Source organism: Runella defluvii (assembly GCF_014195535.1).
GTDB lineage: Bacteria > Bacteroidota > Bacteroidia > Cytophagales > Spirosomataceae > Runella > Runella defluvii.
Map to the genome: position 1 here is coordinate 57,317 of NZ_JACIBY010000017.1, position 57,325 is coordinate 114,641.

58 protein-coding genes (1 of these 58 only partly in view) are annotated in these 57,325 nt (G+C 46.5%); 47 read left to right on the top strand and 11 right to left on the bottom strand.

Annotated features, from left to right (window positions below; all coding sequences use genetic code 11):
- The 13 genes from FHS57_RS26860 to FHS57_RS26920 all read left to right on the top strand — a co-directional run.
- On the top strand, positions 1 to 596 hold the 3' portion of the coding sequence (locus FHS57_RS26860; protein WP_183979135.1) for a Crp/Fnr family transcriptional regulator. It extends 4 nt beyond the left edge of the window; only the last 596 of its 600 coding nucleotides appear in the window; the start codon falls outside the window, past its left edge; its stop codon occupies positions 594 to 596.
- Between the two features lie 163 nt (positions 597 to 759).
- Positions 760 to 1,224, top strand: coding sequence for a c-type cytochrome (locus FHS57_RS26865; protein WP_183979137.1), 465 nt, complete (start codon positions 760 to 762; stop codon positions 1,222 to 1,224).
- A gap of 108 nt (positions 1,225 to 1,332) precedes the next feature.
- Positions 1,333 to 3,372, top strand: coding sequence for a Sec-dependent nitrous-oxide reductase (gene nosZ / locus FHS57_RS26870; protein WP_183979139.1), 2,040 nt, complete (start codon positions 1,333 to 1,335; stop codon positions 3,370 to 3,372).
- Between the two features lie 70 nt (positions 3,373 to 3,442).
- Positions 3,443 to 4,483 carry a nitrous oxide reductase accessory protein NosL gene (locus FHS57_RS26875; protein ID WP_183979141.1) on the top strand — a complete coding sequence of 347 codons (1,041 nt, stop codon included), beginning with the start codon at positions 3,443 to 3,445 and terminating at the stop codon, positions 4,481 to 4,483.
- Positions 4,484 to 4,523: 40 nt separating this feature from the next.
- The gene (locus tag FHS57_RS26880; RefSeq protein ID WP_183979142.1) at positions 4,524 to 5,789 is read left to right on the top strand and encodes a nitrous oxide reductase family maturation protein NosD; all 1,266 of its coding nucleotides are present in this window, start codon (positions 4,524 to 4,526) and stop codon (positions 5,787 to 5,789) included.
- 4 nt (positions 5,790 to 5,793) lie between these two features.
- Positions 5,794 to 6,513, top strand: coding sequence for an ABC transporter ATP-binding protein (locus tag FHS57_RS26885; protein WP_183979143.1), 720 nt, complete (start codon positions 5,794 to 5,796; stop codon positions 6,511 to 6,513).
- Positions 6,510 to 7,277 (top strand): ABC transporter permease, encoded by a 768-nt coding sequence (locus FHS57_RS26890; protein WP_183979144.1) that lies wholly within the window; start codon positions 6,510 to 6,512, stop codon positions 7,275 to 7,277. Before FHS57_RS26885 ends, FHS57_RS26890 begins: the two co-directional genes overlap by 4 nt.
- A gap of 95 nt (positions 7,278 to 7,372) precedes the next feature.
- Positions 7,373 to 7,924 carry a fasciclin domain-containing protein gene (locus FHS57_RS26895; protein ID WP_183979145.1) on the top strand — a complete coding sequence of 184 codons (552 nt, stop codon included), beginning with the start codon at positions 7,373 to 7,375 and terminating at the stop codon, positions 7,922 to 7,924.
- 8 nt (positions 7,925 to 7,932) lie between these two features.
- A complete protein-coding gene (locus FHS57_RS26900; RefSeq protein WP_183979146.1) occupies positions 7,933 to 8,223 on the top strand; it encodes a cupin domain-containing protein in 291 nt (96 codons plus the stop codon).
- 34 nt (positions 8,224 to 8,257) lie between these two features.
- The gene (locus FHS57_RS26905) at positions 8,258 to 8,647 is read left to right on the top strand and encodes a hypothetical protein (RefSeq protein WP_183979147.1); all 390 of its coding nucleotides are present in this window, start codon (positions 8,258 to 8,260) and stop codon (positions 8,645 to 8,647) included.
- 88 nt (positions 8,648 to 8,735) lie between these two features.
- On the top strand, positions 8,736 to 9,176 hold the full coding sequence (locus FHS57_RS26910; RefSeq protein ID WP_183979148.1) for a viral A-type inclusion protein: 441 nt from the start codon (positions 8,736 to 8,738) through the stop codon (positions 9,174 to 9,176).
- Complete coding sequence (locus FHS57_RS26915; RefSeq protein WP_183979150.1) at positions 9,173 to 11,539, top strand: TonB-dependent receptor; 2,367 nt, start codon at positions 9,173 to 9,175, stop codon at positions 11,537 to 11,539. The genes FHS57_RS26910 and FHS57_RS26915 overlap by 4 nt, the downstream gene beginning before the upstream one ends.
- 29 nt (positions 11,540 to 11,568) lie before the next feature.
- The gene (locus FHS57_RS26920; RefSeq protein WP_183979152.1) at positions 11,569 to 12,756 is read left to right on the top strand and encodes a sialidase family protein; all 1,188 of its coding nucleotides are present in this window, start codon (positions 11,569 to 11,571) and stop codon (positions 12,754 to 12,756) included.
- 34 nt (positions 12,757 to 12,790) lie between these two features.
- On the opposite strand, the gene FHS57_RS26925 is transcribed toward FHS57_RS26920, so the two are convergent.
- The gene (locus FHS57_RS26925) at positions 12,791 to 13,132 is read right to left on the bottom strand and encodes an L-rhamnose mutarotase (protein ID WP_183979154.1); all 342 of its coding nucleotides are present in this window, start codon (positions 13,130 to 13,132) and stop codon (positions 12,791 to 12,793) included.
- A gap of 15 nt (positions 13,133 to 13,147) precedes the next feature.
- Complete coding sequence (locus FHS57_RS26930; RefSeq protein ID WP_183979155.1) at positions 13,148 to 13,744, bottom strand: hypothetical protein; 597 nt, start codon at positions 13,742 to 13,744, stop codon at positions 13,148 to 13,150.
- A 49-nt stretch (positions 13,745 to 13,793) separates the two neighbouring features.
- On the opposite strand from FHS57_RS26930, the gene FHS57_RS26935 reads away from it, so the two are divergent.
- From FHS57_RS26935 to FHS57_RS26955, 5 genes are all read left to right on the top strand, one after another.
- Positions 13,794 to 14,249: a nuclease A inhibitor family protein gene (locus tag FHS57_RS26935; protein ID WP_183979156.1), complete on the top strand. Its 456-nt coding sequence runs from the start codon at positions 13,794 to 13,796 to the stop codon at positions 14,247 to 14,249.
- A 37-nt stretch (positions 14,250 to 14,286) separates the two neighbouring features.
- The gene (locus FHS57_RS26940; protein ID WP_183979157.1) at positions 14,287 to 15,762 is read left to right on the top strand and encodes an aldehyde dehydrogenase (NADP(+)); all 1,476 of its coding nucleotides are present in this window, start codon (positions 14,287 to 14,289) and stop codon (positions 15,760 to 15,762) included.
- 177 nt (positions 15,763 to 15,939) lie between these two features.
- Positions 15,940 to 16,851, top strand: a complete 912-nt coding sequence (locus tag FHS57_RS26945) for an SPFH domain-containing protein (RefSeq protein ID WP_183979158.1) — start codon at positions 15,940 to 15,942, stop codon at positions 16,849 to 16,851.
- Between the two features lie 23 nt (positions 16,852 to 16,874).
- Positions 16,875 to 17,312 (top strand): NfeD family protein, encoded by a 438-nt coding sequence (locus tag FHS57_RS26950; protein WP_221225741.1) that lies wholly within the window; start codon positions 16,875 to 16,877, stop codon positions 17,310 to 17,312.
- A 114-nt stretch (positions 17,313 to 17,426) separates the two neighbouring features.
- Complete coding sequence (locus tag FHS57_RS26955) at positions 17,427 to 17,639, top strand: Kazal-type serine protease inhibitor domain-containing protein (protein ID WP_183979159.1); 213 nt, start codon at positions 17,427 to 17,429, stop codon at positions 17,637 to 17,639.
- Here FHS57_RS26955 and FHS57_RS26960 read toward each other — a convergent pair whose 3' ends face one another.
- The 3 genes from FHS57_RS26960 to FHS57_RS26970 form a co-directional block, all read right to left on the bottom strand.
- Complete coding sequence (locus FHS57_RS26960) at positions 17,640 to 18,971, bottom strand: Gfo/Idh/MocA family protein (protein WP_183979160.1); 1,332 nt, start codon at positions 18,969 to 18,971, stop codon at positions 17,640 to 17,642.
- Between the two features lie 359 nt (positions 18,972 to 19,330).
- Positions 19,331 to 20,947 carry a phosphoenolpyruvate carboxykinase (ATP) gene (gene pckA / locus FHS57_RS26965; protein WP_183979162.1) on the bottom strand — a complete coding sequence of 539 codons (1,617 nt, stop codon included), beginning with the start codon at positions 20,945 to 20,947 and terminating at the stop codon, positions 19,331 to 19,333.
- Between the two features lie 145 nt (positions 20,948 to 21,092).
- The gene (locus tag FHS57_RS26970; RefSeq protein WP_183979164.1) at positions 21,093 to 22,592 is read right to left on the bottom strand and encodes an FG-GAP repeat domain-containing protein; all 1,500 of its coding nucleotides are present in this window, start codon (positions 22,590 to 22,592) and stop codon (positions 21,093 to 21,095) included.
- Between the two features lie 52 nt (positions 22,593 to 22,644).
- Between FHS57_RS26970 and FHS57_RS26975 the strand changes: the two genes are divergently transcribed.
- Positions 22,645 to 23,736 carry an endonuclease/exonuclease/phosphatase family protein gene (locus tag FHS57_RS26975; RefSeq protein WP_183979166.1) on the top strand — a complete coding sequence of 364 codons (1,092 nt, stop codon included), beginning with the start codon at positions 22,645 to 22,647 and terminating at the stop codon, positions 23,734 to 23,736.
- On the opposite strand, the gene FHS57_RS26980 is transcribed toward FHS57_RS26975, so the two are convergent.
- Positions 23,721 to 24,458 carry a hypothetical protein gene (locus FHS57_RS26980; protein ID WP_183979168.1) on the bottom strand — a complete coding sequence of 246 codons (738 nt, stop codon included), beginning with the start codon at positions 24,456 to 24,458 and terminating at the stop codon, positions 23,721 to 23,723. The genes FHS57_RS26975 and FHS57_RS26980 overlap by 16 nt on opposite strands.
- 196 nt (positions 24,459 to 24,654) lie before the next feature.
- On the opposite strand from FHS57_RS26980, the gene FHS57_RS26985 reads away from it, so the two are divergent.
- From FHS57_RS26985 to dprA, 4 genes are all read left to right on the top strand, one after another.
- Positions 24,655 to 25,101 (top strand): hypothetical protein, encoded by a 447-nt coding sequence (locus tag FHS57_RS26985; RefSeq protein ID WP_183979170.1) that lies wholly within the window; start codon positions 24,655 to 24,657, stop codon positions 25,099 to 25,101.
- A gap of 54 nt (positions 25,102 to 25,155) precedes the next feature.
- On the top strand, positions 25,156 to 25,989 hold the full coding sequence (locus tag FHS57_RS26990) for a serine hydrolase (RefSeq protein WP_183979172.1): 834 nt from the start codon (positions 25,156 to 25,158) through the stop codon (positions 25,987 to 25,989).
- Positions 25,990 to 26,022: 33 nt separating this feature from the next.
- A complete protein-coding gene (locus tag FHS57_RS26995; RefSeq protein WP_183979174.1) occupies positions 26,023 to 27,576 on the top strand; it encodes an FMN-binding glutamate synthase family protein in 1,554 nt (517 codons plus the stop codon).
- Between the two features lie 317 nt (positions 27,577 to 27,893).
- Positions 27,894 to 28,991 (top strand): DNA-processing protein DprA, encoded by a 1,098-nt coding sequence (gene dprA, locus FHS57_RS27000; RefSeq protein WP_183979176.1) that lies wholly within the window; start codon positions 27,894 to 27,896, stop codon positions 28,989 to 28,991.
- Here dprA and FHS57_RS27005 read toward each other — a convergent pair.
- From FHS57_RS27005 to FHS57_RS27020, 4 genes are read right to left on the bottom strand one after another with little or no spacing between them, the layout of a single operon-like run.
- Positions 28,988 to 29,533: a hypothetical protein gene (locus FHS57_RS27005; protein ID WP_183979178.1), complete on the bottom strand. Its 546-nt coding sequence runs from the start codon at positions 29,531 to 29,533 to the stop codon at positions 28,988 to 28,990. The two genes, dprA and FHS57_RS27005, sit on opposite strands and share 4 nt — an antisense overlap.
- Positions 29,533 to 30,675 (bottom strand): efflux RND transporter periplasmic adaptor subunit, encoded by a 1,143-nt coding sequence (locus FHS57_RS27010; RefSeq protein ID WP_183979180.1) that lies wholly within the window; start codon positions 30,673 to 30,675, stop codon positions 29,533 to 29,535. The genes FHS57_RS27005 and FHS57_RS27010 overlap by 1 nt, the downstream gene beginning before the upstream one ends.
- The gene (locus FHS57_RS27015; RefSeq protein ID WP_183979182.1) at positions 30,672 to 33,899 is read right to left on the bottom strand and encodes an efflux RND transporter permease subunit; all 3,228 of its coding nucleotides are present in this window, start codon (positions 33,897 to 33,899) and stop codon (positions 30,672 to 30,674) included. The genes FHS57_RS27010 and FHS57_RS27015 overlap by 4 nt, the downstream gene beginning before the upstream one ends.
- Positions 33,900 to 33,919: 20 nt before the next feature.
- Positions 33,920 to 35,332 (bottom strand): TolC family protein, encoded by a 1,413-nt coding sequence (locus FHS57_RS27020; protein WP_183979183.1) that lies wholly within the window; start codon positions 35,330 to 35,332, stop codon positions 33,920 to 33,922.
- 235 nt (positions 35,333 to 35,567) lie between these two features.
- On the opposite strand from FHS57_RS27020, the gene FHS57_RS27025 reads away from it, so the two are divergent.
- The 22 genes from FHS57_RS27025 to FHS57_RS27130 all read left to right on the top strand — a co-directional run bounded on the left by FHS57_RS27025 (position 35,568) and on the right by FHS57_RS27130 (position 54,666).
- Positions 35,568 to 36,245, top strand: a complete 678-nt coding sequence (locus tag FHS57_RS27025) for a response regulator transcription factor (RefSeq protein ID WP_183979184.1) — start codon at positions 35,568 to 35,570, stop codon at positions 36,243 to 36,245.
- Complete coding sequence (locus FHS57_RS27030; RefSeq protein ID WP_183979185.1) at positions 36,242 to 37,498, top strand: sensor histidine kinase; 1,257 nt, start codon at positions 36,242 to 36,244, stop codon at positions 37,496 to 37,498. Before FHS57_RS27025 ends, FHS57_RS27030 begins: the two co-directional genes overlap by 4 nt.
- Before the next feature lie 35 nt (positions 37,499 to 37,533).
- Positions 37,534 to 37,893, top strand: coding sequence for a hypothetical protein (locus tag FHS57_RS27035; RefSeq protein ID WP_183979186.1), 360 nt, complete (start codon positions 37,534 to 37,536; stop codon positions 37,891 to 37,893).
- Positions 37,894 to 37,913: 20 nt separating this feature from the next.
- Complete coding sequence (locus tag FHS57_RS27040; protein ID WP_183979187.1) at positions 37,914 to 38,534, top strand: TetR/AcrR family transcriptional regulator; 621 nt, start codon at positions 37,914 to 37,916, stop codon at positions 38,532 to 38,534.
- 211 nt (positions 38,535 to 38,745) lie between these two features.
- Complete coding sequence (locus FHS57_RS27045; protein WP_183979189.1) at positions 38,746 to 39,729, top strand: NADH-quinone oxidoreductase subunit B family protein; 984 nt, start codon at positions 38,746 to 38,748, stop codon at positions 39,727 to 39,729.
- A gap of 44 nt (positions 39,730 to 39,773) precedes the next feature.
- Positions 39,774 to 41,366: a nickel-dependent hydrogenase large subunit gene (locus FHS57_RS27050; RefSeq protein ID WP_028526813.1), complete on the top strand. Its 1,593-nt coding sequence runs from the start codon at positions 39,774 to 39,776 to the stop codon at positions 41,364 to 41,366.
- Positions 41,367 to 41,486: 120 nt separating this feature from the next.
- Complete coding sequence (locus FHS57_RS27055; protein ID WP_183979191.1) at positions 41,487 to 41,978, top strand: hydrogenase maturation protease; 492 nt, start codon at positions 41,487 to 41,489, stop codon at positions 41,976 to 41,978.
- The gene (locus tag FHS57_RS27060) at positions 41,962 to 42,270 is read left to right on the top strand and encodes a hypothetical protein (RefSeq protein ID WP_183979193.1); all 309 of its coding nucleotides are present in this window, start codon (positions 41,962 to 41,964) and stop codon (positions 42,268 to 42,270) included. Before FHS57_RS27055 ends, FHS57_RS27060 begins: the two co-directional genes overlap by 17 nt.
- Positions 42,267 to 42,593, top strand: a complete 327-nt coding sequence (locus FHS57_RS27065) for a hypothetical protein (RefSeq protein WP_183979196.1) — start codon at positions 42,267 to 42,269, stop codon at positions 42,591 to 42,593. The genes FHS57_RS27060 and FHS57_RS27065 overlap by 4 nt, the downstream gene beginning before the upstream one ends.
- Complete coding sequence (locus FHS57_RS27070) at positions 42,568 to 44,082, top strand: hypothetical protein (protein WP_183979198.1); 1,515 nt, start codon at positions 42,568 to 42,570, stop codon at positions 44,080 to 44,082. The genes FHS57_RS27065 and FHS57_RS27070 overlap by 26 nt, the downstream gene beginning before the upstream one ends.
- A 130-nt stretch (positions 44,083 to 44,212) precedes the next feature.
- Complete coding sequence (locus FHS57_RS27075) at positions 44,213 to 44,554, top strand: hydrogenase maturation nickel metallochaperone HypA/HybF (RefSeq protein ID WP_183979200.1); 342 nt, start codon at positions 44,213 to 44,215, stop codon at positions 44,552 to 44,554.
- Between the two features lie 5 nt (positions 44,555 to 44,559).
- Complete coding sequence (gene hypB / locus FHS57_RS27080) at positions 44,560 to 45,273, top strand: hydrogenase nickel incorporation protein HypB (protein WP_183979203.1); 714 nt, start codon at positions 44,560 to 44,562, stop codon at positions 45,271 to 45,273.
- 7 nt (positions 45,274 to 45,280) lie between these two features.
- Positions 45,281 to 47,647 carry a carbamoyltransferase HypF gene (gene hypF, locus FHS57_RS27085; protein WP_183979205.1) on the top strand — a complete coding sequence of 789 codons (2,367 nt, stop codon included), beginning with the start codon at positions 45,281 to 45,283 and terminating at the stop codon, positions 47,645 to 47,647.
- 27 nt (positions 47,648 to 47,674) lie between these two features.
- Positions 47,675 to 47,953 (top strand): HypC/HybG/HupF family hydrogenase formation chaperone, encoded by a 279-nt coding sequence (locus FHS57_RS27090; protein ID WP_183979207.1) that lies wholly within the window; start codon positions 47,675 to 47,677, stop codon positions 47,951 to 47,953.
- Between the two features lie 5 nt (positions 47,954 to 47,958).
- Positions 47,959 to 49,053, top strand: coding sequence for a hydrogenase formation protein HypD (gene hypD / locus FHS57_RS27095; protein ID WP_183979209.1), 1,095 nt, complete (start codon positions 47,959 to 47,961; stop codon positions 49,051 to 49,053).
- A gap of 27 nt (positions 49,054 to 49,080) precedes the next feature.
- A complete protein-coding gene (hypE, locus tag FHS57_RS27100) occupies positions 49,081 to 50,121 on the top strand; it encodes a hydrogenase expression/formation protein HypE (protein ID WP_229601466.1) in 1,041 nt (346 codons plus the stop codon).
- An 86-nt stretch (positions 50,122 to 50,207) separates the two neighbouring features.
- Positions 50,208 to 51,380 (top strand): NHL repeat-containing protein, encoded by a 1,173-nt coding sequence (locus FHS57_RS27105; RefSeq protein WP_229601467.1) that lies wholly within the window; start codon positions 50,208 to 50,210, stop codon positions 51,378 to 51,380.
- Between the two features lie 12 nt (positions 51,381 to 51,392).
- Positions 51,393 to 52,001, top strand: coding sequence for an urease accessory protein (locus tag FHS57_RS27110; RefSeq protein ID WP_183979214.1), 609 nt, complete (start codon positions 51,393 to 51,395; stop codon positions 51,999 to 52,001).
- Positions 52,002 to 52,096: 95 nt separating this feature from the next.
- The gene (locus FHS57_RS27115) at positions 52,097 to 52,327 is read left to right on the top strand and encodes a hypothetical protein (protein ID WP_183979216.1); all 231 of its coding nucleotides are present in this window, start codon (positions 52,097 to 52,099) and stop codon (positions 52,325 to 52,327) included.
- Positions 52,320 to 52,868 carry a bifunctional nuclease family protein gene (locus tag FHS57_RS27120; RefSeq protein ID WP_183979217.1) on the top strand — a complete coding sequence of 183 codons (549 nt, stop codon included), beginning with the start codon at positions 52,320 to 52,322 and terminating at the stop codon, positions 52,866 to 52,868. Before FHS57_RS27115 ends, FHS57_RS27120 begins: the two co-directional genes overlap by 8 nt.
- 46 nt (positions 52,869 to 52,914) lie before the next feature.
- Positions 52,915 to 53,730: an aldo/keto reductase gene (locus FHS57_RS27125; RefSeq protein ID WP_183979220.1), complete on the top strand. Its 816-nt coding sequence runs from the start codon at positions 52,915 to 52,917 to the stop codon at positions 53,728 to 53,730.
- A gap of 3 nt (positions 53,731 to 53,733) precedes the next feature.
- Positions 53,734 to 54,666 (top strand): Rpn family recombination-promoting nuclease/putative transposase, encoded by a 933-nt coding sequence (locus tag FHS57_RS27130; RefSeq protein ID WP_183979221.1) that lies wholly within the window; start codon positions 53,734 to 53,736, stop codon positions 54,664 to 54,666.
- Here FHS57_RS27130 and FHS57_RS27135 read toward each other — a convergent pair.
- Positions 54,658 to 55,785: a DegT/DnrJ/EryC1/StrS family aminotransferase gene (locus FHS57_RS27135; protein WP_183979223.1), complete on the bottom strand. Its 1,128-nt coding sequence runs from the start codon at positions 55,783 to 55,785 to the stop codon at positions 54,658 to 54,660. The two genes, FHS57_RS27130 and FHS57_RS27135, sit on opposite strands and share 9 nt — an antisense overlap.
- Positions 55,786 to 55,851: 66 nt before the next feature.
- Between FHS57_RS27135 and nagA the strand changes: the two genes are divergently transcribed.
- Both nagA and FHS57_RS27145 read left to right on the top strand, forming a co-directional pair.
- A complete protein-coding gene (gene nagA, locus FHS57_RS27140) occupies positions 55,852 to 56,973 on the top strand; it encodes an N-acetylglucosamine-6-phosphate deacetylase (RefSeq protein ID WP_183979225.1) in 1,122 nt (373 codons plus the stop codon).
- 35 nt (positions 56,974 to 57,008) lie between these two features.
- Positions 57,009 to 57,296: a hypothetical protein gene (locus tag FHS57_RS27145; RefSeq protein WP_183979226.1), complete on the top strand. Its 288-nt coding sequence runs from the start codon at positions 57,009 to 57,011 to the stop codon at positions 57,294 to 57,296.
- The last annotated feature ends 29 nt before the right edge of the window (positions 57,297 to 57,325 follow it).

The window sequence follows — 57,325 nt, forward strand, 5'->3', positions numbered from 1 at the left end:
CAGGAATTCCGTCGGCATTATTACAACAATACGGAGCATCGCTCAACCGCTTTGTTAAAGGTGAATATATCTTTTACGAAGGTTGGCCTGCACATTTTTACTTTCAGGTAGAGGAAGGAACTATCAAGATGCTGAATGGAGGTGAAAATAATGATTATATCCAAGGTGTTTTTTCACAAGGAGAAAGTTTCGGCGAGCCGCCCTTAATTGGAGACTTTCCCTATCCTGCCGATGCCCGAGCGATTTCCAATGCAAAGGTGTGGGTCTTAAAAAAGGTCGAATACCTGCGTTTGCTACGCGAAAACCCAGATGTTCACTTTGAGCTTATGAAGGTATTGGCCAAACGACTCTGCCACAAAACCAAGCTGCTCAACGCCATGAATACGCAAAGCCCCGAACAGCGAATTTTAACCATTATTGATTTTTTCAAACAGAAATCGCACCGCTCTGGAGATTGCTTTGAAGTCCCCATCACCCGACAAGCCATCGCCGACATGACAGGACTCAGGGTAGAAACGGTCATCAAAAAAGTGATTCAACTCGCAGATATAGGAGAGTTAAGAATTGCTAATCACAAAATTATGCGACCTTGGTAGGTATATTTGTTACCATTTAAAGCCCCAAACAGGGGCTTTTTTTATGCCTTATCTATTTAACAATCCTGCCAAAGATTAGGGAAGTGTTATGATTCAAACCATAAGTTTTTGGTTCTCAACGGCTGTACGTTTGCACAGTTGTTAACCAAAAACAAATTCCCTAATGAAACGTGTACTCATCTATTTGCTCGCACTCACCCCCTTTCTTTGGTACGGGTGTTCTGGAAAAGGAGCCGAGCAACGAGCCGAATCTCCAGAAACAGATCCAAAAGAGATTTTGGAACAGCCCGAATCCCACGGAACGGAAGTAAAAGAGGTAGCTCTTACCACTCCACTCGACCCCGCTTTGGTCAAAAAAGGAAATGACATTTACGACCTAAAATGTATGTCGTGCCACAAACTCACCGACGAAAAACTGGTTGGGCCAGGGTGGAAAGGCGTTACTACAAAACGTAAACCCACTTGGGTTATCAACATGATTACTAACGTGGACATGATGCTCGCCGAAGATGCCGAAGCTCAAAAACTGTTGGAACAATGCCTAGTTCGAATGCCGAATCAGAACATTACTGCCGAAGAAGCCCGCAGCGTGTTAGAATTTATGCGTAAAAACGACGGTGAAAAATAACGGCTAGGTCAGACGATAGTCAGACCGACAAAAAGGCCATCAACCCTATTCTAACTATCGTCTGACCTAGGGGAAGAATAAACACAAATCACTTTAAACCATATTTCAATGAAAACCAATATCATCAAAGGCATCGCGGTCGCGGTGCTTGCTGGGGGCTTTTTTGCCTGCAAACCCGACAACGCTGGTAAAAACGGCGGTTCGGAAATCGCAGGCGACGCTGCCCAAAAAGTATATGTTGCCCCAGGAAAACATGACGAGTTTTACAACATTGTTTCGGGAGGGTTCAATGGCCAACTTTCGGTCGTGGGCTTGCCTTCTGGAAGGGTGTTTAGGATTATTCCCGTCTTTTCTCAATTTGCCGAAAACGGCTGGGGCTACAGCGAAGAAACCAAACCAATGCTCAACACCTCGCACGGGTTTGTACCTTGGGATGACTCTCACCACGTAGCGCTCTCGACTACCAACGGCGAGCACGATGGGCGCTGGGCGTTCATCAATGGCAACAACACCCCACGTATTGCCCGCGTCAGCCTTTCGACGTTCCGCACCGATGAAATTATCGAATTGCCTAATTCTGGTGGAAACCACTCTTCGCCATTTATCACTGCCAACACTGAATATGCCGTGGCAGGAACCCGTTTTTCGGTACCACCCGATGCCAACGCCGATGTTCCCATCAGTAGTTTTAAACAAAACTTCAAAGGGTATATCAGTTTTGTAAGCATCGACAAAACCACTGGCCACATGGGAGTTAAGTTTCAATTGAAAACCCCTGGGGTAAGTTTTGACTTAGCACGGGCTGGAAAAGGTAAGTCGGATGGATGGTTCTTTTTCTCATGCTACAACACCGAACAAGCGGCTTCTTTGTTAGAAGTAAATGCTTCTCAAAAAGACAAAGACTTTATTTTGGCCGTCAATTGGAAAAAGGCAGAGGAGTATTTAGCCCAAGGCAAAGGCAAAAAAGAAGCCGCCAAGTATGCCCACAATGTGTACGATGAAAAAACACATTCGGCCAACTCAACCATCTTGACGGAGGTGATGACCCTCGACCCCAAAGAGTGCCCAGGGATGTTGTACTTTATGCCTTGTCCCAAATCACCCCACGGCTGCGACGTTGACCCCACAGGAAGTTACATTGTGGGTTCGGGCAAATTGGCGGCGGTTATTCCTGTGTTTTCGTTTGACAAAATGCAAAAAGCGATTGCTTCCAAAACCTTTGATGGAGATTTTGACGGCATTCCTGTGTTGAAATATGATGCGGTATTGCATGGAGAAGTGAAAAAACCAGGCTTAGGCCCGCTCCACACTGAATTTGACGGACAAGGAAATGCCATTACTTCGTTTTTTGTATCCTCAGAATTGGTCAAATGGAACATCGAAAAATTGGAAGTTCTTGACCGCGTTCCTACTTACTATTCGGTAGGTCACTTGTGTATCCCAGGCGGCCCTACAGCCAAGCCTCACGGCAAATACGTAATTGCGTACAACAAAATCACCAAAGACCGCTATTTACCAACAGGTCCAGAATTGACTCAATCGGCACAGTTGTACGACATATCGGGCGATAAAATGAAGCTCTTACTTGATTTCCCAACCATAGGAGAACCCCACTATGCCGAAGCTATTCCAGCATCGTTGGTAGAGAAAAATACCAAGAAAATATTCAAACTAGAAGAAAACAATCACCCTTACGTTGCTAAAGGCGAGAAAGAAACCAAAGTAGTACGCAAAGGCAATGAGGTCCACGTCTATATGACGTCGATTCGTTCACACTTTACCCCTGACAATATTGAAGGGGTGAAAATGGGCGATGAAGTATTCTTCCACGTCACCAACCTTGAACAAGACTGGGACGTTCCGCACGGATTTGCGGTACGTGGCGCTCAAAATGCCGAAATTCTCATCATGCCTGGCGAAACTTCGACGCTTCGTTGGAAGCCTACGAAGGTCGGCGTAACTCCAATGTACTGTACTGATTTTTGTTCGGCACTTCACCAAGAAATGCAAGGCTACGTACGGGTATCTTCAGCGGGTAGTAACGTTCCGTTGACGTGGGGAACGGGCAAAACGCCAACCGCCGAAGCTGAAAAGAAAACAGCAAGTGCAAAACCCAAACTGAATACACCTAAAGTAGCAATGAAATAAGGTTTCCACTACTGACAAGGGGGCAAGCACCTCGTTTGCTCCCCTCTGTCGGTTTTCAAAAACTATTTTTATGAAACCCCTCCGTCCGTTTACCATTGGTAGTTTGTATGTGGCGTCATTGTCGCTCATTGCTACCTATTTTCTCCCACTTTGGCGCATCGACCTGTGGGCACCACAGTACCCCGAAGGACTTTCGATGCAAATCTGGCTCAACAAACTTTCGGGGCAAGTCGAAATTATCAACGGCCTCAATCACTACATTGGCATGGCGCACATCAAGGAAGAAATGTTTCCTGAATTTAAGTTTCTTTCTTATATCGTTGCTTTTTACATTGCTTTCGGAGTGTTAACTGCTTTTTTGAAAAGCCGTAAAATGCTCATCAGTTATTTGGTACTGCTCATTGTAGCGGGAGTTGCTGCCCTATACGATTTTTGGAGCTGGGGCTACGAATACGGTCATAATTTAAGTCCCGATGCGGCTATTAAAGTACCAGGTATGTCGTACCAGCCCCCATTGATAGGCTACAAAGAACTTCTCAACTTTGGAGCATATTCCATTCCTGATGCAGGAGGCTGGGTATTTGTAATTGTGGGCGTCATCGTCATTCTTTTGGTCGCCTGCGAAACCTATTTTTGTCAGCCAAAATCCAGTTTAACGCCTAAAAGCAGCGTTTCACCCACTTTGATAGTGCTTTTGTTGGGAACATTTGTAACTCTCCAAAGCTGTGCTCAACAGCCCGAGCCTATTCGCTACGGACAAGAAGCCTGTGTGTTTTGTAAAATGACGATTATGGACAAAAAATTTGCGGCTGAAATTGTGACTGACAAAGGAAAAGTATTCAAGTTCGACGACCTGAGTTGCCTATCAAAATACCTGAAAACCAACAAATTACCAGAAACCTCTCTGTCGTTTATCGTTGTCAATGATTACAATAATCCAGGGGAGTTAATTGATGCACGCACGGCCATTTTTGTCAGTAGCCACGATTTGAGTAGTCCGATGCGAGGCGATGTAGCCGCTTTCTCCAACAAAGCCGCTGCCGAAGCATTAAAAGCAAAATTTTCAGAAGCAAAATTACTTACGTGGAAAGAGGTTTTTGACAATTTTTAAGATGAACAATTTCGCTAATTATAGAACACGGATTGGACGGATGAAACAGATAATCACAGATTTAATCCCTTTTAATCTGTTCAATCCGTTACATCTGTGGGCCATTTTTTTCGTCTTTTCTTTGCCTATACAGGCTAAAACGTGGGAAATCAGCCCAAAAAACTCGCTCAAACAAGTCATTATTCAAGCCAATGCGTACGATACACTTCTGATTAAGAAAGGATTATACCGAACTGGAAACATCATCATTGACAAGCCCTTAACCCTGATTGGACAACATTATCCTGTTTTAGACATTCAGTTTAAAAATGAAATTTTCACCGTAACATCGAGTGACGTTATCATCAAAGGCATCGAATTTAGGAACGTGGGAATGACCAGTATGATTGACTGGGCAGCCATCAAAGTACTAGAAGCGAGCAACGTTCAAATTATAAACAATCGCATTCGGAACTGTTATTTCGGCATTTATTTATCGGCCTCCGACCATTGTTTGGTACAAGGGAATGACATCGAAGGCAACCCCAAAGAAGAACAAAATACTGGCAACGGTATCCACGCGTGGAAATGTGATAGCATACTTATCCAACGCAATCACACCCAAGGGCACCGCGACGGTATTTATTTTGAGTTTGTGACCAATTCTACCATCCAACACAATGATAGTCAAGGCAATATTCGTTATGGATTGCATTTTATGTTTTCGCATAACAACGGTTATTTCTACAATCATTTTCACAAAAACGGCGCAGGAGTAGCCGTGATGTACACCAAATTTGTGACTATGAAACACAACGTTTTTGAGCAAAATTGGGGAGGGGCAGCCTACGGACTTTTGCTTAAAGACATTTCAGATAGCCACATCGAACAAAATATGTTCAAAACCAATACCGTCGGCGTATATATGGAAGGGTGTAGTAGATCGGTATTTACTAAAAATCAGTTTATCGAAAACGGTTATGCTCTCCGCGTCCAGGCCAACTGCGACGATAACTCACTTACTTACAACAACTTTCGCGGAAATACTTTTGATGTAGCCACCAACGGAGAAGTTGTTTTAAACCGTGTTTCGCACAACTATTGGGATAAATACGAAGGCTACGACCTCAACCGCGACGGCATTGGCGATGTGCCTTTTCGCCCAGTAAGCCTCTACGCCACTGTTATAGAGCGTATTCCTCAGGCCATGATGTTGCTCAGGAGTTTTACCGTTTCACTTCTCGATCGCATCGAAAAAATTATACCAACCCTTACTCCTGAAGGAATGAAAGATGAAAAACCATTGCTGAAACCCCTAAAATTATAAACCCATGATTCGCGCAGAAGCAATTTCAAAATCCTTTGGTAAACTCAACGTCCTCCGTGAAATCAGCGTGCAGCTTGAGGCAGGGCGGGTAGTAGCGGTCATAGGGCCCAATGGTTCGGGTAAAACCACCTTTATCAAAACACTGCTCGGAATGGTTGTTCCTGACCGAGGAAGGGTGTTATTTACGAATCAGGCCATTACAAAACAACATACTTATCGCTCACAGATTGGCTATATGCCCCAAATTGGTCATTATCCAGCCAACCTGAAAATCAAGCAGTTGTTTGAAATGATGATTGATATACGCAATGATGCCACTATGCAGTTAGACGAGGATTTGGTAGCAGCTTTTCAGTTAAAAGCATTATTTGAAAAACCATTAGGAACATTGTCAGGGGGAACCAAACAAAAAGTAAGTGCGGCTTTGGCATTTCTATTTAATCCTTCTGTATTGATTTTGGACGAACCTACGGCTGGTTTAGACCCGCTATCAAGTGAAGTCTTGAAGGATAAAATTCAGAAAGAATCCCAAAAAGGGAAACTCATTTTGATTACTTCTCATGTGATGTCAGACTTAGACGAACTCGCCACCGATGTACTGTATCTGCAAGATGGAAGCGTACAATTTTATAAAACTATCGCCGAACTCAAACTTGAAACGGGCGAGAGTAAACTTGGTCGCGTGATTGCCCAACTAATGTCAAAAATCCCCCAAATGTCATGAATAAAATCACCAAATACGTCCTATACGACATCATCCGAAACCGTTTCGTGATGGGTTATACCCTACTGCTATTGGCCATAAGCATGAGCTTTTTTAGCTTCGAGTCCGACCCCAACAAAGGGCTTTTGAGTTTACTAAACATCATTTTAATGGTCGTGCCGTTGGTTAGTATCATTTTTTCGACCATTCATTTTTATAATTCATACGAATTTATTGAGCTGATGTCGGCACAACCACTGAGTCGAAAAGCCATTTTTTTAAGTGAATACATGGGCGTTGCTACTTCTTTGAGTTTAGCTTTTTTAGTCGGTGTCGGTCTTCCTACCCTTGCTTTCGGTGGTGGTGAAAGCAGCCTTATATTGATAATGAGTGGGTTTCTCCTCACACTTTCTTTTGTCTCTCTAGCATTTCTAGCTTCCGTCATCACCCGCGACAAAGCCAAAGGCATTGGCCTCGCACTGGTGATATGGTTTTATTTTTCTTTGGTATATGACGGACTGGTTCTCAGTATTTTATTCTCCTTCAACGACTATCCACTCGAAAAAGCCATGCTTGTACTGACTGCTCTCAATCCTACCGATTTAGCACGAATCATGGTACTGATGAAAATGGACATTTCGGCCTTGATGGGCTTTACGGGTGCTGTTTTTCAAGATTTTTTTAGCACCAATTACGGGTTACTGGTAGCCATGTTTATTCTTATGAGTTGGGTAGTACTTCCAATTACTATTGCCTGCCGAATTTTTCAAAGAAAAGACCTTTAACTAGGTCCGACGATAGTCAGACCGAAAATTCTGACGCTAATCTGGCTGTCGTCTGACCATACAAATCAATCCTTTTAAACAAACCTCTTACAACAATGAAACATCAACTCCTTTCTCTTACATTCCTAGCCATATTTGCGGCTTGTCAATCATCCCAAGAGTCGAAAGATCAATCAACTGCTGCTACTGCCGAAAGTGCGCTCGCTGCTGGGCAGTCGGGCGTAGAAGACAATGATTCACAAAAAGACGTCGTAAAGGTAGCCGTAGGGTCGCCCGACCATACCACGCTCGTCAAAGCAGTTCAAGCCGCAGGGCTTGTTGATGCGCTTTCCAACGCAGGGCCTTTTACGGTGTTTGCACCCACCAATGCCGCCTTTGACAAACTTCCCGCAGGAACCATCGAAGACTTATTGAAACCAGAAAACAAAGACAAACTCAAGGTCGTTTTGGAGCATCATGTCATGACGTCTGCACTGGCTGCCGATTTTTTCCAAGAAGGGCAAAGCATGGGTATGGTCGATGGAACCAACGCCACTTTCCACCTCAAAGGAAAAGATGTGTATATCGGTGATGCCAAAATTCTAGCTTCAATACGCGCTTCTAATGGCTATGTTCACGTAATAGATGGTGTTGTTGTTCCTAAATAAAATTTACCATGACCACCCACAATATCCCCGAACTATTGCCGTACAGCGGCATTAAAACCAAAAAAATTGAGGCTAATGAGCACTTTAGAGTGGTGCTCATTAGCCTTCAACAGGGACAACGTCTCGATGAACACACCTCTCCTACCGATGCTTTCATTTATGTATTGGAAGGCAATGCCAATTTCAATTTGGAAGGAGTAGCTCACTTTCTGTCGCCTGGTGATGGGTTTTCGTTCAAAGCCCATGCAGAACATTCAGTCAACGCGCTTACAGATTTTAAGATGCTTCTGTTTAGATAAATCCCGTACCTTTGCAAAAATTTTGGACAATCAAATGAATCCCAAACGGCACATAGCATTCTTTTTGCTCCTGCTTGTCAGCTTCAAAACGCTGGTAGTGCCGTTTGTGTATCTTGATTTTGAGTTACGCAAAGAATACATCGTTCATCACCTTTGCGAAAACCGCTTTAAACCCCAATTGCACTGCGACGGAAAATGCTATTTGGCCAAACAACTCCAGAAAGTAGCCGAAGATAACGCCCGCCAAGAAACGCAAAAACAGAGCGATACCGTCAAAAAACTCCTTCAAGAAGTTTTTGATGACACTCCTTTGACGATTCCAACCCTTTCCTTTGCTTTCATTCACAAAGAGCAGCTGTTTTTGTACCAGTGCTCTCCTCAACAAGGCTTTCTAAACAAGCTGATTCTTCCTCCTATTGCCTAGTGGTTTCGGGTACGTATTAAGTGTACTTTTTGCTCCCTCCAAGGAGCAACGGAAATTAGTTTTACACTAGTAGCATTAGTCAAACCAAATGAAAATCAAGCACATACTTTTGTGCGGATGGTGCATTACGTCTGCTTGCAGCAATCCACAAAAAGACCAAGCCGAAAAACTTGAGAAAGAAGTCATGATGATTCACGATGCAGTGATGCCCAAAATGGGAGAACTCATTTCGCTCAAATCAGCCATTAGCAAGCGCATTGCGCAGTTGGATAGCATTACCCAAAGCACTCCTACAGATTCGCTTTCTCATTCCTTACTTAAAAATGCGCTTCTACTTAGCAGTCAGCTTAAAAAAGCAGACGACGGGATGATGGATTGGATGCACCGCTACAAGGGCGATTCGCTCAAAAAACTCGCTCCCGAAGAAGCCATCAAAGCACTGACTCACGAAAAAATCAAGATTGAACAAGTAAGCGATGACATGCTCAAAAGCATTGAAGACGCTCAAAAATTCCTGAAACAACAATGAAAAATTTATATATCACGCTCCTCGTTTTCTGCGGAGCGATTTCGCAACTACTTCATGCTCAATCGCTAAAAGGTAAGATTTTTGATGCGGCTACCAAAGAACCCATTATTGGAGCCTCCGTTCACATCATCAATACCAACACAGGCACTGCCAGCGACAACAACGGGTCATTTGTCTTTCAAACTATTGCCAAAGGTGCTAAAATTCGTATTTCAACGATTGGGTTTGTTTCTCAAGAAATTGAAGTTACGTCGGAGAAGTCATTGAGCATTGCGTTAGAACCCGCCATCGAAAACCTCCAAACGGTTGTCGTGACGGGGAATCGCGAGGCGGCACTTCGTACCCAAACACCCATCGCGATTTCGAAGCTATCGCCCAAAATGATTGAAGAAGCAAAACCAACAGCGATTTATGAGGTCATCAACAAAACGCCTGGGGTGATGATGGTCAACCTCAACAACGAGCAACATTCGATGTCGATTCGCCAGCCGATGACAACCAATGCTTACTACCTATACTTGGAGGATGGTGTACCAATCCGCCCAATGGGCGTGTTCAATCACAATTCGTTGCTCGAAATGAATCAGTTTACCGTGAGTTCGATTGAGGTAGTGAAAGGCCCCGTGTCTTCCATTTACGGCCCAGAAGCGGTCGGTGGAGCGGTCAATTTCATCTCACAACGACCCACCGCCGTGCCTACCGCTCGCATCGGCCTCCAAGCCGACCAATGGGGCTACCGCCGCGTTCAGTACGGGGCGGGCGCTACCTTAGGAAAATTTGGGATTTACGTAGGAGGCTTGGTTGCTGAGCAAAAAGAAGCGTGGATGACCAGTTCAGATTATACTAAAAACGCACAATACGCTCGTTTGGAGTATCATTTTACGCCAAAAACTCGCTTGATTTATACCGTTTCGTATGCCAAGTACAACTCACAAACCAGCGGGAGTGTCGATAGCGTCGCTTTTTATAATCGCCAGTACATCAGTACAACTGATTTTACGTACCGTAAATCTTACTCACTCCGTACACGATTGACCTTGGAGCACGAGTGGAAAGATGGCTCACAATCGTTCTTAACCGTCTTTGGACGTGACAACAAACACGGGCAAAATCCAAGTTACGGTATTCGTTGGACGTCGGGAGCGACTACAGCGCGGGGTGAAATTAACTCCAATGATTTTCAAAGCCTTGGGGTGATTGCTCAACACACCCAAAAATTCAATTTTCTGAACTCAAAACTGATTGCAGGTGGAACCCTTGATTTCTCTCCCAATAAGTACTGGTCGTACCAAATCGACTTAGCGGCTCAACTTCGTGCCGACAAAAAATCGGTTGAAAAATACACCATTATTAAAGAACGACCTGATATTCAAATTGCCAACTACAATGCTGACATTTTAAATACAGCATTTTACGTTCAATACGATTTTGAGCCAATTAAAAACCTTCGACTTTCGGCAGGTTTACGGTACGATAATATGTCGTTTGACTTTGTCAACAACTTAGACATCGACAAAACTACCAGCCAAGCGGTTGGAGGGAGTAAATCATACAAACAAACTACGCCAAAATTAGGATTGACGTACGATTTGGGCCAAGGAAAAGGGGTTTATGCCAATTTCTCTAAAGGTTTTGCCCCCTCAGGGCTGACCGCTATTTTTCGTAAACGCCCTACTCCTGCTGCCAATGGCGACTTGTTCTATTATAACTTGATTCCAGCCACGTTCACCAACGCTGAAGTGGGGGGATGGGTGTCTTTGTTGAAAAACAAAATATACATTGATGCGTCTTTGTACCAAATGAACGGCAGCAATGAGCTCCTCAATATTCGCCAGCCAGACAACTCAACAGATTATCAGGCGGCAGGTAAGACGTTGCATAAAGGAATAGAACTAGGCATTACTTACAAACCCTCTAAACAAATTTTTGCCCGTATTGGCGGCACTTATTCGATTCACCGTTTTGTGGAGTTTATTCTTAGTCAAAAAGCCTCAGATGCTCTTAAAGACGTAAATGGCAAAGATATGCCTTCGGCTCCTCGATGGGTATGGAACGGCGAAATTAGCTATTATCCAAAATGGTTTAGAAATTTCCGCACCTCTGTTGAATGGCAGCACGTAAGTAAATGGTACCAAAATCAAGTAAATACCATCGCTTACAACGGCTATGATTTGGTTAATTTCCGCGCAGGTTATCAGTGGAAAGGCATCGAGTTGTTTACCAACATTATGAACCTCACCGACGCCCTCTACGCCACCAATGCTACCCGTGGTAATGCCTCAACTGACCGTACTACGTTTACCCCTGCTGCTCCTCGAACCTTTGTACTTGGGGTACATTACAACGTTGCTGGGAAAAAATAAGAAATCTTATAAACAACCATTTATCCCCTATGAAATACCTTGCATTGCTTCTTGTAATAATCAGCGGCTTAGAACGAATTATTTCCAAAACGATTCCGCTTTCTGACCCTAGTAAAACGGGTGCTACCCCTCGTTTTACTACCGACCAGCGTGGCCGACCTGTATTAAGTTGGGTAGAAAAAGAAGGCGAAAAAAATCAGTTCTTTTTTTCGGTGTCAAACGATAATGGAAAAACGTTTGGAGACAAAGTAGCCATCGGTGCGCCAAGTAACTGCTCGGTTCACGCCGAAGGGATGCCTCGTATCGCCTTCAAGTCAGACGGAACCATTTACGCCACTTTTGAGCTAAAAAAACCGACCAAGGAAGCTGCTCGGGCTTCTGATTTGATGTATATTACTTCCAACGATAATGGGCAAACGTGGTCGTCCCCAAAAGCACTTCACCGCGATACCACACCAGGAAAAGGGCATTCGTTTAGTGATGTGGCACGTTTACCCAACGGAGAATTAGGATTTGTATGGTTGGATGATAAACTGGGAAAGTACGAAGGAAGAAGTGTAAAATTTGTGCAAACTCTTCCCAACGGCGGGTTTTCGGAAGAAGTGGTGGTCGATTCAAACGCCTGTCAATGCTGCCGAACAGTCGTATTTGTTGATCATTCGGGGCACATTCATCTCACTTACCGCGACCTAAATGCCGATGGCACCAGAGACATGAGCCATTGTGTCTCCAACGATGGTGGTCATACATTTTCTATTCCAAAACTAGTTCACTCCGACTTGTGGAAAATTAATGCTTGTCCGCACACAGGCCCCAGTATGACACAAGTAGGGAAAGACTTATTTGTGTCATGGTTTAGTGGTACCTCTGCCAACCATGAAGCGGGCATTCGGATAGCCAAACTTGGGCAAGAAAAATTGTATTCTTCGGAGTTAAGCGTCCGCGCCAAGCACCCACAATCAGCGGCCTATCAAGGAAGCTTAGCCGTTGTCTGGGACGAGTCGATGGAGAAAAATGACCGTTATTTTTCCAAAATTGCCCTTCGTTTTATTCATAAAAACGGAGCAGAAAAAACGACCTACCTCACAACTGACTTTGATAATGCCTCATATCCTGTGCTTCTATCCACATCGCAGGGATTATTGGTAGCGTACGAATTACAGAAACCAAACCAAGAACCTATTATCGTCGTCAGTAAAATTGACCCCGCACTGTAAACAAAAAAGCCCTCGTTACACGAGGGCTTTTTAATTAGTCGTTGGTTTCCAACTTAAATATATGTTTCATCAGCACCCATTTTTCGCCTTCTTTGGCCATGGGCAACGCTTGCTGATAGTTCCACATCAATGCTTCCCACGCTTGTACCGCAGGATTTGCGGCATCGGCTGCCCCTTTTGCTTCAAATGAAAAATCCTCGGTGGTTTCCATTATCATAAAAAGTCGATTTCCGACCCGATAAATCTCCATGTCCGTTATTCCCGACGAGACGATACTCTCAGTAATAGCAGGTTGGATTTTTTCGTGGTACTTTTCGTATTCAGCGATGAGTGCGGGGTCATCCTTTAAATCAAGGGCGAGGCAATACCGTGGCATCTGAGCTTCTGTGGTTTATTTTCCAAAAAGACCACCTAACAAGCCACCAAGGCCACCGCCTGCACCACCAGCATTACCTGAGTTTCCACCCAAAAGGCTACCGCCAATGCGCATCACATCATTCATGTCAAGTTTACCGTCAGCAAGGGCATAGCCAATTTGGTTAAAATCAAAACCACCTTGTTGCTGTTGCTGAGGAGCTTGTCCGCCCAACAACGACCCCATGATACCACCAAAGTCCATGCTGTTATCGTTAGGATTACTTGTTTTTGAAATCATTGAGCTAAGCACTCCTGGAAGAACTTGTGCGATGATATTTCCTGCTGCGCTGTTCGATAAGCCAAATTTCTCCATCAAGCTACCAATCGCGTTTTGAGCAATTCCAGCCACAATTGGATTGTTCATTAGGCTTCCACCTTGTCCGCCTTGGCCAGACAAAAGGCCCATCAAGCCGCTCAAATTTCCGCCTTGAGCTTCGTTTTGCAAGCCTCCCACGACCGATTGGAACACTGTTTGCATGGCAGCATTGTTGTTCTGATTAGGGATGGCAGGGTTATTAACGATGGCGTCCTGAGAATTGTCTTGAATAAGACTCATTAATTGCTCTAACATTGTCTTGAAAAAGTTTTAAGTTTGGCTCAAATTTAGAGATAATTTTAAAATGGAAAACATCCAAAAAGAGAATCTTGAGAATATCCCTCCTGTTGTTTCCGATGTTGAGACGCAATGGCAGGCAGAAGTCACTAATTTATTGCCTAATTTGTTGTATCCTAGCGAATCGGATGAACCTTTGGAATGGATTGATATTGCACAGGCGCAACCATCTCCGTTGACAATCAACAACTTATTGGTATATCTTTCCATCCCATTAGATACCTTTGTGGAGGAGATGGCTGTCGAAAATTTTTGGACTCCCGTCACCACAATAGAAGAATGGTACGAAGAAGAAGAGCGCCAAACGGTAGCACAATTTTTACAACTTAAAAGTTTATTGGAAACCCATTTAAAAAATTTCCAGGCTTTTAGAGTAGGACAAACTGAAATTGACCTGTATTTACTAGGACAGACTGCCAACAACCAATGGGCAGGTTTAAAAACCAAAGTAATCGAAACATAAATCAAACCACCGTAACATTTATTATTTTTTGAATACCATGTACCAAGACGCCACAATTTCAGAAATTAACGAAGCGATGCAGCGCGCCTACGCGGCTTTTTTGGAATACCGCCACAAAAGCGGTAAAGAAAAAGCCACGTTTATTCGGGCCGTTGCCGACGAAATAGAAGCCCTCGGAGAGGCTGTTATTGAAGTAGCCATGCGCGAAACGCACCTGCCGTCGGTTCGCCTTACGGGCGAGCGCGGACGTACCTGCAACCAGCTTCGGAACATTGCCGATGTGGTTGCGGAGGGTTCGTGGGTGGACGCCACCATCGACACAGCCATCCCTGACCGCCAGCCTTTACCCAAACCCGACATCCGCAATATGCTCGTTCCCATCGGGCCAGTTGTCGTATTTGGGGCAAGTAATTTTCCATTTGCTTATTCAACAGCGGGTGTTGACCCCGCAGCGGCTTGGGGTGCAGGTTGTCCCGTAGTTCTAAAAGCCCACCCTGCTCACCCCGAAACTTCGGAGATGGTTGCGGGTGCGGTTCGCAAAGCGATTGAAAAAACGGGGATGCCACAAGGACTTTTTGAGCACCTACAAGGAGCAGGTTTTGAAGTAGGCAAAGCGCTTGTATTGCACCCCAAAACGGCAGCAGTAGGTTTCACTGGCTCATACGTGGGAGGAAAAGCCTTGTTCGATTTGGCCAACCAACGCCCCGTACCTATTCCTGTTTTTGCCGAAATGGGCAGTACTAACCCTGTTTTCCTTTTACCCGATGCGCTTGAGAAAGAAGCGACCAAGTACGCTAAAATGTACGCAGGTTCTATCACGGGAGGCATGGGGCAGTTTTGTACCAAACCAGGCTTGATTATTGGAGTAGAAGGCGAAGGACTCGATACGTTTAGCAAAACCCTTGCCAACGAAATCCGTCAAATCGCTCCTGTGCCTATGTTACACGCGGGGATTGCGAAAGCCTTCCGTACCAAACGCAGTGAAGTCATTGGCCACGAAGCCGTGACAATAGACGCCGAAACCGAAGGAACTTACCAAGATTTAGACGGTATCCCGTCGGTGGCTTCCGTCAATGGCGATGATTTTTTACAAAACACGACCCTTCACCAAGAAGTGTTTGGGCCATTTTCATTGATTATCAAGTGCAAGGACACGGCCGAAATGAACGACATTATCGAACATTTGGAAGGACAGCTTACTTGCACCGTCATTGGAACTGACGCCGACCTCGCCAACGCTGCCGACTTGATTGCGGCCGTGAGCCTTTTATGCGGTCGGGTGCTTCTCAATGGCGTTCCGACGGGGGTAGAAGTTTGCGCAGCGATGCAGCACGGTGGGCCTTTCCCCGCCAGCACCGACGGGCGTTTTGGCTCCGTAGGCGCGCACGCCATCAAGCGTTTTGTGCGTCCGTTGGCATACCAAAACTTTCCACAACACCTTCTCCCCGACGAGCTCAAAGACGGAAACCCATTAGGAATCTGGAGAATGGTCAATGCGAATTGGGAAAAGTAATTAAAAATAAAAGGCAAGGAGCAAATTGCAAGAGGCAAAATAAAAGGTGCTTAGAAATTTCTAAGCACCTTTTATTTTGCCGTTCCTGTCTGATTTTTCGTCCTTCATCCCGAAAGACTTGAATCCTCGCCCAATGTCGCTTATTTTCGTTTCAACAATTTAACCTTAACTACTACTATGATTACGTTTGGAATAATTGCTGTACTCGCTTTTTTACTTGTTTGGATGACCGTAAAGGTCGTTCCACAACAAACTGCGTTTGTCATCGAACGCCTTGGCAAATTTTATGGTGTCCTTCAGCCTGGTATCAACTGGGTCGTACCTTTTTTTGACCGTATCGCCTATAAACATAGCCTAAAAGAAAAAGCGATTGATATACCAGAACAAATTTGTATCACCCGCGACAACGTTCAGGTACGCGTGGACGGCGTTTTGTTTTTACAGGTAGTCGATCCGCAGCGTGCTTCCTACGGAATTAACGATTATGTATTTGCCGTGACTCAGTTAGCCCAAACTACCATGCGTTCGGAAATTGGGAAAATTGACCTTGATAAAACGTTTGAAGAACGTACGACCGTTAACCACGCCGTGGTGCAAGCCATCGACGAAGCGGCGATTGGTTGGGGTGTAAAAATGCTCCGTTACGAAATTAAAAATATTACCCCTCCCCAAAGCGTTCTCCATGCGATGGAAAAACAAATGCAGGCCGAACGTGAACGTCGTGCGTTGATTTTGCAATCGGACGGAGAAAAGATGGCGGCTATTAACCAGGCAGAAGGACAAAAACAAAAAATAGTTCTAGAATCAGAAGCCTTAAAATTACGCCAAATTAATGAATCAGAAGGTCAAGCATCAGCCATTAAAGCAGTTGCAGATGCTACCGCTGAAAGCATTAGATTAGTTGCAGCAGCCATCAAAGAAGAAGGGGGTATGGATGCCGTTCAATTGAAAGTAGCCGAACAAATGGTACAGCAGTTCGGAAACTTAGCTAAGAGTACCAACACGATGATTCTCCCTGCCAACTTCGGAGACATGTCTTCGATGATTGCCACGGCGATGAGCGTCGTTAAGCAACAGGAAAAAAAATAATTAACCATTAATTTTTACCCGAAATGGAAATCTCATCCACCCAAATCTGGATTATCGTCGGAGTAGTGATGCTCATAGCAGAACTACTTTCAGTATCTTTCGTATTTGCTTTTATTGGTGTGGGGGCATTCGTAACTGCTTTGTTAACGTGGATAGGCGTGTTGCCCATGATTAATGCGCAATTGTTCTGTTTTTCGGTCGTGTCCGTTTTGTCACTGTTTGCGTTTAGAAAACCACTTCAAGCGCTTACAAAAAAGTCCTCCGATAAATCAATGGAATATTCCGAGTACGTGGGCGATAAAGCAATGGTCGTCATCGACATCCCTGCCGACGGGGAAGGGAAGGTTTTTTACCGAGGTACCGAATGGATTGCCCTCTCGAAATCGCACGAGCGCATTCACAAAGGCAAATCGGTTGTTATTCAAGAACTCGACGGCATTCGCCTCATTGTGGCAGAATAAAACACAAGCAATCAACTATTTACACAAAAAAAGTCACTGATTATCAGCGACTTTTTTTGTAATATCTCCAACCATTTTTACCAAAAGTGAGTCTTCATAGAAAAATATACGGCTATGCGGTTACTATTTATTTTCACTTTTTTATTGGCAATGACCAGTTGTAAAAAAGAACTCCCTCCAGAATGTGTGGAGAAGCCCGTTGACTCCTTTAATTGCTATCTCAGCTATGCGCCCGTTTGTGGTTGCAATGGTAAAACATACAGCAACGCTTGCTTTGCCGAAGCGTATGGCATTCTCAATTATACCATGGGTGCCTGCAAAAAATAATTAGTATTTAAACGGCTTACCTCCCGCCAATACTTCTTGTGATTTTGCATCAAACGTGACACGCTGACCTGTGCGGTAGGCTGCATTGGCCATAATGGTCGCGATTGAGTGCTGGTACCCTGCTTCAATTGGGGCATTAGGCTGCTTACGGCTACGCACACATTCCATCCAGTTTTTGATGTGGTTAAACGTCAGCGGGTCGTTACCTGTATTGGCACTGGTTTCTACTTTCGCTCCCTCTAATTTCATCGTTGGCAACAAGTTGGCTTGCAATCCCATTGCTTTCGCTTCGCGCTCACGCAAACCACCCGTTGGACTGATTTCGTTGGTATCAAGGTTAATCATACCACCGTTTGAGTAGTACAATTCCTTGGTTTCGCCCGCAGCGTTAGAAAAACGGCTTGTGAATTGCACTTGGAAACCTGTTTTTGGATCATCCAATGGGCCGTAATCAAACACTACCGTCAACGTATCTGGGTTCGTTCGGCCGTCTTTCCACTGGTAAATCCCGCCGTTGGCTACGGCCGAACGTGGGTGTGGCAAGCCGCTAAACCAGTGTACAGTATCAATTTGGTGACTCATCCATTGGCCTGGAATCCCCGAAGAATACGGCCAGAACAAACGGTACTCCAAGTATTTACGTGGGTCAAAAGCTGTTTTAGGGCGATTGAGCTGATAACGCATCCAATCTACATCCGACTCTTTCAAATCTTTGGTCAATTCAGGACGGCGCCAGCGACCAGGCTGATTGACGTTCCACATCAATTCTACCATCACGATTGGCCCAAACTTGCCCGACTTGATAAAATCGGCCGCTGCCCAGTAGTTTTCACCGCTACGACGTTGCGAACCAATTTGTACAATTTTGCCCGATGCTTTTACGGCTTTCAATACCGCACGGTTGTCTTCCATGGTTTCCGAAAGCGGTTTTTCGGCATAAACGTCGCAACCTGCTTGCACAGCCTCAATGGTATGAATGGCGTGTTGAAAATCGGCCGTACTCATAAAAACGGCGTCCACCACTTTGGCGTCATACATTTCTTCGTTGTTACGAAACGCCTTTACGTTGCCCCCTAATTGTTTGTCCAAGTAGGCTTTTCCTTCGTCGCGGCGGCGATTCCAAATGTCGGAAATAGCCGTCATTTCAAAGTTCATTTGCTTTGCAAGTTCCTTGAATGGCCCGACATGTGACGAACGGTGACGGTCTGAAAAACCAACTACCCCAACCCGTACGCGGTCATTGGCACCAATGATTTTGGCATAACTACTTGCCGACATGGCCGTTGCGGCACTGGCTAGAATTGACTTTTGTATAAATTCTCTGCGTTGCATGAGCGGAAACTTTGTTTAGTATGTCATTAAAGAAGACAACCTTTTTTCCTATTTACTTTCTAAATGCACAAAAATCCTACCTAAAATCCCATAAAATTTACGCAAACGTTCCCGACTGTAAGTCTCTAATTCAGGGGTTTGTGACGCGGGTTACTCGGGATGTAAGCATCCCTCTCCACAGTACGCACTCGTCGGGATGTGAGCATCCCTCTTCACAGTACGCACTCGTCGGGATGTGAGCATCCCTCTCCACAGTACGCACTCGTCGGGATGTGAGCATCCCTCTTCACGGTATGCACTCGTCGGGATGTGAGCATCCCGACGCACAAGAACGCACAAGAGCGTCCCGACGCTTAATTCTATTCGACACTCTGCACTCTCCCCTCGACATTCTCCAATGGTCCTGCGTGAATGATTTCTTCTGAGCAACCGTCTTTATAGGTTTCAAAGTTTTTGGTAAAAAGTGATGCCAATTTTTTCGCCGTTGCTACATAGTCTTCATGGCTTGCCCACGTATTTTGTGGAATCAATAATTCACTCGGAACTGCAGCGCATGATGTTGGAATTTCAAGCCCAAAAATAGCATCGACGACCGTAGGTGCCTTGGCCAATTCGCCGTTGTGAATCGCGTCCAAAATGGCACGGGTATAGCGCAATTTTATTCGTGAACCCACGCCATAGGCTCCACCCGTCCAGCCTGTGTTGACTAACCAAACATGGGTATCATTTTCTTGGATTTTTTGGGCCAGCAATTCTGCGTATTTGCTCGGGTGCCACACCATAAACGCCGCTCCAAAACAAGCCGAGAACGTCGCTGTTGGCTCTGTGACGCCCATTTCAGTGCCCGCTACTTTGGCCGTATAGCCACTAATAAAATGGTACATGGCCTGCGCAGGTGTCAGTTTAGAAACAGGCGGAAGTACTCCGTAGGCATCGCAGGTCAAGAAAATGATGTTTTTGGGATGACCACCTACGCACGGTATTTTAGCGTTTGGAATAAACTCAATGGGGTACGAAGCGCGGGTATTTTCGGTAATAGAGGTATCATCGTAATCAACTTCGTGCGTTGTGGGGTCATAAACGACGTTTTCTAACACCGTGCCAAACTTAATGGCTTGAAAAATTTCGGGCTCTTTTTCAGCACTTAAATTGACGGCTTTGGCATAGCACCCTCCTTCAATATTAAACACCCCATCGGCCGACCAACAGTGCTCGTCGTCGCCAATCAATTGGCGATGTGGGTCAGCTGAAAGGGTTGTTTTTCCCGTTCCACTCAAGCCAAAAAACAAAGAAACATCGCCGTCAGCGCCTTCGTTGGCCGAGCAATGCATGGATAACACGCCGATTTTGGGCATGATATAGTTCATAATCGTGAACACCCCTTTCTTCATTTCCCCCGCATATTCTGTTCCCAAAATCACAAACTGCTTCCGTTCAAAACACAAATCAATGCTCGTCCGCGAATTCATGTGGGTAGTATAGGGATTGGCTGGAAACTCACCCGCGTTGTAAATCACGTAATCGGGCTCGCCGAAGGTCGCTAGTTCCTCTTGCGTTGGTCGAATCAGCATGTTGTTCATAAACAAGGCATGATACGGGCGCGTACAAATCACCCGTACTTTGATACGATACTTGGCATCCCAGCCCGCAAACCCGTCCACGACATACATCCGCGTGCGGGTATTAAAGTAGTCGATAGCCCGCTGAATATTGATGTTGAACGTATGCTCATCCATCTTGATGTTCACATTTCCCCACCAAATATCATTGACACTTTCGGGGCGTTCAATGATGCGTTTGTCTTTGGGGCTGCGGCCCGTTTTTTCGCCCGAATCAAGCATCAACGCGCCTTTATCCGAAATAGCCGCCACTTTTTCGTACAAAATGGCCATTTGGTACAACTGAGCGGGCGACGCATTGCGAATCGTCTCTTTGTTTTTAATGCCGTACTGGAGAAGGTTGAATGAAGTGCTCATAAGAGAAAGTGAATGGTTGATGACATTTTGGTCAAAAAAGAGGAATAAATAATCCTCCCAAATGTACAAACCAATCCCTAACGAAGCACAGGATAACCGTCACATTTTCAGCACTTTTATGCTAAATAAGTAATGATAAATGTCATTATTGTTTTTTATTCTCCAACACCCAAAGTCCCCTTAACGACTGATTGACAGGGTTATGATAAGGGGGGCGTTCGAGGTAGCCGAGCAAGAGGTCGGTGTCGCCGTCGCGGTCGTAATCGGCTTTTTCCATCAGCATCCACTTGTCTTGGCGGGGCTGGGCAAAGGTTTTGGCTTTAAATTTGAGGTTACCTTGGTTTTCCAAAAACACAAATCCTTCTTGGGGTTTGGCGGGAAAATACGAAATCGCGGCAATGTCCACATCCCCGTCTTTGTCGAAATCTTCAGCAAGGGCCTTTGCGGCACCGTTTAAGCCAAAAAAGTACGCTTCTTTGAAGTGTAAATGACCGTCGTTTAAGAAGATACGAATCCCGTGATAGGGTTTCAAAATCATGGAATAATCGGCATTGTCGCCGTTGGCATAAAGAATATCAATGTTTCCATCACCGTTAAAATCGGCCAATTCGGCGTAGCTAGAGCCATATACGGGGGGAAAACGATGCAGTATTTGTTTTTCAAAACGTCCACCACCACGGTTGTAATAGACCACCATTTGTTCATCACCTTGCGCCAACAACACAAAATAATCGAGCTTACCGTCGCGGTTAAAATCGTAAGGCTGAACCACCCGCGCCCCTGCCAACGCGTCCAATTGAAACGCTTGATAGGTATGATTAGGCAGTTGTTTGTACCACGAAAATTGTCCCAAATGAAACCCAAACTCACACACCATCATATCGTTGAGGCCATCGCCATCCACGTCGGTAACGTACTGACTCACTGGCCGACGAAGGTTAGAAATCAAGGTTTTTGAATCCCATTTTTTTCCATCAGCCGCCTTTTTGTACTGAACCATTGTCCCCGTCATCTTGTCGTTGGGATCCATGATGCCCATCGCCAGCGCATTGAGGCTTCCATCGGTATTGAAGTGCACATCCGATGGCGCCGACCCCACGGTGATGGAGTCAGTTCGCTTAAATTGCCCATCCAAAATATGAATCTTTCCCGTGCGCGTACCGACGTACAACTTCTGGGTTTTGTCATCAAATTTTAGCATCGACACCATCGGTAGTTTTTCTACGTCTGGAACATCCGTTTTGGGAGCAAACAAGGTCAAATCACTTGAAATGGGGCAGTTTTTCGACGAATCGGGAAGTTTATCGGGGGCATTGGTAAGGTAATATTTTACAATTTTCTCCCACTCTTCTTTGGAAAGAATAGGGGTTTCTGGGTAAATATTCGCTTGCGTAAATGCAATAATTTCGTCGGTTGACAACTCTCCATACACGCTCATTGTTGGGGCAGGTTCTACTCCCAACCGAAGCGCCATTTGGGGCAGAACCCCCTTTTCCCACGTTTTTTTGTCCAACAAACTAGGAGAAGGCATCTCGTGACAACCACCACAATAACTCTGCGCAAGTCGTTCCTCTTCTGACTTTGAATTGAAATTACAGGCGTTTATTAACAGTATTAGTGCCCCAAATGCAATAATTTTTCTCATAGGAAGTGTTTACTTTGTACTCAAAAGCGAAAAACAGCCCTAAAACTACGCAATGAAATCCACAACTTCTTTCTTTTGGCGACTTCACCAAGTATTCTTTATTTATACGCTATTGGTATATGGGCTTGCTTTTTTTACGTTTACAGGGCATTGGATTGCGGGCTTTTTAATGATGAGTTTGCCAGTAGTGCTTCTACTCCACCTACTCATTTTTTGTTACTTTGCCCTTCGCAAATCTTCCAAAATAGCCCTTTCAGGCGCCGCACTGTTGCTGAGTTTTCCCTTTTGGAGCCGCACTTTTCAATTTTCTTGGGGCGCGCCTACCGCACCTGAGAAACAAGAATTGACGGTTTTGTCGTACAACGTCATGTCGTTTGACGCCTACAATTTTATTCAAAACATCCACCCCGAAAACAACCAAGCCATGCTGGAGTGGGTCAAAGGGCTGGACACCGACATCCAGTGTTATCAGGAGTTTTACAACTCCGATACGCGCCCCCATTTGAATACGTTAAAACAACTCAAAAAAGCAGGCTATCCGTATTATACCGTTTTGCACCCCGACATAGCTCCCCGCGAACAGCACTGCATGGGGCTGGCGATTTTGTCAAAATACCCCATCATCGACCGTGGAGAGGTTGAATTTCATGACCAAAATGGCTTGCTTTTTGCCGACATTGTGGTTCGTAAAGACACCATTCGGGTCATTAACCTGCACTTGCGTTCGATGATTGTTCGCTTTGGTGGACTGAAAGAAGCCTACCTCGAAAAAGACTATAAACAAGGCAAAAAAGAAGCTAAAAAAGTAACTCAACGCCTCAAAATGGGCTTTGTTCACCATTCCGAAGAAGCTGACGTGTTGCTAGAATGGATACGAAAAAGTCCCCACCCTGTGTTGGTATGTGGTGATTTCAACGAGATTCCGTACGGCTATGTCTATGGCGAAGTTCGGTCTATGCTCGCCAATGCCTTTGAAGAAAAAGGCCACGGATTTGGGTTCTCGTACCGCAATACACCGCGTTTTATCCGAATCGACAACCAATTTTTTGACAAAAAAAAGCTGGAAGTCATCGACTTCCAGACCCGAAGAGACATTCCTTACTCCGACCACTACCCCGTCATTGGGCGTTACAGGTTGTTGTAATAGGCAAAAATTTTAGCCATATCTGCCCGCGATTTCATGCTTAGGTCATTGGTTTTGATGAATTTTTCAACGTCGTCGGCGCGGTCGCCCAAAGCTTCCAATAGTTTCTTTTTTGATGTGCCAATCTGAAACAACGTGTTGCCTCGAACGGCGAAATACTGCGGGCTTTTTGAAATTTTGGTATCCCGACTTCCCGTACCAAGTGCTTCGTTGAAGGTGGGCTTAATGATGTTTAGTTTGGTATATTCTACCAACGAGATTCGTCCTGCCGCAATCAATTCCATAAATCCTTGCACGGGCTCTTCCGCCCGAAATTGTCGCGCATTCATAAACACGCGGCGTTCGGCCCCTTCAATCGTAAAAAAGCGCACCATGCTCCCACTCACCGCCCGAATTTCGTTGGCAGGCGTTTTGATTTCGACTTCGTTGGCATACAAATCGAGGCGAATTGGTACGTTGGCAATGCTATCTCCTTCGCGGCCAGGAGGCCCAATTTTTTGAAATAACTTAATGCTTCCTTCTTTCCAAGTAGAATCGAGGTACGGATTTCCGAACACCTCCCCGCGCGGCCCTTTGATGCCAAAAAGCCCCACGTTGGCGTTGAGTGGCACCTTTAGTCCTTCGGTATTCATCATATCCCGAGCTACGTTGCTCATATTTTGGGCTACCGCACTAAACGACAGCCAACTTGCGCAGAAAAAGAAAAAAAAGGGTCGAAACATGGTTATAAAGAAGAGGTTATCGTTTGTGAGTTAACGTAAAACTACAACGATTTTTTGTCTGCTAGGTGGACAAAGCTTCGGTTTATTTTTCTTAAAAGCCTCACCGTGACTTTTCTCAACCAGATGTATGACTTTTCTCATGGAAAATATCAATAAAAATGGGTGATTTTGAGAAAATTAAAAGACAAAAACTACCATGGCCAAGAATCCTAAATTCGACCTCCAACGATTTCATTTTGAACATCGGCTTTGGGGAAAAGAAATTGATTTTGTCAACGAAGAAGTGACCATTTTTGCGCATTTGCTCGACGAAATGAAGGTCATTTTACCCACTGACTTAGCGACAGATTTTGCCGAAACGCTCCAGCGTATTTCGCGCGAAATGGAGCATTTTAAACGCATCAACAATACCCTCAAAAGCGAGATTCATGCCCAAGAAAACGTCATGGCCATCGCCCTGAAAAACGAAACGGTTCAATACAACGACGACATTTGGGCGACGCAGGTCTATCTGCGGGAAAAGATGGATTTTTACCACGACAATTACCGCAAATTCAAAACCGAATTCCGACTGTTTATTGGCAAAGACCTGGAAAATCATTTTTCGCTCAAGGAAGTTTCCTCGTTACAAGAAACAGCCTAAGGCTTGATTTTTATAGGAGGACTGTGTAAGTTGTCGCCAGAATCAGATATTCTAATGCGACAACTTATTTTTTTTGTGCTCTTGGCCAGCCTCACTTCGGTTCATGCTCAACACCCCGCCCTTGAGCAGCACCTCGCCGACTACCTTGCGAAGTTACCCTCTTCGGTAAAGGTCAATTACCGCGTCGAATCACTTGAAGGAAAACGTTATGCAAGCCTTAGAGACGACGAACGGGTGCCCTCTGCCAGTATTATTAAAATCCCCATTTTGGTCGAAATCATGGAGCAAGTCAAAGCCCAGCGCTTTGAACTTACCGACTATTATACCCTTCAAAACGCCGACAAAGTAGGCGGAGCAGGGACTATTTTTCAAGAACGTGAAGGCAAAGCTTTTACCTACGAGCAACTTGCCCACCAGATGATGGTGGCAAGCGACAACACGGCAACCAACATCTTGATTCGGAAAGTAGGGCGCGAAGCCGTAAACGAACGAATGAAAACGCTTGGTTTTCCCAATCTCCAACTCAATCGCGTGATGATGGATACCGCCGCCGTGGCCAAAGGCATCGAAAATTACGTAAATGCGGACGAAATCAACCGTTTACTCAGCCTTATTTACCAACGTAAGGTTGCCACGCCTGCCCTTTGTGATTTGATGGTGGCATTTTTGCTTGACAATCATGACACTAGCACCTTGCCATCACTCATTCCTCGGCAAGTAGGCATTGCCCATAAAACGGGAACGCTTACTTATATTCGGGGCGATGCAGGGATTATTTTCACCAAAAAACCATTTGTAATATCCGTATTTGTACGTGGTACCGACCTCAACAGGGCCGAAACAATCATCGCAGAAATCGGTAAAATAGCCTACGAAGCATTAAAGTAGAATCAAATCATCAACCCTAATAACTCCATATCCATGAATACAATTTTTGATTTTTTGGGACAAATTCCTTGGTGGTGTTGGCCTATTGTTTTTCTCGCAATTGTTGCCATTCGGGACATTAACCAGAAAAAACATACCATCAAACACAATTTCCCCGTGGTGGGCCACCTACGGTATTGGATTGAAACCATTGGGCCTGAATTTCGGCAGTACATCGTGGCCAACAACCGCGAAGAACTTCCCTTCAACCGTCGGCAGCGGTCGTGGATTTATGCTTCGTCCAAACGCGAAAACAATTTTCAGGGTTTTGGAACAGACCAAGACGTGAACGGAGCAGGGTACATTTTTATCAAGCCCGCTTTGCTCACCAAACGCCTCCCCAAAGACCACCCTTACCGCGAAAATCCGTACGTTTTGCCTTCGGCCAAGGTGATTGGCTTACCACACAATCGCCGAAAGCCCTATCGCCCTAAGCAGGTGATTAATATTTCGGGCATGAGTTTTGGGTCTTTATCAGCGCGCGCGATTGAGTCGTTGAACAAAGGAGCGGCCAAGTTTGGCTGCTACCACAACACGGGCGAAGGCGGTTTTTCACCTTACCATAACAAAGGCGGCGATGTGGTGCTAAATATAGGAACAGCTTACTTTGGCATCCGCGACGACGATGGGAATTTTGTGATGCAAAAACTGGTGGATTTGACCAAAAATAATCCGTCTATTCGGATGTTGGAGTTGAAACTTTCGCAAGGAGCAAAACCTGGGAAAGGGGGCGTATTGCCTGCGTCAAAAATCACCCAAGAAATCGCCGATATCCGCCATATTCCGCTGGGAAAAGATGTGATTTCGCCCGCAGCGCACAGTGCATTTTCCAACATTCCCGAAATGATTGACTTCATCGAAAGCATGGCCGACGCGACAGGACTTCCTGTGGGCATCAAAGCCGCCGTTGGGAAGCTAGAAATGTGGGAAGAACTGGCCGAATTGATGGTAAAAACGGGCAAAGGCCCCGATTTTATTGCCATTGATGGTGGAGAAGGAGGAACGGGAGCGGCACCACCGTCGTTTGCCGACCACGTTTCGCTGCCGTGGGTGTATGCGTTTTCGAGTGTGTATAAAATTTTCAAAAAGCACAACCTTACCCACCGCGTTACGTTCATTGGTTCGGGCAAACTTGGCTTACCTGCGCAAGCCATTATGGCCTTTTCGATGGGCGTCGATGTCATCAATATTGCCCGCGAAGCCATGATTTCTATCGGTTGTATCCAAGCCCAAGTCTGCCACAACAACCGCTGCCCAACGGGTATCGCCACCCAAAACAAATGGTTGCAAGCAGGGGTTGACCCTACGTTGAAAAGCGAGCGTTTTTACAATTATGCCAAAACCCTCACCAAAGAAGTGCTAGAGATTTCCATTGCCTGCGGCTACGAGCACCCTTCTCAGTTTACGATGGACGATGTGGACGTAGCAATGGGCGACAACAACCACACTCGCCCGCTTCGAATCGCGTACGAATACGAAAAAGTACCCGTCGCTTACGATGGCATTCATAAGTTGGTCAACTGTGCGCATTTAGGTGGTGGGAATTAAATAGTGAAGCGGGTTACTTTTAATACAGTGTTAAGTAAATAGCTTTATTTTTTACCCGCAGAAAGCCGCAGAATTATAAGCGCTGATTGTCGCTGAAAAAGGGCTTTATATTGTCATTAATCTGCGGGTAATAGTAAAAGAAACTTAGCTTACAGTGTATTTAATCCGCTTTTTTTATTCAACAAATAAGCCACTTCAAAAAGAAAATAAGCCATTTCATAAAACATTTCAGCCATTTCGTTAAATATACCCGCACAAAAACTAACCCAACAAAGTCCCCCTCGTCCAATGAAAAACAGGTATAACTCCCTTCTTTCATGTCAGACGAAAAAATCTACCAGCTTGCGCTTCATTTGACCAACGGCCTTGGCAGTGTTCTCATTCGGCAATTGATTGCCCACTTCGGAAGTGCCCAAAAAATCTTTCAAGCCAACCTCAAAAGCCTAACGAGGGTCAATGGAATTGGGGAAGCAACGGCGCGAATAATACTCCAAAAAGAAGGCATTCGAGAAGCAGAAAATGAGCTCAAAAAACTAGCATCCGTCGATGGGAAGTTACTTTTTTATACTGACCCCGAATTTCCAACGCGTTTCAAATCGCTCTACGACGCCCCTGTGTTACTGTACGGAAAGGGGAATTTCAACCTCAACGAAGGTCGGTTTGTGGGGGTGGTCGGAACCCGCAAAGCAACCGATTACGGCAAAAATACCTGCGAGCAGATTGTGGAAGGATTGGCCAACAAAGGAGTGACGATTGTGAGTGGCTTGGCCTACGGCATCGACATCGCGACGCACCGCGCTTGTGTCAAACTCCGCGTGCCTACCCTCGGAGCCATGGCAACGGGGATTGACCTTATTTACCCTTCAACTCACGCCAAAACCGCCCAAGAAATGCAGGTAAATGGGGGGATTTTGACGGAATATCCGTTAGGCACCAAGCCTGATTTTATGCGTTTCCCTGCCCGAAACCGCATTATTGCAGGCTTATCTGATGCCATTATTGTCGTAGAAGCGGCCGAAAAAGGAGGCGCACTCATCACGGCCGAATACGCCAACAATTACAACCGCGACGTGTTTGCCGTTCCAGGCAACCTCTCCAATTCGTATTCTACGGGTTGCAATCAGCTCATTCGCACGCACAAGGCACAGATTTTTACAGGCGTGGACGATTTGATGGATGCCCTCAGTTGGCTTCCCGATGGTACTGCCTCCACCACTCCTCCCCCTCTTCCCGAGCATTTTACCCAAGCCGAAAGCACCATCGTGTCGCTTCTGCGCCAAAAGGGAGAAATGCAGATTGACGAACTCGCGTGGGAAAGCCAAATTCATCTGGGAAAGTTATCCCCACTTTTGCTAAATTTAGAACTGCAAGGATACCTCCGAAGCTTGCCAGGCAAGAAGTTTGCCTTAGCCTAACGTACCTTGTAAGTGACGGTCGAATGGGGAGTTTGGCAATAATTATAGGCATCTAAAAGCTGCAACGACCCTTTACTATTGGTTTTTAACCAACTTTTAGTGGGCAGTTGTTGGAGTAAATCCAGCATACATTCGTCGGTCGCAAAAGCCTTTTTTAAGTTACGTGCGCTCAAATACAGCAGTTCTTCGTTGGGAGTAGTGCTGAAGAAATACTCATCTGTACTACCTTCTCCAAAATTATGCCGACAATAAATCGTCATACCGTCAGATTGAACCACTTCATAAAACTGATCAAGGTATAATCGGTATCGTTTCCCATTTTTTTCTTCGTATCCCCATACTTTATTGGCATTTATTTGCTGCTTTTTGCCCGACAAAGTTTTCACAACTACTCGTTGCGATTGCCAACGCAGCTGCACCGCCCGAAGCTCAGGATGAACTTGGGTATCGTTCTCTTCGCGATAAATCAGGCGGTAGTGCGTTGGCGCGCAACTTTGGGAAACTACTAACAAAAGTGTGAACAGAAGGGCGGGATAACGCATTATTTTTTGCTTATTTTAATAGATTGTCCATTACGGATTTCTTCGGACGCTTTGCGCACAATGGTTTCTTTGGAATGAATCCCTCCAAATACTTCAACCAAACTATCGAGCACATTGCCTTTTTCCACGGGCACCCATTCGGCTTTGTTGTCATTTACCCGAATCACAAACGTTTTTTCGGTCGAACTTACCACCGACGTTTTAGGCACAAATAGTGTGGACATCGTCCGCTCCACGGGCAATTTCACTTCGGCATACATGCCAGATTTCAACAAATTGCGTTGGTTGTTAAAATCAAACTCGGCCATCATTGAGCGATTGGCTTCCACCAAACTTTGCGCACTTCGCGCCAAACGCGCATTGAAAGTTTGTTCAGGAATGGCATTGACCGTAAACGACACCGAACTCTTGTCAGGAAGCTGATTGGCATAGCTTTCGGGAATAGCTACCGTCAGACGCAACGTTCGGCTATCTTCCAGCACAAACAGCGGTTTGCCGTTGCTGTCGCCCGCCCCTACCAACGCCCCTGCGCTGATGTTCCGCTCCGTAATAATGCCATCAAATGGCGCGGTAATGGTTAAGTATTGACGCAATTCGGTCTTGGTTTGGTACGTCGAACGACTCGCTTGGACATTTCCCTTGGCCACGCTTACCATCGCGCTGTCGGCCAGCATTTTTGCTTGGGCTTGTTCGAGTTCATGCGGCGAGACGGCACCTTCTACTTTGTTGGTTTGCAAAAGCCGTTGGTAGGTTTGTTTGCTCGCGCGAAAACGCGCTGTTTGTTCAATCAAAACGGCTTCTTGTGCCTGTACGTGTGCTTGCGCTTGGCTCACTTCCGACAGCACTTCGGGCGCATCCAACTGCGCCAAAACTTGTCCTTTGCGCACCCACGACCCGCGATCTACTTGCACCGCCCGTACAAAACCTTTCACTTTGGCATACAAGCTCACTCGGTTCCAGGGTTTCAGTTCACCTGGTAGCACAATGTTTTTCTCAGGACGCATTTCCTGTACCTCCACCACTTCTACTTGCTGGGTTTCAGGCGCGGTGCTTTTCTTTTTTTCTTCACTGGCTTCGGTAGAACAGGCAGTAATAGCTGCCCCCGCCACCAATGGCGCTAAGAGGGTCCAATACGATTTCATATAGTTGGGGTCAACGAGGATTTGTAATAGTTGCTTTCAGGATCTTCAGGGTCAAGCGATACCGACTGGGTAGTGGCGGTGTGCTGAAATTGCGTAAATACGCAAGGCAAAATGAGCAAAGCCGCGAGCGTGGAGGCTATCAGCCCGCCAATAACGGCTTGTCCCAAAGGAGCAATTTGGTCGCCCCCTTCTCCAAAGCCCGACGCCATCGGAAGCATCCCCGCAATCATCGCAATACTGGTCATCAAAATGGGACGAATACGGCTGTTGGCGGCCAACATCACCGCTTTACGGCTGTCGCCAAGGGTCAAGCGAAGGTTTTCGGCATTGGTCACCATCAAGATGGCATTGGCGACGGATACTCCTACCGACATAATTAAGCCCATGTACGACTGGAGATTGAGCGTTGCTCCGCAAGCCAACAACATCAGCAACGACCCCGCTACCACGGCAGGAATGGCCGATAAAATCACGAGTGACAGTTTGAACGACTGGTAATTGGCCGCCAAAAGCAAGAAAATAATCACAATCGCGACCAGCAAACCCGTTTGAAGACTGGTGAGGGTGTCGCCCAGCAATTTGGTTTGGCCACGCATGTCCACCTGCACGCCGCGCGGTGGGTCGCCCGCATCTTTGATGGCTTTCAGAACGGCTTTTTGTGCCGAGCCTAAGTCTTTGTTGTGCAAATTGGCCGTGATTGTCACTAAGCGGTTAGGCCCTGCGCGGTCGTATTGACCTGGGACCGTCTCCTCCGAAAAAGTAGCCACGTCCGACAATAAAGGGTGCATGGCTCCGCTACGCAACGGAATGTTCCCGATGTCTTCGGGGCTGGTCATTTTATATTCAGGTATTTGCACCTGCACCTGATACGCCAACCCTTTCGAGTCATCGAGCCAGAGGTTTTTATCGGTAAAACGGCTGGACGAAGTCGCTGCCACCATCGAACGGGCAATTTGGGTAGAAGTCACGCCCAATTGCCCCGCACGCTCGCGATCGAGGGTGACTTTCAAAATAGGGTACGCCAGCGGTTGCGCAATTTTCACGTCGCGTAAAAAAGGAATTCGCTTCATCTCGTCCTGAATTTTTCCCGCAAAACGCCCTGCTTCTTTTAAATCTTTGGCCGCCACCGTCACCTCAATGGGCGTTGCCGAACCTTGACTCATGATTTTATCAACCAACTCAATGGGCTCAAATGACACCTTAGCCGCAGGTAATTCTTTACGAATTTTCTCGCGCAACTCTTCTTTCAGTTCGTCCATATTGACGTGGTGTGCTTCATTGAGCGATACTTGCATGACGGCTTCGTGCGGCCCGCTGTTGAACACAAAAATGTTGGAAGTTCCGTAACTTGAAGGAACTGTTCCGACGTAGGCCGACGAAATAGCAACGTTTTCTTCCCCAACCGTTGATTTTATAATGTCCAACACTTTGAGCGTAGCCAACTCCGTGCGCTCAACCCGCGTTCCATCTTGCACGCTCAGCCGCAACTGAAACTGATGGCTGTTGGCATGGGGTAAAATATCGGTTCCAATCCACAAAAAGCACAACACAATCACGCCCACGCTTCCCACCAAATAGCCCCCTACAACCCACTTACGACCTCCTAAAGCGCGATTGAGCAAGGTAGAATAACGCTGTTTAAACTTCTCAAATCCTGTAGCTTTGGGATCGGGATGTGTGCCTTCATAAATCACCGTTTGGGTTTCTTGGGCATCCAAGGCCAAGGTGGCAGGTTCGTGCGAAGGGTGGCTTTTGAGCAGCCAATTGGCAAGCACAGGCACAAACGTCTGCGACAAAATAAAGGACGCAATCATGGCAAATCCCACCGACAACGACAACGGTAAGAACATCGACCGAGGCACGCCACTCATGACAAAAGCAGGCGCAAACACGGCTAATATCGCCATCAAAATGAGAAATTCGGGAAAAATAATTTCTTTACAGGCTTCCCAAATAGCCACTGCTTTGGGTTTGCCCATTTCGAGGTGCTGGTGAATATTTTCAATCGACACCGTGGCTTGGTCCACCAAAATCCCAACGGCCAACGCCAATCCCGACAAGGTCATGATGTTGATGGTTTGTCCTGCCAAATTCAATAAAATCACGGCCGACAATACCGAAATTGGAATGGTCACGACGACGATAATCACACTCCGCCAATCGCGCAGAAATAACAATACCATCAACCCCGTCAGCACTGCGCCCAAAATCCCTTCCGTTACGAGGCTTTTGAGGGCGTTTGTTACATACACCGACTGATCAAACTCGTACGAAATCTTGACGTCTTCGGGGATAGAGTTCTGAAGTTCGGGGAGCGCTTTTTTGATGTTGTTCACCACGTCAAGCGTCGAAGCATCAGATTTTTTTACGACAGGAATATACACTGCGCGGCGGCCATTAACAAGGGCATAGCTAACGGTCACGTCTGCGCCGTCTTCCACCGTGCCAACGTCACGCACAAAAACCGTTGGCCCCGCTCCTACGCGAATCGGGATGTCCAAAAAATCTTCGGGCTTTTTTACCAAAGAATTAACGGGCGTCATCAGCGTTTTTTCTCCCATCCGAATATTCCCTGCGGGCGAAATTTGGTTATTGGTCACAATCGCCTTGATGATTTCGTCGGGCGTCAATTGATAACTTCGTACCAATTGCGGATTTACTTTGATGATAATTGTGCGCTGGTTTCCTCCCAAAGGCGGCGGACTCGACACCCCAGGAATCCGCGAAAACATGGGGCGCACCCGCGACGAGGCAAAATCTTGGATTTCGTTGAGCGAACGGGTTTTACTTTCAAAAACCAACTGACCCACGGGCACCGAACTCGCATCAAAACGAACCACTTGCGGCGGCACCGTCCCCTCTGGCATATACGCTTTGGCCCGCGACACGTTGTTGGCCACCTCGGCGGCGGCTTGGGCCATGTCTGTGCCTGGATAAAATTGAAGGCGAATCAACGATAGCCCTTGAATGGTTTTTACTTCCACATCCCGAATCCCCGATACGTACAAAAAGTGGTCTTGGTAACGCGTAGCCATAAAACCATCCATTTGATCGGGAGCCATACCGCCGTATTGCTGCACCACATAAATGGTCGGCAAATCCAAATTGGGAAAAATATCAACAGGAATAGTGAACAATGACATCACCGAAAAAAACAGGATGCCAAACACGCCCACTACCACTGAAATGGGTTTCCGCAAGGCAGAACGAATGAGTTGATACATACTTCTATGGTGCGTTTGATTTACTTAACTTGATTCATAAACAGGGACAAATCGCCTTCGGCGGCGGCTTTCAACAGTAAAAAGCGCCACGCATTGCTGGTTGCTACGTAGCCGTCGATTTCGGCGCGGTTGAGCGTCACAAAGCTTTGAAACAACGTCGGCAAATCCGTTAGTCCACTTTGGTAACGAGCCTTGGCTTGGTTGTAGGCTTGCTGGGCGGCTTTGAGTTGAATAGGCGCTTGTTTGGCCAATTCCAGCCCCATTGTCAGTTGCGTATCAGCCTCCTGGTTTTGGCGATTGATGCGCAGCGATTGCTCGTTGTACAAATACCTAAAACGGTCTATCTGCCACTGTTCACTTTTATATTCTTGCCTCACCCTCAGCATGTTTGTTATGCTCCACCGTGCGGCAACGCCCACCAAATAGTTGGAAACTTGATAGCCCAACCCACGGCTAAAGCTAAAATCGGCGACATCGCTCACATCAGCGGCATTTGACACCCCCGACCCCCGCGCCCAAGCAGCCCCTACCAGCGAAATGAACGGTAGTCCCGAACGTTTGATGGCATTGCTGCGCGCCACCGAAAGGCTAAGTTGGGTTTGGAAAAGTTTTAAAACAGGATTTTTGGGTGAAAGTGAATCCGAAAGAAACGTAGTTTGGGGAAGTGTACGATAAAACCCAAGGCTGTCCACCTGAAGATTTTTTTGAACCTCACCCACTAGTTCCGAAAGGCGCAATCGCTGAACTTGTGCCCGCTGCTGGCTTTCTAGCAACGACAACCGCGCCCGAACTGCCTCTGCCGTGGCCAAGGAACTATCGACCGCCGCGCGCATCCCCGACTGTACGCCTGCATCGACCACCCGCTTGAAGGTCAGGGCGCGGTCGAGGTTAGTGCGCTGTACCTCAACCAGTTTTTGCTGAATGAGAAGTAACAAATACGCATCAATCACCCGAATTTGGTGTTGAAAAAGCTCATTTTCGTAGTCCGCTTGCGCCCGCTTCCAATCTGCCTGAGCGACCTCCACGTTGGCTTTTACCCTGCCAAAATTGACAACTCGCCAGTCAATAACAGCACTCACAAAACTCCCCGTGGTGGGTTGATAGACAGGCTCTGGGCGAATCCCCCCAGAAGTAGAAATGGTCGTACCTTCGTTTGGAAAAAACGAACCGTGGATACTGTTGTTGGTCGAAAAAGTATATTGGTCTTGCACCACGATGGAAGGCAAGTACTCCGTTTTTGCCAATTGCACTCGTCGTTCAATACTTTTGGCTTCGGCCTGCTTTGCTTTCAAAAAAGGGTAATTTTGAACACCTTGCTCCATGGCTTGCGACAGCGAAAGTGTTTGTGCTTGCCCAGAAAACCCTTGGCTCACCAGCAATACCAACCCAAAAACCTGGCTCAACGGCCGAATGTAGCTAATACCTTTTTTCATAGAAACCAACGTAGTGGAAGTGCGGTTATCAGTAATAGCTCACAAAACAATAGCCCAATTCTGGAAACATTTAGGAAAAATGGGAGTCTAGGGCAAAAAACGGGTTAAACGCATTAAAAAAAGTAGCCTCAGCAAGGTTACTTTTTTTAATGCGCTCAACCTCGACAAAAAAGTACCTTGTCTAAATGTTTCCAGAATTGACTTCTACCTTTGTTTTGTTGAATCAAATACGTCTATGAAAGTACTGGTTGTTGAAGACGAAAAAGGATTGGCTGAAAGCATCAGCGAATACATGATCAAAGAAGGATTTGTGTGCGAAACCGCAGGCACCTTTTTGGAGGCCGACCAGCGGATTTATTTATACGACTACGATTGTGTTATTGTAGATTTGAACTTGCCCGACGGCAATGGGTTTCAACTGATTCAATCGCTCAAAAAAATGCTTACAACCACGGGCGTCATTATTATTTCGGCCCGCAATGCCCTAGAAGATAAAATCAAGGGGCTAGAAATTGGGTCGGACGACTACCTGACCAAGCCTTTTCATTTGTCTGAACTCAACGCCCGCGTCAAATCGCTGATTCGGCGCCGCAACTTTAGTGGGCATACCGAAATTGAGTTTCACGAAATTTTGGTCCAACCTGCTTCCCGAAAAGTCTATGTAAAAGGGCAATTGGCCGTACTTTCGCGCAAAGAATACGATTTATTGCTATATTTCTTGTCGAACGTGGACGTGGTGCTCACCAAAGCATCCATTGCCGAACATTTGTGGGGGGACAACATCGACTCCGTTGACTCATTGGACATCGTTTACTCACACATCAAAAATCTTCGGCGAAAATTGCTCGAAAAAGGCTGTACCGACTACGTGCGTTCGGTTTATGGAATTGGCTATAAATTTGGGCTTTCGTGAAACTATTAACCAAAACCAACCGCATTTATCTAACATTCTCAACGGCCATTTATTTGTTTGCGGGACTGGCCTTCTACCAAGTCATTAAAATCCTTATTTATGATGAAGTAGAAAACCGCTTGAAGGTCGAAAAACGTGACTTTGAGCAATACCTCAAAATCCACGACAACTGGTCGAGTGGCTATTTTGTTGAAAATAAAATCGAAGTCTCGCCCGTCACTGGCCCCATCCAAGCTGCGGAGTTTTTTACGGACACCCTGATGCGCAGCCGTTACGAAGACGAACTTACGCCATTTCGGCAACTTACGTTTTATGCCACCATCGGTGGTGTGGTGCGTGAAGTCACCATTCGTAAATCGCTCATTCAAACCTTCCGACTGATTGAAATCATCACCGCAACCATGGTGGTTTGCCTGGTGCTGTTGTTGATAGGGACTTTTTGGTTTCAGGGAAAATCTTCGGGGCGAATCTGGCATCCGTTTTACGAAACCCTTTCACGGATGAAAAACTTTGACCTCACCCACGAAAAACCTTTGCAGTTGGACAAGCCCGAAATTGACGAATTTGAAGAATTGAACGAGGTATTCCGAAAAATGGGCGAAAAAATGCAACACGACTACCGAAGCCTCAAGGAGTTTACCGAAAATGCCTCGCACGAAATCCAAACGCCGTTGGCGCTCATCAATGCCAAAGTCGAACAGTTGATTCAACACGCCAAACTTTCCGAAACCCAAACCCACTTGATTGAAGATATTTACCAAGCCTCGCGACGCATGGCTCGGCTCAATCAAGGGCTGTTGCTTTTGGCAAAAATTGAAAATCACCAGTTTACGACGAACCACACCATCAATTTGACCGAATTGCTGGTCAACAAGTTGGGCGACATGGAAGAAATGATACACTACAAACAGTTGGAAGTCCAGCTCGAAAACGACACTCCTTTTGTGGTAGAATTACCGCCCGCTTTGGCCGAAACTTTGGTTAATAATTTGGTCAACAATGCCATCAAACACAACCACGCTCAAGGACAGATTCGGTTACACTCGACGCCCCAGCAAATCTGCCTCAGTAATACGGGACACGCACTGATAAGCCCTCCCGAACGCTTGTTTGAACGCTTTAAAAAAGAAGGCACAGGCCCCGACTCGGTAGGGCTTGGCTTGGCCATTATCAAGGAAATTTGTACCAATTACAACTTACAAATCAACTACACCGTCGGTGATGGATGGCATCAGTTTTGTATCTCTTCCTAAGATTTTTCTATCTTTGACTCACCAACGCGCCAAAGATGAAATCCTATTTTCGCATCGACGAAGTTACGTACTCCCATTTATTGGGCAGGCTCAACGACCTGCACGTGACCGATAAGCGCGGTACGCTCCCTGATTTTACTTTTTTTCATAAAGACGAATGGCTCGCCGACACGGCCGTCATCGAGGAACTCGCGCGGCACAAAGGCGAATGGCAGGTTAATTTGGTCTTTGCCCATACCACCAACCCTATGCGGTTTATCCGCCGACAAATCACTTCGTATTCGTGCCCGCGTAAGGCATCCTTGTTTGCGTCTTTGATGCGCCGACTGGCGGCAAAAGACCAGCGCGGTACGCAGGCAATCAGTATAAATGATATATTTGTAGCACAGAACTGAGCATCATCGCACGAGTTATCATGCACAATACCAAAGAAAAAATCGTACTAGCTTCCATAAAGCTCTTCAATGAGCATGGGGTGGCAAGTGTCAGGCTTCAACAAATAGCCGATGAAACGGGTATTAGCGTCGGTAATTTGGCCTACCATTTTCGCAACAAAGAGGCCATTGTCTCTTCTGTTTACGAAAAACTATTTGATGAATTTCGGCAACTTCTCAGTACGTACCTTCTCACACCTTCTTTTGCCGATTTCGACGGGCAGATGGCAGGCTATTTTGAATTTTTCAAAACCTACCGTTTTTACATTACCGATTTGTTTTCTGCCGAACATCCCCTGCCCGACATTCAAGCCGAATGGGAGATGTTTATGAACAAAATGATTTTGCAAATCAAAAACCGTATCGACTTCCACGTCAGTCGAGGCGAGCTCCTTCCCGAATCGTCGCAAGGAACGTACTACCTCATTTCGGAGTCGATTTGGATGACGCTGGTTTTTTGGATTCCTCAACAAACCCTACGCCGTAAACCCGTCACGGAAGGGCGCTATCGGACAGCCGTGTGGAACCATTTAAAACCTTACTTTACTCAAAAAGGCTTAGATACCTTTGAGCTCATCTCCCCCGTCCTTTCCCAAAATTAATCTTCAAATCCTGACCAATGTCATGTCTTTGCAGTAGTACATCTGCTACTTTGTGAAGCACATGTACCTACCGATATTTAGGTTTATTCTAAATTAGAAAAAAATTTCTAAATTTAATTAGAAAATATTTTCTAAAAAGTCGGAAGTGGTTATATTTGTTCACTTTTTAGTACAATTTTAGCAAACCAAAACCCTTAAGCTATTTTTTCTTATGGCAAATGTACTATGGCTGCAAGGAGGCGCGTGCAGTGGCAATACCATGTCATTCTTAAATGCCGAAGAGCCTACGGTGGTTGACCTCGTCACCGATTTCGGCGTCAATATTCTCTGGCACCCTTCCATTGGGCTTGAGATTGGTCACCAAGTGACCGAGCTACTCGACGACATCATCAAGGGAAAAGTGCAATGCGACATTTTGGTATATGAAGGAAGTATCATCAAAGGCCCTAAAAATACAGGCACGATGAACTACTTCTGCGACCGCCCCATGAAGGACTGGGTAAAGGAGTTATCGGAGGTAGCGGGTTTTGTGGTTGCCATTGGCGACTGCGCCACCTGGGGCGGAATTCCCGCCGTGGAACCCAACCCCAGCGAATCGACGGGCGTACAGTTTTTGCGCAAAGAAAAAGGTGGCTTTTTGGGGGCTAATTACAAATCAAAAGGTGGTTTGCCCGTCATCAACATCCCTGGCTGTCCTGCTCACCCCGACTGGATTACGCAAATTTTGGTGGCCATTGCTACGGGTCGTATCGGGGATGTTTTATTAGACGACTACCACCGTCCCAAAACGTTCTTTACCGATTTTGTCCAAACGGGCTGTACCAACGTTGTCAATTTTGCCAATAAAGTGGATGGAGGTTTTGGAAAACGAGGCAACGGTTGCTTGTTCTACGAAGTGGGCTGCCGTGGGCCCATGACCCGGGCGAGTTGTAACAAAATATTGTGGAACCGTCAATCGAGTAAAACCCGCGCCAATCACCCCTGCTTAGGTTGTACTGAACCAGGCTTCCCGCACCACGATTTGGCCAAAGGAAGTGTCTTCAAAACCCTCAAGTATTTGGGCTTTTTGCCCCAAGACGTACCTGCGGGCAACTCCAAACTTGGTTACTACATGCGCGCTGGTTTTGAAAAAACAATGCACGCCGTGGAAGTCGGGCTTGGTATCGAAAAAGCCCACAGCCAAGGTTCTAAATAGTTTCCCCCAATCGCATTTTATCACTTCAATTTGAACACACTCCAATGGCAATCACCAAAGAACTAAATATATCCCCCGTAGGTCGGGTAGAAGGCGACCTCGACGTAAAAGTATATATGGAAGATGGCGTAGTGACCCGCGCCCACACGCAAGCGGCGATGTTCCGTGGTTTTGAGCAAATTATGGCGGGCAAAGACCCCCAATCGGGCTTGATTGTTACCCCTCGTATTTGTGGAATTTGCGGTGGTTCGCACTTGTACTGTGCTTCATCGGCTTTAGACACCGCTTGGGGCACCACCTTGCCGCCGAATGCCCTCTTGCTTCGTGCCTTGGGACAAGCCACCGAAACCATCCAAAGTATTCCGCGTTGGTTTTACGCCATTTTTGCCACCGACTTGGCCAATAAAAAATTTGCGAACAAACCCCTTTACGCCGAAGTTGTAAAACGCTGGGCAGCGTATGTGGGTACTTCCTTCCAAAAGGGAGTCACCACGAGCGCGCTACCTGTGCAAGTGTATGCACTTTTTGGCGGTCAATGGCCGCACTCTAGCTACATGGTACCTGGCGGGGTGATGAGCGCCCCTACCCTCAAAGACATCACGCGGGCCCACGCTATCATGAACCAATTCCGCAAAGATTGGCTCGAAAGCATCTTTTTGGGCTGTTCGATTGAGCGTTACATGCAAATCAAAACGTGGGACGATTTGATGGAGTGGGTCGAAGAAAACGAATCGCAACGCAACTCCGACTTGGGCTTGTACATTCGGGCAGGGATTGAGTTTGGGCTCCATAAATTTGGACAAGGGGTAGGTAAATTTGTGGCGTTTGGTACCTATATTCACAAAGATTTGTGGAACCAGCCCAAAATTGAAACCCGTAATAACGCCGTGATTAGTCCTGGTGGTTTTTGGGACGGCAAAAAGTACTATGAATTAGACCATTTGCAAGTGCAAGAGCACGTCAAGCACGCATGGTACGCCGATGTACCCGCCGCCCACCCTTGGGACGAACCATTGCCAACGCCGCTGCCGTCGCAAAACTTGGCCGAAACCAACTTTAACGATAAATACAGCTGGTCGAAAGCACCGCGTTACATGAATTTTGCGGCCGAAGCTGGGCCTTTGTCGCGCGTGATTATGAATGCCAATCCTGCCAACAAAGCACACCAATTCCAAGATCCGCTCTTCATGGATATTATGGAGAAAATGGGGCCAAGTGTGTTTACCCGCACGTTGGCACGCTTGCACGAAGCGCCTCGTTTGTACTTAATGATTGACGAATGGCTCCGTCAAGTGGACCTCAACGGCGACTTTTACATCAAACCCACTGAACGCGACGGCAAAGGTTGGGGAGCTACGGAAGCAGCGCGTGGGGCATTGGCACACTGGATTGAAATTGAAAACGGCGTCATCAAAAACTATCAAGTGATGGCTCCAACCACTTGGAACGTAGGCCCTAACGACGAAACGGGCAACCCTGGGCCCATTGAGGCCGCCTTGGAAGGCACCGAAATCGAAGACCCGCATGACCCCGTGGAAGTAGGTTTGGTGGCTCGTTCGTTTGACTCTTGCTTGGTATGTACCGTTCACGCCCACGATGGCAAAAGTGGTCAGGAACTAGCGAAGTTTAAGTTGTAAATTATTTTTTAACCACAAAGGACTCAAAGAATCGCACAAAGTTCACAAAGAGAAAAATAACATTGTGTTCTTGGAGCTGCATCGTTGATTCCTTTGTGATGAACTTCTTTTGCATATCACATGAAAAAAACAGCGATAATGGGGTTTGGGAACCCGTGCCGAAGCGACGACGGAGTCGGCTGCTTTGTAATTGAACAACTCAAAAACCAATTCGCTGAAAATGAACAGGTAAGTTTATTTGACATGGGCACTTCAGCTTTTGAGGTGCTCTTTCACTTACAAGGTCATGAACGAATCATCGTGGTGGATGCCGTGGTCAATTCGGGAGAAACCCCAGGAACATTGTATCGACTGCCTGCCTCCGAAATCAACGCACACATTCAGGATGACCCGATGGTGTTTTTGCACAGCTTAAAATGGGATCAAGCACTTTCGTACGCCAAAAAAATCTTACGCGAAGCCTACCCCGACGACATTCAGGTGTATTTGATTGCCGTGGACAACCTTCGGCTTGACATTGGTTTGAGTCAGCCCGTTCGTGAAGCAGGCGACCGCGTTGTTGCGTTGATTTTGAACGAATTGGAATTAGCTACGTATGACACTACAGCTTAAAAATGGGCATTTGATTCTCCCTGTGGCGTTGGTGCAGTCGGTGTTGGAAAACGAAGCGCAGGTCAATTGGGTGTATTATCCCGAGCGGCAAACCTTATTGTTGGCAGGAAAATCCAAACAGTTTTTTGAAAAACTCCATAAAACGAATTGGCAAACGCTCAAAGACAAAAACTTACTTGGAGACAAAGCTTTTTACCTCCGTGGCTTGTTGCTTGATTTTGAGCTCGACGAGCACGACCGTGAACTAGCTTACGACGTTACCCAAGTGGGCATTATCAACGTACGACTGTGAACCCATTTCCCGATTCTCGCGCAGGTTTTACCCTCAACATCCGAGGTTTGTACAGAGATTTAGAGGTACTTATCAACGACCGTTGGCTTCATTCGACCGAAGTACGTTACCGAATCGAAACCCGAAAAGGACGTTGGCATCTGACCATGGTCTATGTGTATGTTCAGAACCCATTTCAGTTTTTATGCCGAAGGCTCGACCATTACGATACCGAAGAAAAAGCTAAATTATACGCTCAATTGTTTCGGCGCGGCATGCAGCGCGACGCCCGAGGAACCCTTAAATCTAACGCTTTACATGTTTTCGATATTTGCCTCAATTGACCAACTCCCTGCTTTACAGGCCATTATTGACAGCGAATTTCGCCTCAACGAAGTCGTCAGTGTCAAAGAAATGCCTTCGATTGGGGAAGAAATCACGAACCGATTTTTGGTAATACGTGACCATGAAATTTTTATTCCGATTGATTGGGCCAACGAAGCTCCGCCCTTTCTTCTCCCTTATCCCCTGGAGTTTAGCGCGCAAAATTTGTTGGCAGTGGTTTATACCAAACTCGGAAATTATGAGAAAGCGTACGAATTGGCCGAATTCAACCCGTTTCTTCTGCGGGACATCGACACCCTCAAATGCCTCCAACACGGGGTGCAGGTGAGAATCACGGAGGAGCCGTTCACAAAGCTGCCGTCCTTTGAAATGTATCGGTATTGGCACAACACCGCCGTCATGGCTCACTATGGCGAATTGACGCACTTTGTGCATTACGTTACCATAAAGAAATACTACCAAAAAGCCCTCGAAGCGGCCCCCGATGATGAATGGCGGGCGTTTACGGGCAAACATTATGCCTCGCTCTTGTTAGACGCGGACGAACTGAGTGAAGCCGAGTGGCTAGTAAATCAATGCCGAGATACGGCCATTTCCGAAGATGCACAGTTTGAATTATTGGCGGTTCTTTGTGCGATTTGGATAAAGAAAATACAGGTGCCTTACGATACGGAGCTGCTCCAACAAATCAAAAATACGTTGGCCACTCTTGTCTCCTATTATGAACAACGACAAAACGGGGCACAAGCAGCTTTGTTACTCACAGATGCTTCTCAAATTGCTAATTTGACCGATAGTTTTGCCGAATCGTTGGGTTACATCAATCGAGCCATTGCGTTATTGCGCCAAGAAGATATTCCTGAACTGGTAGCCAATGCGCACTACCGAAAAGGGACACTGTTATACACATGGGCTCAAAATGGCAATCCACAATTTTTGAAACCTGCCATGGAAGCCTACCAAGAAGCACTCAAACTATTTACCCGCGACAATGCGCCTGAGGTGTTTGCCGAAATTCATCACCATTTGGGCGTGATTTATTCAGAAATTCCTGACGAAGTCAAGAAAAAAGGGATTTGGGCGGCTGTTTCGGTAAGTTCTTTCAAAGAAGCACTCCGCTATTTTACCCGCGAAACCAATCCGTACGAATACGCGCGCATCTGCAACAGTTACGCCAATGCCCTCACCAAATACCCCGAAGCTGCCCAAAGCGACAACCACGCTAAAGCGCTGTCGTTTTATCGGGAGGCGTTGGACGTACGGACGGCGGCAGACTACCCGCACGAACGGGCTTTGACCTTGCTCAATTTTTTAGAAATAGGCTGGTTTGTTCACCACGAAAACGAAGCAAGCGAAAAAGCGCTGTTGGGAGAAATGGAAAGCTACATTGCCGAACTACCCAAGTTGACTAGCGATGCGTCGTTGTTGATAGAAGTAGCGCAGCACCAAGAAAAATTGGAGAAATTAAGAACATTGGTTGGACTATAAAATCTTAATACCCCCACGCTTTTACCTAAATCAACGCTAGGAATGGCTTTAACCCTGACTTTTGAAGTCGAAAAAATAAGTCCTTCCAAGTTTTGAAAACTTGGAAGGGTCATACAAAACCGCTTGATAAATGCACGAAATATCATTGGTACGGAACATTTTCAGAACGTTGGAAGAAGAATTTCCCAACGACATGCAGCGCATTCGCGGGATTTATTTAAAAGCGGGACTTTTGTCTAATGTCCAGCCTATTTTGATGCAGAATGCGTTTCAGGCTGTTTTGGAAGACCAGCCCAAGTACAATAAAACCAGCTTACACGTCGAGGTTTTGTCCATTTTAATTCATTGCGACCTCTGTGGACAAACATCAGAAGTTGAACAATACCGCTTCGTGTGTAGTCATTGCGGGCGGCCAAGTCGAAACGTGATACAAGGAGAAGAATTACTCATCAGTAAAGTAGAATTTGACTAATTGCTATGCAAAAACCTAAATCAAACCAAGCTTCCGTCGGGTCGGTACAGTGCGAAAACACGACGCTTAACCTACTAAAAGTAAACGATTTTGTGGCCAAAGCCATCCGCGACCGACTGCCGAACATCTTGGTCATCAACGTTTGTTCGTCGCCTGGCAGTGGTAAAACCACCCTCATGCAAGAAACGGGCAAGCGGCTTAAAGGCAAGTTAAACATGGCCGTTTTGGTGGGTGACCCCGAAACCGAGCGCGATGCCATCCGTATGCGCGATGTGGGTATCAACGCCCTGCAAATTGTAACGGGCGGCATGTGCCACATTGAGGCGCAGATGATTTTCCAAGCCCTCGACCACATCGACCTCACGGGTACCGATGTGCTATTTATTGAAAACGTGGGCAATTTGGTTTGTCCAGCGGCTTTTGATTTGGGCGAAGACTACCGCGTAACGGTCTTGGCCTGCACCGAAGGCGACGACAAGCCCAAAAAATACCCTCGGATGTTTTTGACGAGCGAACTGCTCATCGTTTCCAAGTCTGACTTGTTGCCTTACGTTCCGTTTTCGGTGGAAGCGGTCACCAAAGACGCTCGCGACGTAAATCCTGACATCGAAGTACTTAGCATTTCGAGTTTGAAAGGCGACGGGATGGAAGCATGGTGCGATTGGTTGGTCGAACGGGTGCATGCAAAAAAAGAAAAAACCTCCGAAAAAGTAATGTAAAACAGTTATGTGGGTGGAAACTGCCGAAAATACAATCCAGCAAGTTGTTTCTCAAAAGTCAGTTTCTTTTGAAGAACAAACGTATGGTATTCGGCTCACGGGCATTGTGCAAGGGGTTGGGTTTCGGCCATTTGTTTATCAACTAGCCCATGAATGGGGGCTGACAGGGACAGTAAGCAACGGTCCCGAAGGCGTAAAAGTGGTTTTAACGACCGACCTAACTACGGCAAACCGTTTTTTAGAAACCCTTTTGGCCAATACCCCGCCCCAAGCTTTGGTAGAAAAATATGAGTTAGAGTCGCTCCCTTTTTGTTCCTTTCAAACGTTTAAAATCATTGAAAGTCAGGCTGGGAAACTTACCAATGGACTCAAACTTACCCCCGATTTTGCGATGTGTTCTTCCTGCCGAGCGGAACTACATGACCCACAAAACCGTCGTTTTCGGTATCCATTCATCACCTGCACCCAATGCGGTCCGCGCTATTCCATTCAGCGAGCAGTTCCCTACGACCGCGCCCAAACGACGATGCAGGTCTTTGAAATGTGTCCCGCTTGTTTGGACGAATACAACGACCCTAATCATCGTCGTTTTTACTCCCAAACCAATTCTTGTCCCACCTGCGGCATTCAATTGGGCTGGTACACGTGCCGACAAGCTACTGCGTATTCTTCCTCTTTTTTACACGATACCCATTGGATTTTAGACCGCGCCCATCGGGCCTTGAAAGCGGGAAAAATTGTTGCGGTGAAAGGAATTGGGGGGTATCTTTTGCTTTGTGATGCCACCCATGAAAGCGCAGTGGCAACCCTTCGCGAACGAAAACACCGACCCACTAAACCCTTTGCCGTCCTTTATCCAACGTTAGACGTTTTACAACGAGAAGCAACCGTCGGTGACCAAGAATCCGATGCTTTGTTGAGTTCAGTTGCGCCGATTGTGTTGGTTCGTCCACATAAAACCACTTCCATTGCTCCGTCAGTCAATCCTGGCCTTGCGCACTTGGGGGTTATGTTACCCTATGCTCCTTTGTTGGAATTACTGGCGCACGATTTTGGAAAACCATTGGTAGCAACGAGTGGAAATCGAAGTGGAAGTCCCATTATTTTCAAAGACGCTGACGCCTTGACCGAACTCAGTCAAGTCGCCGATTTTATCTTAACGCACAACCGAGAAATTGTACTTCCCCAAGACGACTCCGTCTTACGGTTTTCACCTTTTTATGCCAAACAAATTGTACTCCGTCGCAGTCGAGGGCTAACGGGAAGCGTAAACGCCACTGGTCTTACCTCAACTACGTCTATCCAACTTTCGTTTGGCGCTTCTCAAAAAAGTACATTTACGCTCCTTGCCGCAGACAACCTGCATACAAGTCAGTACCTTGGTGATTTGGAAGACTGGGAAACCCAAACGCATTTTAAACATACGCTCCAGCACCTTGTAAAGGTATTTGATGTAGAACCTAACCGTTTTTCAGCCGATGCCCACCAAGGTTATTTTTCTACCCAACTAGCGCACGAATGGGCAAAAGCGACGAAGTCAACCCTTCAAAAAATTCAACATCACGTTGCGCACTTTGCCGCTGTTTTGGCAGAGCACCGACTCCCCTCTTCTCCTGAACCCATCGCAGGAATTGTTTGGGATGGCACGGGATTAGGCTCCGACGGGCACAGCTGGGGCGGCGAGTTTTTTTTGTATTTTCCTAATCCTTCTCGTCCCTTGGGAGAAAACATCGAGCGAATAGCGTATTTTGAGTATTTCGACTCGTTGGCGGGGGATAAAATGGCAGTAGAACCTCGATTGTCGGCTTTTTCATTGCTTTTTCCTGAAAAAGAAGAACTAATCAACAACAAGTTTTCGGAGAAAGAACGTAGCTTTTACGCCAAACTTTTAGCCAAAAATACCCTAAAAACGTCCTCCGTTGGAAGACTATTTGACGCCGTCGCTAGTCTATTAATCGGCATTGACAAAACAAGCTACGAAGGAGAAGCCGCCCTCCAATTGGAGGAATTGGCCGAACGCTATTTTTTAAAACATAGACTTTTAGTCACGCAATACTATTCATTGAAAAATCTCAATTATCGGTTTATTCCTTCCAAAGAACTGCTAGAAGCAATAGCCGAAGATGTCCTCACGGGCGTTCCAGTAGATGAAATCGCGGCGAAATTTCATGTAACGCTCGTCAAAATTATAGAAAAATTTACCCAAGAAACAGGCGTCCAAAAAGTGGCTTTCAGCGGTGGTGTTTTCCAAAATGCGCTGTTGGTGGACCTTTGCATTGCGGTCTTGGGAGATACCCACGAGCTGTTTTTCCATCAACAATTTTCACCCAACGACGAATGTGTTTCGTTTGGACAGGCTGTGTTAACCCCTTAATTATCAACCCCTCTCAACCTTACTTTTATGTGTTTAGCAATTCCTGGTAAAATAAAATCCATAGAATTCCAGTACGACGGAACAGTACGCATGGCCAAAGTGCTCTTTGGTGGCATCACCAAAGAAGCCAGTTTGGAAATGGTGCCCGATGCCAAAGAAGGCGATTATGTGTTGGTACACGTGGGAGTGGCCATCAGCATCGTCGATGAAGAAGAGGCCCGAAAAACCTTCGCGTATTTGGAGGAAATCGGAGAAATTGATGAGCTGGTAGAATCTTCCCAATTAGACCGCCCTAACCCCCTCTAGTTCCCATGAAATACTTATCAGAATTTCGCGACCCCGAAGTAGTCGAACACTACCTCGAAGAACTGCACAAAGTAGCCACCCGCCCGTGGACAATTATGGAAATTTGCGGCGGTCAAACGCACAGTTTGGTCAAAAATGGCCTTTTAAACTTGCTGCCCAAACAAATCACCATGGTACACGGCCCAGGCTGCCCCGTGTGCGTGACTCCGCTAAACCTCATCGACAAGGCCGTTTACTTGGCCGAAGAAAAAGGAGTCATTTTATGTTCTTTTGGTGACATGATTCGCGTGCCAGGGTCGAGCCGTAGTTTGTTGGAAGCCAAAGCCAACGGTGCCGATGTTCGGATTTTATACTCACCCTTGGAAGCAGTCAAAATTGCCCAAGAACACCCTCACCGCCAGGTCGTTTTCTTTGCCGTAGGGTTTGAAACTACCGCTCCTGCCAATGCGCTTTCGGTGCTCCATGCGCGTCGGTTAGGGCTGACCAATTATTCCATTTTAGCTTCTCATGTACTTGTTCCTCCCGCTATGGAGGCCGTTATCAACGACGGTGAGGCTCAGATTCAGGGCTTTTTGGCGGCAGGGCACGTTTGTACCATTATGGGATTGGAGGAATACGAACCCATTGTTCAAAAATACCATATTCCAATGGTAGTCACGGGGTTTGAACCTGTGGATTTGTTGCAAGGAATCTTGATGACGGTCAAACAACTCGAAAATGGCGAGGCCAAACTCGAAAACCAATACAGTCGCGTGGTGAAAGCCAACGGCAACCCCGAAGCAAGAAAAGTCATCGAACAAGTGTTTGAGGTCTCAGACCGCGAATGGCGCGGCATCGGAAACATCCCACTCAGTGGTTGGGAAGTCAACGCATCGTTGGCGGAATTTGATGCCAATCGAAAGTTTTCTATTTCCATTGCCAAAGCCTCCGAATGCGCCGATTGTATTGCAGGACAAGTCCTGAAAGGTATCAAAAAACCGTTTGAATGCTCGCAATTTGGCAAAGGGTGCACGCCCATCACGCCGCTGGGTGCCCCCATGGTATCGTCGGAAGGAGCCTGCGCTGCCTATTACCACTTTGCCGAAGCCGATGTCGTATAATTTTTGACTCATCACGTTTACAAATAAATGATAACACTTGATTGCCCCATGCCCCAACTTGACTTCGACGTCATTACGCTCGGTCACGGTAGCGGCGGGATACTGACCAACCAATTACTCGAATCAGGCGTATTTGATTTGCTCAAAAACCCGTTGCTCGACGAACACCACGACGGTGCCATGTTTGAGTGGTCGGGGAGAACGGCATTTTCTACCGATAGCTACGTCATCTCGCCCATTTTTTTTCCTGGAGGAAACATCGGCGAACTGGCCGTTAACGGAACAGTCAACGATTTGGCCATGTGCGGCGCGGTGCCCAAATACCTTTCGTTGAGCTTCATCTTAGAAGAAGGGCTTACGATGAAAGAGTTTTGGGAACTACTGGTCTCCATTCGTCGAGCTGCCGAAAAGGCAGGCGTAAGCATCGTGACGGGCGACACCAAAGTGGTAGAACGGGGCAAAGGAGATAAAATTTTCATCAATACCTCTGGCTTGGGTAACATCCACCCGCAAGCCCACATTTCTACTAAAAATGTACGGGCAGGTGATAAAATCATCGTAAGCGGGTCGATTGCCACGCACGGCATCGCCATCATGTCGGTGCGGGAAGGATTGGAGTTTGAAACAACCCTTACCAGCGATTCCGCCCCGTTGAACCATACTGTGAAAGCATTATTGGACGAATTTGGCGCGGATATTCACTTGCTTAAAGACCCGACGCGCGGTGGCGTAGCATCTGTCCTTAACGAAGTAGCCCGCGATTCTCGCTTGGGCGTCAATCTTTTTCAGCAGCCGATACCCGTCCTCGAAGAGGTACGCGGCGCTTGTGAATTGCTTGGCCTTGACCCACTTTACGTGGCTAATGAAGGGGTTTTTATGGCTTTTGTTCCTGCTGAAAAAGCCGAAGAAATTGTGCAAAAACTTCGGACGTTGGAATATGGCCAAGATGCTGCCATCATTGGTGAAGTAACCACCGAACACCCCAAACAAGTAGTGCTTCACAGCCGAATTGGGGGAAAACGGGTGGTAAATATGTTGGTGGGAGAACAACTTCCCCGCATTTGTTAACCTTTAAACCTTTCTCCAACCCTCATTCCAAACCTTATAGGTTTTTAAAACCTATAAGGTTTCTAACGATAAGGTTTCTAACGAAAATGAACTTAAACATAGACATCACCGACGCCCCACTTTCCCCACTTTCCACTTCCAGTGCTCGCACTACTTATGCGGCATCGTTGGCAGGGAAAGCGCCGATGGTCGAAAAAGTAACCATTTTTCGGGGAGATGAAGGGAATCCTTTATTAGCGCCACGCGGTGTGTGGGCCGTTGGAAACCGTCTGTTGGTGGCAGATACGGGTCAAAATCGGCTATTTTGTTGGAACCAATTGCCAGAGACAGAATTTGCAGTCCCCGACCTTGTGTTAGGCCAACTCGAAACGTCGCATACGGGACGAAACGCGGGTAGTAAAGTCCATGCAGGCTCGTTGCAGTACCCTTCGGGGATTTGGTCAGACGGGCAACGATTGGTCGTTGCCGACGCGTGGAATCACCGAGTACTCATTTGGAATAGCTTCCCTACTCAAAATGGGCAGGACGCCGATGTAGTTATCGGGCAACCCGACTTTGAAAGCAACTTACCGAACCTTCGAGGCGTTGGAGCTACGCCTTCGGCTCAGTCGCTGTATTGGCCATACGGTGTTTTTTCGGACGGCCAACGGCTATGGATTTGCGATACGGGCAATCGTCGGGTTTTGTTTTATGAGGCATTTCCCACCCAAAATTTCACTGCCGCCGACGCCGTCATTGGAAAACCAGATTTTACAGAACGCGACTACGAAAACCACGAACCAATTTGGCCCTATTCCGTCCGAGTAAATGCCGAAGGAGTACTGTCGATTGCCGATACGCAATATTACCGAAACCTCATTTGGCACCGTTGGCAAGACGCCTTTACCCAGCCCGCTGACGTCATCATCGGCCAGCCCGATTTTGACGCAAATGGAATGAATCAATTCAGTTTGTTTCCCCAACAAAACTCCATGAGCTGGACCTACGACGCCTTTTTTCACCAAAATGGGTTATTTGTTGCCGATACGGGAAATAGCCGTTTGCTTTGGTTTGACCGCATTCCTACCGAAAACAACGCCTTGGCCGACAACCTCATTGGCCACGATAATTTTAGAACTGGCAGCGAAAATAGCAATACCCGCTTTGGCACCGACAAGCAATTGTACTGGCCATTTTCGCTTTGTGCCGTAGAGCGTTGTTTGGTGGTAGCCGATACGGGCAATCACCGCGTGCTTTTGTATCAAATCACCAATCCTTAACCAGTCACTTACATGGAACTCGCCCCTTTGTTTTTCGCCGTTATCGTCGGGTTTTCTCATTGTTTTGAAGCCGACCACCTGGTGGCGGTCAGTAGCATTGTCACCCGCAGAGACTCCACCTCAGCCGCGCTCAAAGACGGGGCGTTTTGGGGTCTTGGTCATACGTCCACGATACTACTGGTGGCATTGGTGTATATGCTTGGCAAATTTGTACTTTCCGAAGCCATTTTCCAATACTTTGAAGCAGGGGTAGGTCTGATGCTCATCGTGTTAGGCATTCACCGAATTATAAAATTAAAATCCGAACTCCATCACCCTCACCTCCACGAACCTGCTTATGGATTGGCCTACGGTGTGGGGCTTATGCACGGCTTGGCAGGAAGTGGCGGGCTGTTGATTTCAGTACTAACTCAAATCAAAGAACCAAGTCATGCTTTTCTGTACTTGTTGTTGTTTGGCCTCGGTTCTGTCGCAGGCATGATGGTAGCGGCGGGGGCTTTTAGTCTGCCTTTTTCGAGTAAATTGTTCCAAAATCGCCACCTCTTGCGTGGGTTAACACTGGTTTCAGCCGCTTTGTGTGTGGGTTTAGGGGTAAAAATTGTTTTGGAGAATGTTTTCTAAAAAGGATTAAATAGTCGGGTTGTGAGCAGCCCTTCTCACAATTAACGGTCGGGTTGTGAGCAACCCTCCCCACAAGAACAACCCTCCTCACTAATATGAATTACAACGAAGCTGATTTTGTCCAATACGCCCTCCAGCAAATGGAGATTCCGATACTTCACCGTAACGGCAACTACTTTGACCTCGCAGGCGGCTTTTCGTTGGAAGTCGAAAGCCGAGATTTGTACCGCCTTTCGTTTGAGCAATGGGTCATTTCTCCCTTCGACGACATCGGGACGCTCTGTCAGTTTATTAAAACTAACCTCACACCCCGCACGAATGAATAAATACGAAGTTTTTGTGATAGCCATGGCCGAAAGTGAGTCGCAACGTGGTCATTATGTTTTAATTTTGGAAGAGCCCATTTCTAAACGACGTATTCCAATTATTGTTGGGACAAATGAAGCGCAAGCCATCGCCATACATTTAGAGGGACTTCAACCTTCGCGCCCCCTTACCCACGATTTATGCCAAACCATCATCCAACAGTTAGGTGCTAAAGCCAAGGAGGTCTGTATTTACCAAATTCAACACGATATTTTTTATGCCAAACTGCTACTACAAGGCCCAAAGGAGCTACTAGAAATCGAAAGCCGTCCTTCAGACGCCATTGCCTTAGCAGTACGGATGCACTGTCCGTTGTACGTAAGTGATCAGGTCTTGGAAGAAGCAGGGTATTTGTTGGATGAAAAAGGCCGTGAGAAAAAATCGTATGCCGAATATACGTTGGAAGAACTGGAAGAATTGTTGTCAAAAGTAATTGCCAAAGAAGATTACGAAAGTGCCGCCCGCTTGCGCAGTGCCATCGAAAAGCGCAAACAAAGTTGAGAATTTTTCCCAAATTGCGGCACTATCATCTAAACCTGGTTTACCTATGCTCCCATCTATTACTTTAAATAACGGCATTCAAATGCCCCAATTAGGACTCGGCGTGTATGACCCTCAACCTGGCCACGATATTCGGCAAGCGGTTTTGTGGGCGTTAGAGCTTGGGTATCGGCTCATTGATACGGCCGCAGCCTATCACAACGAAATGGAAGTAGGACAAGCCATCCGCGACAGCGGTTTAGCGCGCGAAGATATTTTCTTGACCACCAAAGTTTGGAACGACGACCAAGGTTATGACAATACCCTCAAAGCATTTGAAGAAAGCCTCCGTAAGCTCAACACCGATTACGTTGATTTGTACCTGATTCACTGGCCCGTACGCGAACATCGAATCCAAACGTGGAAAGCCCTTGAAAAAATTTATACCGAGGGCAAGGCCCGTGCCATTGGGGTTTCCAATTATTATGCCCCTCATTTTGAAGAGCTTTGGCCGCACACATCTATCGTTCCAGCCGTTAATCAAATTGAGCTAAGTCCGTATTGTCACTTGCCCGAAGAATTGAACTACTGTCGCCAACGAGGTATTCAAATTGAAGGGTATGCGCCTTTGGTTCGAGGGCTAAAATCCGATGACCCGCGACTCATCAGCATCGCTGAAAAATACAACAAAAGTACGTTTCAGGTGCTTATCCGTTGGACACTTCAGCAAGGAGCCATCACGATTCCAAAATCGGTTTCAAAACACCGTATCGCGGCCAATATAGACGTTTTTGACTTTGAATTGTCGGCCGAAGATGTTGCAGAAATGAATACATGGCACGACGATACCCGCATTGCCTGGAACCCTATGGAGTTTTTGTAAGGAATGAAAAACAAAGCCTCTATTACCTCTCCACACGACAAGCTTGTCAAAGAACTTTTCTCTGACCGTCAGCTTGCGCGTGCTTTTTTGGAAGAAATGCTTCCTAGTGATGTAGTATCTTTATTAAATTTAGAATCGCTTCAGCACCAAAACAATTCGTATTTATCTCCACCTATGGAGGAAATATTTTCAGATGTGGTCGTTGAAGTCAACCTAAAAAATAGCGACGATTCACTACAAATATCCCTCTTGATTGAACATAAATCATACAAAGATCCTCGCGTGGGTTTTCAGCTTATGCGTTATTTGGCAGAAGGATACTGGCAGCAGTTAAAAAATAAACAACCCCTCCGCCCCATAGTCCCCCTCTTGTTCTATCATGGAAAGCAGCGCTGGCGTTTAAAACAAATGGAGGACTTTTTCCCCAATTACCCTCCAATTTTCCAGCGGTATATTCCTTCGTTTGGGATAGAATTTGTCAGCTTAATTCAAATGCAAGACGAGCGTCTGGAGCAATTGAGAGACGGAGTACTGAGTGCAACTCTTGGGTTATTACGCTACTCTCATGACTGGCCAACACTGCTTAAACGATTACCAAGAATCATGGAGTCTTTAAGTTCCTCCCAAGGAACTGGCTTTGTTATGAGTTTGTTTGTATATTTGTTTAGTGTGACCGAACTGACGGTAGAACAGTTAAAAGAAAATTTACCTGAAGATATAAAAACGACTTTTATGAGCACCTACGATAGAATCATGGCAGAAGGTATTGAGAAAGGTATCGAGAAAGGCATTGAAAAGGGTATCGAGAAAGGTATCGAAAAGACGATATTGAATGCTTTTGACAACGGAATTGCCTTAGAGACGATTCGTGTTATTACGGGTGAAAGTACCGAAAAAATCAAGGAAGTCCTACAACGAAATAACCGCCTAGCCTAAGGTGCGTTTCATGGCCTCTACTACTCGTTGAAGGTCTTCTTCTGTCAAATTTGACCCCGACGGAAGGCATAAACCGTCGTCGAAAAGGGTTTGTGCTATCTGTCCACCGTAGTAAGGCGTATCTTCAAACACGGGTTGGAGGTGCATGGGTTTCCACAAAGGCCGCGCTTCAATGCTCTCTGCCGCCAAAGCCATTCGTAGGACTTCGCGCGTCACGCCGCTCGTTTTTGTCACATCCACCCGAATACAGCTCAACCAGCGATTCGCATAGCTCCCTTCTCTTTCAGGCTGAAACGCAATACGGTCATCCCCTTCAAAGGCTTGTTGGTACCATGCAAAATTTGCCCGCCGCTGGCTTACGCGCTCGTCGATAACCTGCATTTGGCCACGGCCAATTCCCGCACAAATGTTGCTCATTCGGTAATTATAACCAATCTGTGAATGTTGATAATGAGGTGCATTGTCGCGGGCTTGAGTAGCCAAAAAACGAGACTGTTGTATCAATTTTTCATCATCAGAAAGCAACGCCCCACCACCCGAGGTGGTGATGATTTTATTTCCATTAAAAGACAAAATATTCAGTTTTCCAAAACTCCCCAGTTTACGACCCTGCCAACTCGCCCCCAATCCCTCAGCGGCATCTTCGATAAGGGGCACTTCGTAATGTGCACACACGTCTATGATTTCGTCGATTTTGGCGGGCATACCGTACAAATGCACCACAATCACTGCTTTTACATTTTTTCCTTTGGCTCGTTCGCCCTTGATTGCTTCTTCTAACGCCTCAGGACAGATATTCCACGTTTCCCATTCTGAATCCACAAATACGGGAGTAGCTCCTTGATACACAATAGGATTGGCAGACGCAGCAAAGGTAAACGACTGACAAATAACGACATCTCCCTGCCCAACTCCCAGCATCACCAACGCTAAATGCAACGCCGCCGTCCCCGACGACAACGCCGCCGCATGGCCTACGCCTACATAACGGCTCAGGTCTTGTTCAAACCCATCGACATTAGGCCCCAGTGGTGCTACCCAATTGGTTTCAAATGCTTCTTGTACGTACTTTTGTTCGTGGCCGCTCATGTGCGGCGAGGAAAGCCAAATTTTATTCATTATTCCGTAGAAATCTTGCCGAAAGTTCCACATCTTTCGGCAAGTTCGCAAATTAAACCCGATTCCATGTACGTTCTGACCAATTGCACCATTTACACGGGCGAAACTGTCCTTACCCACCATGCCGTGGTCGTTGACGGAAACCGCATCGACCGCGTAGTACCTACCGATTTGATTCCAAACGACTTACCCGTTTACGACCTCCAAGGCCATGACCTGACTGCAGGCTTTATTGACATTCAATTATACGGCGGACAAAAAGGCTTTTTGGTACGGGATTTATCGACCGAATCGCTGGATGACATGGTCAATACCCACCAGCAAGACGGAACAGCGGCCATTATTCCCACCTTGTATTCTACGTCAAGGGAACGAATTTTAAAGGCCATTGAAGTGACCAAAGCCTATATTGCGTCGGGAAAAACGGGGGTGTTGGGGCTACATATTGAAGGGCCGTTTATCAATCCTGAAAAAAGAGGGGCACATAGCGCCGCGCAAGTACGGATTCCCACCGAAACAGAACTAGAAGAGATCATTGAGCAAAGCCAAGGCATGCTTACCCTGATGACGATTGCGCCCGAAGTATGGCCGCCTCAGCTTCTTGCTCGCCTCCAAAACAGCCACATCCAACTCTCGATGGGGCATACCAACGCGACCTACCAACAAGCCAAGGCTTTTTTTTCCTCGGGAATTTCGATGGCGACGCACCTTTACAATGCTATGCGCCCCTTTGAAAGCCGCGAACCTGGCGTAGTTTCGGCGATTTGGGACACGCCAACGGTACACGCCAGCATCATTGCCGACGGTCACCACTGCGACGCCGCCACCATTCGTATCGCCAAGCAGCTCATGGGCGACCGCCTTTTTTTGATTTCGGACGCTACTTTGGCAAAAATTGAGCCTCAACGCTTCGTTTTTGAAGACTTTACCGCTAACTACGACGGTCATCGCCTGCTCAACGACGATGGCAAATTGGCGGGTTCGGCCATCACGCTGCTCGATGCCGTTCGTTTTTGTGTCCAAACGGTGGGGCTTCCCAAAGAAGAAGTTTTTCGGATGGCCTCCACTTACCCTGCACAAGTGGTGGGTGTTGGTGAGCGTTTTGGAAGAATCAAAGCAGGTTACACTGCCACTTTTGCCGTTCTCGACGACCAGCAACGCCTCGTTTCTTTTTACCCACCTCGCTAATAAAACTTAAAATCTCTCCCCAAAAAACCACTACAATGAAACCAGAAAAACTAGCCGCACTTACCGACGAACAACTGCTCAAGCAAAAAAAAATAATCAAAAATACCCATAATATTATCCTAGCTACGGGAGTCGTAGCCATGCTTCTCGCCTTTATAATGTTTGGTTATCACATTGGGAAAGACGCAGCTACAGGTGGCCAAAGTACTTTTTATTATAAGCCTCTACTTCCTTTTGTCTTCATTTTTATCATTGGCAATGTGGTCGTTTTGTCAGAAAAAAAATCCATTGACGACGAAATCAAGAAACGGAAGTTGGGGTAAACATTAGGATAGTTCAATAGAATCCCCAG

Coding starts and splice junctions, on each gene's coding strand:
- FHS57_RS27015 (WP_183979182.1), bottom strand. CDS start 33,899: ATGTATCAACTCATTCGTTCTGCCTTGCGGAAACCCATTTCAGTGGTA.
- dprA (WP_183979176.1), top strand. CDS start 27,894: ATGTCAGACGAAAAAATCTACCAGCTTGCGCTTCATTTGACCAACGGC.
- nagA (WP_183979225.1), top strand. CDS start 55,852: ATGTACGTTCTGACCAATTGCACCATTTACACGGGCGAAACTGTCCTT.
- FHS57_RS26935 (WP_183979156.1), top strand. CDS start 13,794: ATGGAAAACATCCAAAAAGAGAATCTTGAGAATATCCCTCCTGTTGTT.
- FHS57_RS26890 (WP_183979144.1), top strand. CDS start 6,510: ATGAATAAAATCACCAAATACGTCCTATACGACATCATCCGAAACCGT.
- FHS57_RS27105 (WP_229601467.1), top strand. CDS start 50,208: ATGAACTTAAACATAGACATCACCGACGCCCCACTTTCCCCACTTTCC.
- FHS57_RS26985 (WP_183979170.1), top strand. CDS start 24,655: ATGGCCAAGAATCCTAAATTCGACCTCCAACGATTTCATTTTGAACAT.
- FHS57_RS27055 (WP_183979191.1), top strand. CDS start 41,487: ATGAAAAAAACAGCGATAATGGGGTTTGGGAACCCGTGCCGAAGCGAC.
- FHS57_RS26915 (WP_183979150.1), top strand. CDS start 9,173: ATGAAAAATTTATATATCACGCTCCTCGTTTTCTGCGGAGCGATTTCG.
- FHS57_RS26955 (WP_183979159.1), top strand. CDS start 17,427: ATGCGGTTACTATTTATTTTCACTTTTTTATTGGCAATGACCAGTTGT.
- hypE (WP_229601466.1), top strand. CDS start 49,081: ATGATAACACTTGATTGCCCCATGCCCCAACTTGACTTCGACGTCATT.
- FHS57_RS27060 (WP_183979193.1), top strand. CDS start 41,962: ATGACACTACAGCTTAAAAATGGGCATTTGATTCTCCCTGTGGCGTTG.
- FHS57_RS26885 (WP_183979143.1), top strand. CDS start 5,794: ATGATTCGCGCAGAAGCAATTTCAAAATCCTTTGGTAAACTCAACGTC.
- nosZ (WP_183979139.1), top strand. CDS start 1,333: ATGAAAACCAATATCATCAAAGGCATCGCGGTCGCGGTGCTTGCTGGG.
- FHS57_RS27010 (WP_183979180.1), bottom strand. CDS start 30,675: ATGAAATCGTATTGGACCCTCTTAGCGCCATTGGTGGCGGGGGCAGCT.
- FHS57_RS26940 (WP_183979157.1), top strand. CDS start 14,287: ATGTACCAAGACGCCACAATTTCAGAAATTAACGAAGCGATGCAGCGC.
- FHS57_RS26930 (WP_183979155.1), bottom strand. CDS start 13,744: ATGTTAGAGCAATTAATGAGTCTTATTCAAGACAATTCTCAGGACGCC.
- FHS57_RS26905 (WP_183979147.1), top strand. CDS start 8,258: ATGAATCCCAAACGGCACATAGCATTCTTTTTGCTCCTGCTTGTCAGC.
- FHS57_RS26910 (WP_183979148.1), top strand. CDS start 8,736: ATGAAAATCAAGCACATACTTTTGTGCGGATGGTGCATTACGTCTGCT.
- FHS57_RS27130 (WP_183979221.1), top strand. CDS start 53,734: ATGAAAAACAAAGCCTCTATTACCTCTCCACACGACAAGCTTGTCAAA.
- FHS57_RS27120 (WP_183979217.1), top strand. CDS start 52,320: ATGAATAAATACGAAGTTTTTGTGATAGCCATGGCCGAAAGTGAGTCG.
- FHS57_RS26970 (WP_183979164.1), bottom strand. CDS start 22,592: ATGAGAAAAATTATTGCATTTGGGGCACTAATACTGTTAATAAACGCC.
- FHS57_RS27005 (WP_183979178.1), bottom strand. CDS start 29,533: ATGCGTTATCCCGCCCTTCTGTTCACACTTTTGTTAGTAGTTTCCCAA.
- FHS57_RS26895 (WP_183979145.1), top strand. CDS start 7,373: ATGAAACATCAACTCCTTTCTCTTACATTCCTAGCCATATTTGCGGCT.
- hypB (WP_183979203.1), top strand. CDS start 44,560: ATGCAAAAACCTAAATCAAACCAAGCTTCCGTCGGGTCGGTACAGTGC.
- FHS57_RS26865 (WP_183979137.1), top strand. CDS start 760: ATGAAACGTGTACTCATCTATTTGCTCGCACTCACCCCCTTTCTTTGG.
- FHS57_RS27025 (WP_183979184.1), top strand. CDS start 35,568: ATGAAAGTACTGGTTGTTGAAGACGAAAAAGGATTGGCTGAAAGCATC.
- hypD (WP_183979209.1), top strand. CDS start 47,959: ATGAAATACTTATCAGAATTTCGCGACCCCGAAGTAGTCGAACACTAC.
- FHS57_RS26875 (WP_183979141.1), top strand. CDS start 3,443: ATGAAACCCCTCCGTCCGTTTACCATTGGTAGTTTGTATGTGGCGTCA.
- FHS57_RS26950 (WP_221225741.1), top strand. CDS start 16,875: ATGGAAATCTCATCCACCCAAATCTGGATTATCGTCGGAGTAGTGATG.
- hypF (WP_183979205.1), top strand. CDS start 45,281: ATGTGGGTGGAAACTGCCGAAAATACAATCCAGCAAGTTGTTTCTCAA.
- FHS57_RS27145 (WP_183979226.1), top strand. CDS start 57,009: ATGAAACCAGAAAAACTAGCCGCACTTACCGACGAACAACTGCTCAAG.
- FHS57_RS26960 (WP_183979160.1), bottom strand. CDS start 18,971: ATGCAACGCAGAGAATTTATACAAAAGTCAATTCTAGCCAGTGCCGCA.
- FHS57_RS27050 (WP_028526813.1), top strand. CDS start 39,774: ATGGCAATCACCAAAGAACTAAATATATCCCCCGTAGGTCGGGTAGAA.
- FHS57_RS26920 (WP_183979152.1), top strand. CDS start 11,569: ATGAAATACCTTGCATTGCTTCTTGTAATAATCAGCGGCTTAGAACGA.
- FHS57_RS27135 (WP_183979223.1), bottom strand. CDS start 55,785: ATGAATAAAATTTGGCTTTCCTCGCCGCACATGAGCGGCCACGAACAA.
- FHS57_RS27090 (WP_183979207.1), top strand. CDS start 47,675: ATGTGTTTAGCAATTCCTGGTAAAATAAAATCCATAGAATTCCAGTAC.
- FHS57_RS26975 (WP_183979166.1), top strand. CDS start 22,645: ATGAAATCCACAACTTCTTTCTTTTGGCGACTTCACCAAGTATTCTTT.
- FHS57_RS26900 (WP_183979146.1), top strand. CDS start 7,933: ATGACCACCCACAATATCCCCGAACTATTGCCGTACAGCGGCATTAAA.
- FHS57_RS27110 (WP_183979214.1), top strand. CDS start 51,393: ATGGAACTCGCCCCTTTGTTTTTCGCCGTTATCGTCGGGTTTTCTCAT.
- FHS57_RS27075 (WP_183979200.1), top strand. CDS start 44,213: ATGCACGAAATATCATTGGTACGGAACATTTTCAGAACGTTGGAAGAA.
- FHS57_RS26880 (WP_183979142.1), top strand. CDS start 4,524: ATGAAACAGATAATCACAGATTTAATCCCTTTTAATCTGTTCAATCCG.
- FHS57_RS26980 (WP_183979168.1), bottom strand. CDS start 24,458: ATGTTTCGACCCTTTTTTTTCTTTTTCTGCGCAAGTTGGCTGTCGTTT.
- FHS57_RS27020 (WP_183979183.1), bottom strand. CDS start 35,332: ATGAAAAAAGGTATTAGCTACATTCGGCCGTTGAGCCAGGTTTTTGGG.
- FHS57_RS26945 (WP_183979158.1), top strand. CDS start 15,940: ATGATTACGTTTGGAATAATTGCTGTACTCGCTTTTTTACTTGTTTGG.
- FHS57_RS26925 (WP_183979154.1), bottom strand. CDS start 13,132: ATGCCACGGTATTGCCTCGCCCTTGATTTAAAGGATGACCCCGCACTC.
- pckA (WP_183979162.1), bottom strand. CDS start 20,947: ATGAGCACTTCATTCAACCTTCTCCAGTACGGCATTAAAAACAAAGAG.
- FHS57_RS27115 (WP_183979216.1), top strand. CDS start 52,097: ATGAATTACAACGAAGCTGATTTTGTCCAATACGCCCTCCAGCAAATG.
- FHS57_RS27045 (WP_183979189.1), top strand. CDS start 38,746: ATGGCAAATGTACTATGGCTGCAAGGAGGCGCGTGCAGTGGCAATACC.
- FHS57_RS27035 (WP_183979186.1), top strand. CDS start 37,534: ATGAAATCCTATTTTCGCATCGACGAAGTTACGTACTCCCATTTATTG.
- FHS57_RS26990 (WP_183979172.1), top strand. CDS start 25,156: ATGCGACAACTTATTTTTTTTGTGCTCTTGGCCAGCCTCACTTCGGTT.
- FHS57_RS27070 (WP_183979198.1), top strand. CDS start 42,568: ATGTTTTCGATATTTGCCTCAATTGACCAACTCCCTGCTTTACAGGCC.
- FHS57_RS26995 (WP_183979174.1), top strand. CDS start 26,023: ATGAATACAATTTTTGATTTTTTGGGACAAATTCCTTGGTGGTGTTGG.
- FHS57_RS27040 (WP_183979187.1), top strand. CDS start 37,914: ATGCACAATACCAAAGAAAAAATCGTACTAGCTTCCATAAAGCTCTTC.
- FHS57_RS27125 (WP_183979220.1), top strand. CDS start 52,915: ATGCTCCCATCTATTACTTTAAATAACGGCATTCAAATGCCCCAATTA.